The following is a 57,671-nucleotide window of genomic DNA, read 5'->3' on the forward strand; positions in this document are numbered from 1 at the left end:
TAATGCTCCCGGTGCTAATGATGACGGAAGCGGAGTAGGCGCGCTTATTGAAAGTGCAAGAATTCTTAGCGCATCTAAATTCCCTGCCAGTATTGTTTTTGTGGCATTTTCTGGAGAAGAACAGGGACTGCTGGGCTCAAAGATGCTTGCTGAAAAAGCTAAAAATGAAAACTGGCAACTGGAAGCTCTGCTGAATAATGATATGATTTCCAATACTTCCAGCAGTGAAACCAATCTGACCAATACATATCAATTAAGGGTTTTTTCCGAAGGTCTTCCTCAATATGAACTGGATAAAAGGGCCCAAGGCATCAGAATGCTCGGCATGGAAAATGATGGCGAGGCCAGACAGCTGGCCCGGTATATTAAAGAAATCGGGGAACGTTATGTGGATAATTTTCAGGTGAAGCTCATCTATAGAAACGACAGGTTCTTGAGAGGCGGAGATCATACTCCGTTTGTTGATAAAGGATTCCCGGCGGTAAGACTCACCGAATTCAATGAAAATTTCAACCATCAGCATCAGGATATCAGAAAAGAAAACGGAATTCAGTACGGAGATTTATCCGAGTTTATGGATTTTGAGTATTATAAAAAAAATGTAGGCGTTAATATTTCTGTATTGGCCAGTTTAGCCAAATCTCCATCGAAACCTGAAAATGTAAAAATAGAAGTGGATAAGCTTACCAATTTTACAACCCTGACATGGGAGAAACCACTATCTGGAGATCAAATCACCGGATACTATCTTTTAATGCGTGATACCGATGCATCTGTATGGCAGAAAAAGTTTTTCACCAAAGACCAGTCGATAAAGCTTCCTTATTCCAAGGATAATTATTTCTTTGGTGTACAGGCGGTAAATGCTTCGGGAAATGAAAGTCTCATTGTGATTCCTAAGGTTGGGAAATAATTGATTGGGCTGAAAAATTTCAGTCTATATCCAACGTCATAAAAACAGCAATCTCATCGGGTGAATCATAGAGTCTTGTATTGAGTCCGGTAATATTGAATCCCATTCTTCTGTAAAACTGAATAGCGGGATAATTGGTGTTCTGCGTTTCAAGTTCAATGACTCTGCAGCGTAGCCTTCTGGCTTCCCTGATACTGTTTTTAATCAGCTGTATTCCGATCCCCTGACGTCTGTATTTTTCATGAATCAGAATATTTTCAATATAGAAACTGTTGTTCCATGTTCTGTGTTCACCAATGATCCAGCCGATCAGTTCATCCTGAATGTAGGCTCCGAAAGAACAGCCTTTTTCGATAACTTCATTCAGGTCGTTCAGTTCATCGGAAGAAGTTTTCCAGATTTTGGTATACGAGAAAGATTTTTCCTTCAGGGTAAATTCAAAAAGGCGATTATATTCAATGGAAGAAACTGAATAGATCATATCCGTGGAATAGCCATTGTGTCCCCATTTCATAGAAGGATCGGTCTTTAATGTTTCCAGCTTTTTTATTTCCATGGCTCAGATTTATTGGATTTCAGTACAGATTTCCACCAGATAATGATCGGGATCAGTGATGTATGCCGTCTTTTGTCCCCAAGGTTTTACAGCGATTTCTTGGTAGAGAGCGGCACCGTTTTTCAGGGCTTTGTCCACTAATGTTTCCACGTCATCGGTTACGAAGCCCAATTCTATTCCGAAAGGCTTGCTGTTGACTTTGGAAGCTAAGAAACCCTTTTTCAGATTTGAGCCTGCCAAAGCAATGGATGCAAAAGAAATCCCGGTTTCTCCGGTGATTAATTCTCCGTAATCTTTTTCCGGAGTGATGAATTTAATTTCAGTATCAAAAGTATCTTTGTAGAAATTCATGGATTTTTCCACATCTTCCACATATAGGATAACATATTTAAATTTGATCATAATTTTGAATTTGATGAATTTATATTGTGTTTAGAATCTGGTCTCTGTCAGTCATTAATTCCACGTGAGGTCCGTGAATCGGGTAGTATTTCATGCCTCCGAAATGTCCGAAGTGGAGTGGATATTTTTGAGAAAGATCCCTTACTTTCTTTCCGAATGAATTGATGTCAACCTTCTGAATTTGATTTTTATATTGTCTTCCGTTGGTAAAAAGCAGCATCAGGTTAGACTGGTCACTGAAGTCGCAATCTTTATAATAGAATACATGGAGATTTTCTTCTTTACAGACAGAAACTAAATCACTGATGAAATCTTTTTTACAGGCTAAAGGCAGGTTGCAGTCAATCCGTATGGAATAATTTTCGGCATTATTCTGTTTGAAATCAGAACCCACCATTTGGATAAACCGGTGCTCTATGGTTTCATAGGCTGCCCTTTCAGGAGGATAGCTTTTATTGGAATCTGCTGTAAAAGGAATAGTATCATCCGATTTCACTGCATTTTCCTCAAGAAGGATATTCTCTATTTCGGCTGCAAACTGGAAGTGATAATCAAAAAGCTGATGATCGCCCGTTGTAATAAGCAACTGCTGATCCTGAATACTCAGAAAAAGATAGATTTGGGGAAAGTCTTTTTTCAGTATTTCCAGCTTTTCAATGAGGCGCTCTATATTCCCGGCCTGAACTCTTGTGCCAAGTTCGGCTGCATTATCAGCATGACCGCCGTAGCCTTCAAAAAACCTGAAAAACTTGAATTGATATAAATTCTCTGGAAATTTAAAATACCAGTATATTCCTAAAATCATAGTCGGATTGAATAGTGATCAAAAGTAAGTAAAATTCTGCATGTAAGTCCGCGGCAATAAAAAAACGCATCAGATGATGCGTTATATTGATAAAAACTAGAACTGATATAATTCTTTCCATTGGAATACAGGTCTGAAAGTATCAACCCAATGATAGCTTTTGGCAATACCGATATCATATCCGGAACTAATGGTAACATTTAAAACATCATGATCTGTTTTGTATATATGGCTGTTAATAAATGTTTTGACAGCTTGCTGTGCCTCCTTATTCTGAATAATATAAGATGTCGGGTTGTCTATTTTGGGAAGATCTGTTTTTAACTGTACGGTGATAAAATAAACAGTACTGTTATTATTCAGAGGATACGTTTTGATAGAAACACCTGCATTGGCTACATTTTCCTGCTTTAGAATACTTTCATATACCGGAATAAGTTTTTTTACGTCAGAATTACCCATGAAATTGTAGATCGATACACAAAATATAACAATTACTAATCCGGCTGTTATATAAAATGGTTTTTTAGTGATCTGAGGCATTTTCGTAAGCTTGATATCCCGGTAATCCTGAACAACAAGAGTTTTCACTATAACATCATGAACGGATTGTCTGGTTTCTTTATTTACAATATAGAATACAACCAGCCCGATACCTATGGCAAAAATGATCATAGACTGAAATACGGTCAATATTGAAAAAGGGGAGACTCCGGGAATTTTATAGCCGTTTAAAAAGAAGGGGAGCGTTAATATCAAAGCTCTGATCAGAGAGGTTTTTATATCAATAAACTGTCCGTTGATATCAATAACCCGGATACCCATTATTCTTTTGCCGGGAGTCTGGCCTTTATTTAATTTTGAATTGAAGACCGAGAAATAAACCAAGCTGATGAACCATCCGATACATTTGGCATTCCCTCCTAATGCGATAAAAAAGTTTTTGAATAAAAAGCCCAGAATTAAGCCAAAGATTCCAAGGATAATCGAGTCGATTAAAAAGGCCATAATTCTTTTCCAGAACCCGGATAAAAGTAAATTCGTTTCCATTGTATTAGTTTTTTAATCGGGCAAAAGTAGTGAAAAATTTATCTTCTTATCATTGAAAAATAATTTGTCTTTAATAAAAACAACGGAGTTTTCAAATTTGAATAAAATTTCATACGCTAAAACTTTCAAAACATGTAAATTTGTGATCAATAAAAATTTACTTGGATGCTTAGGAAAATTTCAATTGCGGCAGCTACTTTTTTGTCCGTAGTTACAATTAATGCTCAGAAGAATAAAAATACCCAGCTGGAAAGGCCTAAATTGGTGGTTGGTCTGGTAGTAGACCAAATGCGTTGGGATTATTTATACCGTTTTTATGGTAAATATGGAAATGATGGTTTCAAAAGACTTTTGAATACCGGATATTCTTTAAATAATGTACATATTCCTTATGTTCCTACCATTACAGCATTAGGACATACATGTATCTATACCGGATCTGTACCCGCAATTCATGGTATTGCCGGAAATGACTGGACAGACAAGGAAACAGGAAAAGGAGTATATTGTACGGCAGACGAAAGCGTACAACCGGTAGGAACTACCAATGTGAAAATCGGAAGCCATTCTCCGAAAAACCTATGGTCTACAACTGTGACTGATGAATTGAGACTGGCTACAAACTTCCAGGGTAAAGTAATCGGTGTTTCTTTGAAAGATCGTGCTTCTATTCTTCCGGCAGGGCACAATCCCAACGGAGCATTCTGGTTTGATGACAGCACAGGAAATTTTATAACAAGTACATGGTATATGAAAGAGCTCCCGCAATGGATCAAATCTTTCAATGCTCAGAATTTGCCTGAAAAATTAGTGGCCAACGGTTGGAATACCTTACTTCCGATCAATCAGTATACAGAAAGTTCACCGGATAATTCTGCATGGGAAGGTCTGTTAGGAAGTGCAAAAACACCTACATTCCCTTACACTAATCTGGCAAAGGATTATAAGGAGAAAAAAGATAACATCCGTTATACCCCTTTCGGGAATACGCTGACTTTAAAATTAGCCGAAGCTTCTGTAGAGGGAGAACAGCTGGGAGGAGATAATATTACAGATTTTCTGGCCATCAACTTAGCATCTACGGATTATGCAGGTCACAAATACGGACCGAATTCTATTGAGGTTGAAGATGTTTATATCAGACTTGATCAGGATTTAGCAGAATTTTTCAACTATCTGGATTCAAAAGTAGGAAAAGGGCAGTATACTGTTTTCCTTTCTGCTGATCATGGTGGTGCCCATTCCGTAGGATTCCTTAAAGAGCACAATCTTCCTACCGGTTTCTTCGGAGAAGGAATGGAAAAGAATCTGAATCAAAAGCTGAAGGAAAAATTCGGAGCTGATAAACTAATCAATGCGATTGATAACTATCAGATTTATTTTGACAGAAAAGTTTTGGCAGACAGCAAACTTGAGCTGGATGATGTAAGAAATTTTGCGGTTAAAGAACTTGAAAAAGATCCTACCGTTTTATATGCTGTTTCTGTAGACAGAGTTCAGGAATCCAGTATTCCGGAACCTATTAAACAAAGAATCATCAACGGAATCAACAGACAGAGAAGCGGAGATATTCAGCTTATTTCTCATGATTCTATGCTTCCGCCTTATTCTAAAACAGGAACTACGCACAGTGTATGGAATTCTTATGACTCTCATATTCCATTAATATTTATGGGATGGGGTGTTCAGCATGGAGAGAGTAATAAAGCTTATCATATGACAGATATTGCGCCTACTGTTTCATCTTTACTGAAAATCCAGTTCCCGAGCGGAAGTGTCGGAAATCCAATCACAGAAGTTATGGGTAAATAATTTAACACAACTATTATTACATACAAGGGCTGCCTCAGATACTGAAGGCGGCTTTTTATTTTTTTATCTTTGATTCTGAGGAAGTCCTGCTATTGTCTGAAATCTTAGTTTTTTGTCCAATACATTTAAAAAGCTATCTTTGCAAAAATTTTGGTTTCCAATATATTGGAATGAAAAGGGAATCGGGTGAAACTCCCGGACTGTCCCCGCAACTGTAAATCGCGATACAAATTTCTGTAATAAACCACTGTGTAAAAACGGGAAGGTACAGAAAGCGAAAGTCAGGAGACCTGCCGGAATGATAATCAAAAAAACATATTGCTTTCGGAGGAAAAGTAGAATAGTATGGATATAAAAAGATCTTTAGCACTGCTTCTTTCGTCTTATGGTTGTTTTCTTTTTGGACAAGAGAAATCCATTGATACGATTTACATATTCGACAACCAGATGAACAGAGTGAAACTCTTTCATCCTGTTACAACCATTACACCGGAAGATGTTGAAAAAAACTCTTCCAACCTTTCCGATTTATTGAGATTTCAATCCCAGATTTATATCAAAGAAAATGGCCGCGGAGCCGTTTCTTCCCCTTCTTTCAGAGGAACGACTGCTCAGCAGACAGCTTTCGTATGGAATGGGATTAATATCAATTCCAGTTTTTTAGGACAGGGAGATATCAATAATATTCCGGCATTCGGATATGATCAGATAGGAGTGAAGTCCGGCGGCGGAAGTGTGATCTATGGAAGTGGCGCTATCGGCGGAAGTATCCATTTAAATAATACCCTGGATTTTAATAAAGGTTTCCATGCTTCTTTATTCTCAGAAGCAGCTTCTTTTAATACCTATAATAATTTTGTTAAAGGTTCTTACAGTAACGAAAAGTTCAGCTTTAAAGTTTCCGGAAATTATATAACGAGTGAAAATAATTATGAGGTACCTGAATTCGTGGTAGGGAGTACAAGCTTTATCAATACTAACGGGAGATATTACAATACCTCCGTCAATATCGGTGCTTCTTATAAAATTGCTGCTCACCAGACTATTTCATGGCAGAATCAGACTTTTGACGCTTCACAACATTATCCTGTTTTTGAAGCCAACGGAAATAAAACGAAATATAAGGCACAGACCTTACGAAGCCTGATTTCGTGGGATATCAATAAAACTAATATTTCAAATAGCCTGAAAGCCGCTTATACGGAAGATAACTTCCAGTATTTTTCTGATATTACTTTACCTAAATCCAGTGGAGCGACAGGTAAGAATTATATTTTTAAAAACGATTTTAATTATTTCATCACTCCAAAAATTAATGTCAATGCGATTGGTGAGTTTCAGGTCAACAAAGGAGAAGGGTATCAGACAGGATTCGGAACGATCAGTAGAAATATTGGATCTTTAGCCGGATTAATCAGGTATTTTGCTACCACGGATATTCGTCTGGAAGCCGGAATCAAAAAAGACTTTATAGAGAATGTTTCATCACCGGTTTTATATTCCTTTTCGGGGAAATGGAAGGCTTTAGCATGGTATCAGGTGGGCATTAATTTTTCGAAAAACTTCAGATATCCTTCTTTTAATGACCTTTACTGGCAACCCGGAGGAAATCTGGATTTAAGACCGGAAGCCTCCAACAATATCGATATGAATCATGAGTTTAGTTTTGGAAATCTGAAGATTATACTCAGTCCGTATTATATGAATACCAAAGATCTGATCAGCTGGCTTCCAACCTCAAACGGGTACTGGGCTCCTTTTAATATAGCAAGAACAGAATCTTACGGATTGGAATCTCAGGCAATGTGGGCCAAAAGTTTTGGAAAACATATCCTGAAACTGAATGCCGGATATACCTATTCAAAATCAATTGATAAAGACACCCAAAAACAGAGAATGTATGTTCCGCTTCATAAAGCGGTCGGAAATATAGAGTATCAGTATGATTTCCTTACACTATATGCTCAGGGACTTTTTAACGGCCTTACCTATACCACATCGGACGAGAGAAGGGCGACTGCGATTGATCCCTATTTTATTCTAAATACAGGAATCTCTGCTGATATATTAAAAAAATATACTTTAGGATTTAAAATAAACAATATTACCAATACTGTATATCAGACGGTTATGGATTACCCTATGCCTAAAAGAAATTACAGTATCTATGCATCTATTAACTTTTAAACTGAAAATAAATGAAACTAAACAAATTTTTACACCTTCTTTTTGCTTTTACACTTCTTCTGGGAATTGCATCTTGTAGCAGTGACAATAATGTTGATGACAATACTGTATTTTACGGAAACGGATTCCTGATTGCCAATGAAGGTAAATACGGGACTCCAAGTGCCGAGGTAACTTTTGTAACTCCGGATCTTGCTCTTAAACAGGATAATATTTTTTCATTTAATAACGGAGGCGCTAAATTAGGAGATGTTTTACAGTCTATCTCTGTTTATGGAGATAAGGCTTATTTATTGCTAAACAATTCCAATAAAATCCAGATTGTTAACCGTGGTGATTTTAAAGCAAATGGGGAAATTACGGCACAACTTAACAATCCCCGTTATATGGCTTTTGCCAATAACAATATCTATGTAACCAATGATAAATATCAGGGTGACAAATATGTAAGTATCTATAAAGTATCGGACCGTTCTTTTGTTAAAAAAATCACATTCACAGATGCTGTTGAAAGAATTGTAGAAGCGCAGGGTAATATCTTTGTGCAGAATGCATCATTTGGTTTTGGTAATAAAATTACGATGATCAATACCTCTACAAATGATATTCAGACTACGATTACATTGCCAAACGGAAATATTAACAAGATTATTGCTAATAACCAGAATGTATATGCAGTGGCAGCAGGAACTACAGATTCTTATATCTATCAGATCTCAGGCACAGGAAATATCACAAAGACAACTACATTAACAGGTATTGCCAATGCTAAAAACCTTGAAATTTCAAATGGTAAATATTATTTTACTTCAGGGAAAAATGTATACAAAATGGATATGACAGCTACTGCAGCGCCAACTTCTCCATTGTTTACTGTAGCCAACGGTGTTGACCAGTATTCTCCTCTTTATGGATTCAGTGTAGTGAATGATATGATCTTCACATCCGATTCAAACGGGTTTACTCAGGCAAGTACAATTGTTGTGTATAACACTTTGGGATCAGCTATTAAAACATTCTCTGCGGGGATTGGTGCAAACGGTGTGTACTGGAACTAAAAAAAATAATACTTTGGTATTATAAATAATTTTTTATTTTTCATCATTTGTGTTTTTTTTCCGGCCGGTTCTTTGAACCGGCCGGGTTTGTTTTTTTATAAACCGCATGTATCAATAAAATAATCGGCCGGATCATGAAATATCCGGCCGATTATTTTATTGTATAATGTTTTGAATTTATAGCGTTAACCCAAGTTTTTCTGCTTCAGCAATAACAAACTTTGTTGCTTCTTCTTTTTCATTGGGAATTTCTCCCTCAAGAATTGCTTCTTTTACTTTTTCTTTTAAAATACCAATTTCACGACCCGGCTTAAGCTGAAACATTTCCATAATTTCTTCTCCCGTAATAGGAGGCTGGAAGTTTCTTACCTGATCTTTTTCTTCCACTTCCTTGATTTTTACCGCTACATATTCGAAATTCTTTTTAAATTTTTCCTGTTTTTTAGAATTCTTAGTAGTGATATCTGCTTTGCAAAGAATGAAGAGATCTTCCAGATTTTCACCGGCATCAAACAATAGTCTTCTCAGTGCAGAATCGGAAGCATCATCTGTAATCAAAGCAATAGGACGGGAAGAAAGTTTAACCATCTTCTGAACATATTTCATATCACTTCCCAATGGCAGTTTTAATCTCTGGAAAAGAGTCTTTACCATTTTTGAACCAAGGAATTCATGACCATGAAAAGTCCATCCTGTTCCCTCAACAAACTTTTTAGTAGGAGCTTTTCCAACATCATGAAGTAATGCAGCCCAGCGTAACCATAGATTGTCCGTATTCAATGAGATGTTATCAACAACCTCCAGGGTATGGTAAAAATTGTCTTTATGAGTTTGTCCTTCTACTTCTTCCACCCCTTTCAGTTCTATTAATTCAGGGATAATAAGCTTTAAAAGACCGGTCTGTTCCATTAGCCTTAATCCTATGGAAGGTTTTGCAGACATCATAATTTTGTTGAACTCTACCATGATTCTTTCCATCGAGACAATTTCAATTCTTTTGGCTTCCTGTGCGATCGCATTCAGTGAGTTTTCTTGAATGGTAAAATTTAAAGTAGAAGCAAACCTTACTGCTCTCATCATTCGTAAGGGATCATCAGAATACGTCTGAGCAGGCTCAAGGGGTGTTCTTAAAATCTCTTTTTCCAGATCTTCAATTCCGTTGAAAGGATCAATCAGTTCTCCGAAATTATCTTTATTTAAAGAAATAGCCATCGCATTGATGGTGAAATCTCTTCGTTTCTGGTCGTCTTCCAGTGTTCCTCCTTCGACTTCCGGTTTTCGGCTGTTTTCCGTATAGCTTTCCTTTCTGGCGCCTACAAATTCAAGTTCAAGCTCTTTGTATTTGATCATAGCAGTACCATAGGTTTTAAAAACAGAAACCTTTAGTTTTGGGTCAATATCGTGGGCAACATTCTGAGCAAGCTCAATGCCGCTTTGTTCGGTCACAAAATCTATATCCGTAGATGCATTTCTTTTCATCAGAAGATCACGAACATAGCCACCAACAATATAGACGGACTGATGATTCCTCTCTGCGGCCTCAGAAATTATTTTAAAAAGTTTTAAATTTTTATTTTGGTTAAGATTAATTTTCATCGTTAGTAAATAGCGTCAATTTCTAGCCATGCAGCCCATTAATTATAATGAGCATACATTTTATTAATTTTTCCTTCTTCATTAAAAAACATGACTTCAACGGCATGCTTATCCATAATAGATTTATAAAATAATGCGACAGAATTTACTCCGGCAGTAGATTGTATCAGTTCAAAGTGAAGATCCGGAAATTTTTCCAGTGCATTTCTCCAATAGCCACGAACAGCATCTTTTCCCATTAATGAATTTTCTTTACCTCCTGTAGCCATAACAATCATGGGTGTGGTAATTTCAATATCATCAGAATAATGCGAAAGAATATTTTCTAAATCATGAGAATTCCAGACGTTAATCCATTCCTGGGCAAAATCTTTATGGTCCATATTAAATTTTTATGAGTTGAGGTTGTGCAAAGATAAAACTAAAAAAAGAAATCCTGCCGATATGAATTGACAAGACTCTAAAAAATAAATGAATTACCACAGAATTTTTATTCTCTAAGAACTTTTATTCTGTTATCGCTCCATATTTTAATCACTGAAGATCCTGAGTATTTAGACACTTTTTCTCTGTCTTCTTCTACCGCGTAATCTACAAGCTTTATCATTTCATCTGAAATATCCGAAAATTTTAACGGACTTTTTTCACCACTAAAATTAGCAGAAGTAGAAACCAAAGGTCTGTTCAGCTTAGTGATCAGTTTTTTACAAAAATCATTTTTTACAAGTCTTATACCAATACTTCCGTCCTCAGCAAGCAGTTCTTTAGGAAGTCCTCTGGGATTTTCATACACAATGGTAACGGGCTTTTCACTAAGATCAATAATTTCCCAAGCCATTTCAGGAACATCCACTAAATCCTGAAGCCTTTTTTCAGACTCCACTAAAATGATCATGGATTTATTTTTTTCACGTTTCTTAATGTCAAAAATTTTATTGACAGCCTCTATGTTTGTTGCGTCACAACCAATTCCCCAGATTGTATCAGTAGGATAAAGAATGGTTCCGCCGGATTTTAATATTTCGATAATATGCTCCATAATTGTATTGAATTCAAAACAGTGGATAAAGGTAAAAATTCTGCCAGCTAAAGACAAAAAAATGAAGGATAAATGATGAATGTTTTAAGTTTCGGCTAAAGCCAACGGATATTATATTACATTGAAAACGGGCTTAAGCCCGTTCCTATTGATGGTTGTATGCGTTTTATTGTAATGATATGATGATATTGAATGTTTCAAAGAATATTGACGGAATCGGCGAAATATTTTGAAACATCCGGTTAAAGATCAATAGAAATGGGCTTTAGCCCATTTAATAAAAATAAATCTTTTATTGGCTTTAGCCGAAACGTATGTATACAAATAAATTACCTCAAAATTCTTTTTAAATCTCTTCTTTTACCGTATTGAGCAAATAAAACCGGTGTATTAAATCTTGATGTTTCTTTGATTACTGTAAATAGAACTTGATTCTCATTAATAAAAATAAGAGTGGTCTGATCGTACCCGTCAAATCCAATATAAGTGGGTTCATTAAGGAATATGGTGTCGTCAGAATTTTCTGAAATTCTGAAGTTTTTCTTTTGGGCATATTGAAAAATTCTGTCTTTTATTTCACTTTTTTTAAGATGAGTAGTGATTCTCATTAATCTTTTTTCTGTGATCTGACAATAAAGTCCATGCAGTCCAAAACAGAACAACAAAAATGGAGGAATAAAAAATAAAGGCGGCTCATATTCTGTTACAAAATCAATGATCATAAGTAAAGGCAGTATGACAAAGCCTGCAAATAATATATAGCTAAGTAATTGATTAGCCTCATCTGATTGACTTTCTTCAAAAATCAGTTTTTGAGCATGAATACTTTCTGTGATTTTTAGTTTTTTTAATGATCTCATGAAGGTGTTTTTAATTAAAAGAAACGGGTTAAAACCCGTTTGCATTGTTTCCTTACATCCATCCTAATTTCGATAAATATCTTTCCTCAATAATATTCAGGTGGTGATAATTGTGGCCTACAATAAGCTTTCCGATCGTTTCTACTGTAATTTCGTTATTGTTGGCAATTCCTTTGCTTTGTAATGCAGTGGGGTGAATGGTTTCTAAGAAGATCTGAGAAGATTTTCTTACCAGTTTGTATTCATCCAGAAGAGATTCCAGGGATCTTTCGTGGGCATAAGATTTATCTGCATATTCATTTTCATCAAATCCCGGAAGGTTATTTTTATCACCTCTTGCAATAGCGACCATTCTGTACTGGAAAACTCTTTCGCAGTCTGATAAATGGAGTAGAAGGGCTTTTAAAGTCCATTTTCCTTCCGCATAAGCAAATTTGGATTGTTCTTCAGTTAGATTGGAGTAAATTCCGATGGTTTTCTCTCCTGATTTATTTAATTCGGCCAGCCAGTCTTTGGATGGGATTAAATCTAAATATCGTTGAATATATTTTTGAAAATCGGTCATGGTTTTAAAATTTAAGAATTTAACGGTTCCCTTTATTCATTATTGTTCAGGGGTCCATTCATAGAAATTAACAGTGTTATACAGCTTAAATCCACAAGCCGGATACAGCTGGTTGCCGATATCGTTGCTTTTTCCTGTTTCAAGCAGAATACCACAGGCATTGGATGATGTACATAATTTTTTAGCTTGATCAATAAGTTCTTTGGAGTAGCCTTTTCCCCGGTGTCCGGCATTTACATATAAATCGTTTAACAGCCAGTAGCGCTGCATTCTTGTTGATGAAAAAATAGGGTAGAGCTGTACAAAACCTGTCAGTACACCATTTTCCTCGGCAACAAAAATTTCAGCATCTTTGTTTTCAATTCTTTCACGGAGGAAGTTTTCTGCTGAAGAAATATCAGATTCTTTGTGATAGAAAATCCTGTATTGATCAAATAACTCAGCCAGTTGGGTCAGATCCTGAAGGATCGCTTTTCTTGTGTTTTTCATAAGAATATAGAGTGATCATCGGTTAATGAGAAGGAGCTGCTTTTGGTGATTGCAGCTCCTTTTCAGTGATTTTTATGTTAAGAAAAAGCTTTTTCTAAATCTGCAATCAGATCTTCAGCATCTTCAATACCTACACTTAAACGAACCAGATCATCAGTAATTCCAAGTTCAGCACGTTTTTCAGCCGGAATAGAAGCGTGAGTCATTAAAGCAGGGTGGTTGGCTAAAGATTCCACACCTCCTAAAGATTCAGCTAATGTAAATACTCTTACTTTCTCTAAAAATTTGATAGCATCTTCTTTTTTTCCTGATTTGAAAGTGAAGGAAACCATTCCTCCCGATTCTTTCATCTGAGATTTTGCCAGTGCATGCTGAGGGTGAGATTCTAATCCCGGATAAATTACTTTATCTACAGCAGGATGAGTTTCAAGATATTTTGCTACAGCAAGACCATTGTCGGAATGTCTTTGCATTCTTAATGCTAATGTTTTAATGCCTCTCAGGACAAGGTAAGAATCGTGTGGTCCTAAAATACCACCGCTTGCAAATTGAATGAAATGGAGTTTTTCTCCAAGTTCAGCATCCTTAGCAATAAGAGCTCCTGCAATCACGTCAGAATGTCCGCCTAAGTATTTGGTAGCAGAGTGCATTACGATATCTGCTCCCAGATCAATAGGTCTCTGAATATAAGGTGTAGCGAAAGTATTATCTACGGCTACTAAAATATCTTTTCCCTTAGCGATATCTACTACAGCTTTGATATCTACTAATTTCATCAACGGGTTTGTTGGAGTTTCTACCCAGATCAGTTTTGTTTTATCAGTAATAACATCTGCAATTTTAGAAACATCATCAAAATTGACGAAAGTAAACTTCAGTTGATATTTTTCAAAAAGTCTGGTAAACATTCTGTAAGTACCACCATAAAGATCATCTACGGCAATTACTTCATCACCGGGGTTAAGGAGTTTCAGAACACAGTCGATTGCGGCAAGGCCTGAACCGAAAGCCAAACCTCTTGCTCCGTTCTCAATACTGGCTAATGAATCTTCCAATGCCTGTCTGGTAGGGTTTGCTGCTCTTGAATATTCGTATCCGGAATGTACACCCGGACTCTTTTGTGCAAATGTAGAGGTTAAAAATACAGGTACATTTACAGAACCTGTAGCAGACTCATGATGCTGCCCTCCGTGAATAACTTTTGTATTAAAGTTCATAATATTTTATAATTTATCAATCCAACAGTGTACCCATTTATTTTTGTTGTATAAATTTTGCAGGACTCAATCGGTACACTATTATATTGATGAGGTTACATTTTTATTTGATAGCAGATTTCACTGCGAATTCTTCTGCAATTTCTTCCATCCATTGTGCTACATCTTCCTCACCGGTTGCTCTCTGATAAGTACTTCCTAAAGAGATTAAAATCTGGTGGATAAACATCTTCATCTGATCTACCGGCATTTCTTTTGTCCAAAGATCAATTCTTAAAGCTTCCATCGTTTTATCATCCCATACAGAGATCATGGTTGCTTTAGTTTCTTCTTTTTCAACACCGCCGTCCTGTGCGTTCCATGTTATATTTTCAGGGATGTGGTTTTCATCCAGTTCTACATCTATCGTAATCTGAGTTTTTCTCATATCAATCTAAAATTTTTGGCAAAGTTAATACTTCTTGAGCTTATCTAAAATTTCTACGAAATTATCTTCATCAGGAAATGGGCTGTTAAGGTTAAAAACTTTTCCATTAGGGTCAATAATAAGAAACCTCGGGATAGACTGAACTTTGTATTTATTCATAAATTCACTGGCCTCAGCAAGCCAGAATTGCGGAACTTTGGACGGTTTTGTTTTTAAATAATTTAACCATTTAGACTGATCTTCATCCAGGCTGATTGAAATAAACTGAATATTGCCCGCATAACGGTACTGATTACTTCTTGCATCAAAAATAGGACGAATCTGTTTACAAGGTCCGCACCAGGTAGCCCATAAGTCGATCACTACATATTTTCCCCTGTATTCCGAAAGTAAATGAGACTTTCCGTTACTGTCAAGAAATGTCAAATCTGAAAACTGAGCTCCCTTTTGTGAAACATTGAGCTGTTCAAGCCTGGATGCTGCAAGTTTTTTATAATTGCTATTTTCTACTAATGGAATTTCCTTCATAAAAAGCTGTTGTCTTGAAATACTGTCTGATTTCAGTTCCATACTTTTTATAAGATGTCTGGTTAATAAACGGTCTCTGTTGATACCATTAGGCAATGCATTTAATTTTATAAAAAGAAGACTGTCAGCATTGGAGAGTTTTTCTTTATCACTAAGCATCTGATCAAGCTTGTACTGAATATAATCATCATTTTTACTTAATAATACAGTCGGGGTTTTGATTTTTGCATTCAGTTCTTCTAAAAATGCTCCCGGAGCCTCAAATTTAGGATCATTCCAAGAGGTCATTTTTCTGTAATTGCTGATCTCATTCAAATATTGGATTGCCAAGAGTTGTTTTCGGTAAGCGAGATAGTCATCAGAAAGTGCATTATTTTCACTGTCGGTGTAATGAGATAGTTTTTTTATATTTTTTTTCCAGTCATTCTGGGCCAGTTCATAAAACTTCGAAGGATTATCATTATACTTTTGTTCATCAACAGCATAGGAAAACTCATATCCGAATCCGTCCTCCTGATTTTTATAGGATTGTTCTGCTGACCGGTTGGAAGTAAGGAAATACTTCATTTTTAAAGCATTGCACCGGATCTTGAAATCAAAATGATCCCCATTTCCCATCATGAAATCAATTTTTTTCGTGCCAAACTCAAGACTGTACTGATCAAATGGTAATTGCCGTCCGGTTTTCCAAAAAAACACTCCGTTTTTGACAGCCGCGCTTCCGATTTTTTTATGAAAATCTTTAGCATAGATTTTAACAGAATCAATTTTAAGACCGGTATCGAGTTTTCCTTTGATTACAATACCTTCTCCGTCGCTTTGATAAGCTTTGGGTTTTTGTAAAATATAAAAGATTCCCGCGGCAGCCAGAACAAAAGCAGATGATGAAATAATTTGTTTTTTGCTTTTTAAAAATGCCGTTTTAAAGCCTTTTCCACGATACCAGAAATATCCGATAATAAGAAATATCATAGCCCAGAATATACTTAAATACTCACTATAGGTAATATAATGATTCAGGCTTCTGATATCAGGAGATTTACATAAAATATATAAGGAGTTATACGGGCAAAATGGAAAATCTACCCTTTGGGTCATAGAATACATATTGACAATAAGCCCAAGAATTCCAATTAAAAACGGCCAGATAAAACCGGGAAATGCAACGGAAATACATAACTGAACCGCTGTAATTCCTAAAACAGCAACACATAGCCTTATCAATGTTTTTAACATCCAGACTACATCAATGGTCAGTAATTTCGCTTCACCCGGATGGATATAATAATCCATAAGGGAAAACAAAATGTTAAACCCGATATAGGAAGCAATGCATATAAAACTGAGAATTAATAAAACCAGGTATTTCGACAGGTAAAGCTGGAATTTGCTGATAGGTTGAGTTTCCATCAGCTGCCATCCATTGTTTTTATGATCGGTCTGTGCAATTCTGTTAGCCGCAATAACCACGTAAAGCAATAGCAGAAATACGGCAAAAGCCTTGAAACTTCCGGTGATCGCTTCCTCAAAAACAGAATAGGGCAGATCTTCGGGAGTCAGAAAGTTCGGGTTAAAGGCCTGAGTTAAAAAACGTAGGACCGGGAGTAAAATACCTAATGCCAGTGCTAAGTAAACCAGCCCCAAACCTTTTATTTTCAGCCATTCTGTACTGACCAGTGTGAATATTTTTTTCATTTGTGCTGATTTTAATTTTTGGTAATTTCCATAAACCAGTCTTCCAGTCCCGCACTGTTTTTGATCTCAAAAATTTCGGCATCTTTTTGTACCAGAAGTTTAGTCAGTTTAATAATATCTTCTTTAGATTGTACGGTTATCCCGATAGAGCTGTCATCAATGATTTCTGCTGAATAATTCTCCGGAATATACCGTACAAAATCTGCAGATTGATGTAAACCTATCCTGATCCGGTTGTGCCGGTACTGGGTGTTCAGTTCTTCTACACTTCCTGAAAATTTAATAGAACCGTTTGAAATAATAGCGAGATGGGTGACCATTTTTTCAATCTCCTGTAAGAGGTGGCTTGAAATAAATATTGTAATTCCCTGTTCTTTATTAAGTTTTAATAGAAGCTCACGGACTTCAAGCATTCCGTTCGGATCAAGACCATTCACTGGTTCATCAAGAATTAAAAGCTCGGGAGAGCCAAGGAGCGTCATAGCAATGGCCAGTCTCTGTTTCATTCCCAGAGAATACTTTTTCATCTTAAGATTCCTGTGGTCCCACAGATCTACGAGGTGTAAAACCCTTTCACATTCCGAATCAGGCAGGTTTCTTAATCTGGAAAGAATGATAAGATTATCCCAGCCGGACAGGTGATCATAAAAAGCCGGACTGTCTATGAGGCTTCCTATTTTCTGAAACCCTTCAGGATAAAGCGATGTAAGATTCTTACTGAAAATTTCTACGGCTTTATTTTCGTCAGGAAGATTTCCCAAAAGTACTTTCATGGTTGTAGATTTTCCGGCACCATTGGCTCCCAGAAATCCGAAAACACTGCCTTTAGGTACCGAAAGACTTACATCTTTAAGAATAAGCCTGTTGTGAGTGAATCCGTAATTTAAATTTCGAATACTAATTAAGTTTTCCATAATTCATTGTGTTGGTGAGAATAAAAAAAGAAAAAAGACCTTCTGTACTTTACAAAAGGTCTTTTATAGGTATGTGATATTGTCTATTTTGTTACAGGTTTATACCCCGACTGATTAAAAATTGTGGTAGCATCCATCTTCAGGAAATCTGTTAATTTTGTTTCCGGTTTTTCTTTAAGATAAGCTTTACAGATCTGCCATCCTGTAAAAATTCCGATTTGAGGGGAAGATTCATTGTCAATTTCTGTATAGAATTTTGAGAAAGGTCCCGGAGCAATAAATCGCTCTCCCAGTCGCGGATCATCACCAAAAATCAAATCGCTTTCTACAAAATAGTTCCAGATATTGGCTTCATTAGCCTTAGCCCAGTCATATTGTTTCTGGGTATAATTCATTTTCAGATAATCAGGGAAATCAGGCAAAAAAGCGTCCTGAAGAATCATGACTTTTCCGTTGAGAATAATCTGGTCAATGAATTTCTGATGATCAGGTGATTCTGTGACAATATTTTCAGCGAAAAGGCGGGAGACTTTCGGAACAATATTCTGCGGATTCATCGACTTTTGGAAATAAAGTTCCAATCCTTTATAATGAGCATTTCCATCTCCCATGAAACCTGTAATGTCAATAAAAAGAAGATTCTTTTTCTCATCGTAAAAAATAGGATCCTGAACCATTTGTAGTGCAGATGAAAACAGGTATACTTTAGGACTTTTAAATTGCGGAAAATAATATTTCATATGTGAAAATAAATCCTGCAGTTCTGTCTGAAGTTTTACCCTATCTATTTTCCCGACAGCCTCTTTATAGATTTTTATTTCCTCCGCATCTGCTCTTCTCTTCTCATAATCTGTGTCAGAAACCGTTCCCTGGAACCAGGGGAATTTTGCCTTAAACTGATCCAGTGGAATCCCCTGATTGTAGAATTCTTTGGAAATATCCGTTATTTCTACTTTTTCAGCAGTATTCTTTACTTCTATTTTCCAGGGATTGTCAGATTCTTTTTTACAGGAATCTAAAGCCAGAACTAACACAGAAGAAAGCACAATAAATCTAAAAATCTTCATTATTTTTACATGAAATTTAAGGCTACAAAAGTAAGAATTAAAAATACAAGTCATGATGAAAATTAAAATATTTACCGTACTATGCCTTATTTTGGGACTTTCTTTTTTTTATAGTCAGAAGCTTGAATTTAAAGATAAAAACTTTGAGAAAGCAGTACTTGAAAACTTTGATCTGAATAAGAACGGTAGCATAGAGCCATTAGAAGCCGGAATGGTAACCAATTTATTTTTGGTTCAGAAAAATATTTCCTCCGCCGATGATCTGCATTTTTTTAACAACGTAAAAATGATTATTCTCGATGATAATGCCATTCCGGATATTGTCCTGAGCAATTTGAATCATCTGGAATTATTTTCCTGTACGGGATGTAAAATTTCCTCTTTTACAGTAGAAAATCTGAAAAACCTGACTTCGTTGTATCTGGATCATAATCTCTTGGAAACAATTTCATTAAAAGGAATTCCAAGAATTGATCAATTAACATTATCTTTAAATCAATTAAAAGCAATTGACCTTTCTCAGTTTAAAAATTTAAGGAAATTAAATCTTGAGCATAACAATATTCATAGCCTGGATATTTCAGGGAATCCTGTTTTACAGACGGTCAATATTGGTGAAAATGCCATGAAAGAAAGGAATATTACAAAAGGCACAAAAACGGACATAACGATTTTTGGAGCTGAAGAATAAAATGAAACATCATGAAAATAGAAACTGAAAGACTGATTTTAAGAAAATTTGAGGATCCGGATTATGAGCGCATGTTTCTTATGGATTCTGATCCGGAAGTCATGAAATATCTGGGAATTCCCGTTACCAGTGCTGACGAATCAAAAAAAATGATTCAGATGATTCAGAAACAATATGAAGAAAACGGAGTAGGAAGGCTTGCCGTCATTGAAAAGGAAAGCGGTTTGATGATAGGATGGAGCGGCTTAAAATTATTAACTCAGCCGGTCAATGGTTATATCCATACACTGGATCTGGGATATCGTTTCATTCCTGCATTCTGGGGAAAGGGGTATGCAATGGAAGCAGCGAAAGCTTCTCTTGATTATGGTTTTAAAGAAATGAATGCCGAAATGATCTATGCCTACGCAGATTCCGGAAATGCAGGATCCAATTATATCCTGAAAAAATTAGGTTTTGAGAAGACAGGAGCATTTGAAGATTCAGGAGCAGACTGCTTCTGGTATGAACTAAAACGAGAAAAATACCTCTGAAATCCCATGATTATACGACAGGAAGAAGAAAAAGATTTTAAAAAAGTTTTTCAGCTCATTGAAGAAGCTTTTGAACAGATGGAATACAGTGATCATCAGGAACAGATTCTTGTAGAAAAACTGAGAACATCGGAGGCTTTTATTCCGGAGCTTTCACTGGTGGCAGAAGATGAAAACGGTGAGATTACAGGTCATATTCTTTTTACAAAAATTAAAATAGAAAATGGTTCGGAAGCCTATGAATCATTAGCACTGGCTCCTGTTTCTGTACGGCCCGGATTTCAAAATCAGGGAATTGGAAAAGAACTTATCCTTCATGGTCATTCCATTGCAAAGGAATTGGGATATGATTCCGTTATACTTATCGGGCATGAAAATTATTATCCTAAGTTTGGTTACGAAAAAACCAGTAATTTTGGAATTTCTTTTCCGTTTGAAATTCCGGAAGAAAATGGAATGGCTATAGAATTGGTGAAAAACGGATTGAAAAATAAACAGGGGCTTGTAAAATACCCTAAAGAATTTGGAATAGAATAAAAATATAAACGATGCAGACACAAAAAGTGATAGATCATATTGTAAGCTGGTTAAAAGATTATGCTACAAAAGCCAGAGTAAATGGTTATGTAATTGGAGTTTCAGGAGGAGTGGATTCAGGAGTGGTTTCTACCCTGGCCGCAATGACGGGCATGAAAACACTACTGATTGAGATGCCAATTCGTCAGAAAGCAGATCAGGTAGACCGGGCCTTAGACCATATGAACGACCTGAAATCAAGATTTCCAAATGTAGAAATAATGTCTGTAGATCTTACCCCTGCATTCGAAGAGCTTTATAAGACTTTTGATGTGAAGGACGATCTGTATCCGAATGAAAAACTAGCTTTTGCCAATACAAGATCCCGTTTAAGAATGCTTACACTTTATTACTACGGGCAATTGAACGGACTTCTCGTATGTGGTACGGGAAATAAAGTGGAAGACTTCGGTATCGGATTTTATACAAAATACGGTGACGGAGGAGTAGATGTTTCCCCTATTGCTGACCTTTATAAAACGGAAGTCTACACGCTGGCCAAAGGACTGAATCTGATTAAAAGCATTCAGGAAGCCATTCCGACTGACGGTCTCTGGGATGTAGACAGAACTGATGAACAACAGATTGGTGCTACTTATCCCGAATTGGAGAAAATTCAGAAAGAATACGGAATCAAGACGGCCGAAGATTATGAGGGCAGAGATAAAGAAGTCTTTCTCATTTTTGACAGAATGCATAAAGCAGCAAAACATAAAATGGAACCTATTCCGATCTGTGATATTCCGGAAGAATGGAGAAATTAATCAATATACATGATGTACCGGCTTATCAATCATTAAAGAATCATTGTTAAATTAATAAAATCTTGTTATGAATACCAAAATAAGAGCAGTACTTTTTATGTGCCTCGGGCTTCTTTTCGGGATGTCCGTGATGTATGTTTACAAAAATTATATTAGAGATAAAAAGGACCGGTCATATGCCGGAAAAACGGAAGCGGTAAACTATGGAAGTACAGCGGCTGAAAATCAGTATACTTCTGGAAATACAGACCAGGTTTCTATTGAAAAACTTACAGAAGAAAAAACAGTGATCAGTTATGTGAAACAAAATCACAGACTGCCGGATTATTATATCACTAAAAATGAAGCCAGAAAACAAGGCTGGAACCCTTCACAGGGAAATCTTTGTGAGGCGCTTCCCGGAAAAGCTATCGGTGGAGATAAATTCGGTAACAGAGAAGGAAGACTTCCGGACGGAGAAAAGTATTTTGAAGCCGATGTCAATTATCATTGCGGAAGCCGACAGACAGATCGGATTATTTTTACCCGAAACGGAGAGGTTTATCTTACCAAAAACCATTACAAAAGTTTTGAAAAGCAGTAAGGCGGTGCTTAGTTAGTCTATTCCCTGTAACGACAGGTGAATTATTATTATTAGAATTAAATTAAAAATATGAAGACAGTATATATAGATTTTACAGACATAGGTGACTATGAAGATTTTTATGCCCAGTTAAAGGAGAAAATTAAGCTTCCTGAGCATTTTGGGGATAATCTTGATGCACTTTATGATACCATCACAGGAGACCTGGAAATGCCACTTCACATCGAATTTGTCAATATGACCGTTGATCAGCTCGAAATGTTTGAAGATTTACTGACCACTTTGGAAGATGCTGAAGAAGAGGTAGAAGATTTCACTTTCAGCTACTATCTGGAGCAGTACGAAGACGATGAGAATGGTGAAGAAACTGAAGGTTAATTCTGTAATGTAAAAAGTAAAGAGGTTGTTTTAGAAATAGAACAACCTCTCTTTTTTATAGTGCCCATTGAAATTTACTGTAAAATACAACAATACAGGCAGGATAAGCCGGTGTTTTTCACCATTTGGAAACCTTATTTTTAAACCGTATCATGCTTTGTTTTATCCGCGTATTCGTGGCAAATAATCAACGCCATAAATGATTATAGATTTTACAATGCACTTTTCCGTGATCTTATAAAAACGTTGAATCAAAATAAAAAGGCAGCAAATCTTTCACTGCATGTACTTTTACCACTTCTTCATTCATACTTGAAAAATAAAGGTCAATATTTTCGTTCTGTTTGGTTTCATATTCAATTAAGCTTTGGCGGCAGGCTCCGCAAGGCGGAATCGGCGGATTGCTTTCGTGGAATTGCTTAGGACCTCCAACAACAAAAATCTTTTTTATTTTCACATCCGGAAAATTGGCTGCTACCCAGAACAGAGTAGTTCTCTCGGCACAGAGGCCCGAAGGATAAGCCGCATTTTCCTGGTTGTTTCCGGAATAGATTTCTCCGTTTTCCAATAATACGGAACACCCCACTAAAAATTGTGAATAAGGTGCATAAGCATTTTCGCGCGCCTCTTTGGCCCTTGCGAATAATTGAGTTTCTATGTCGCTCAGTTCGCTGCTATTTTTAAAATATTCGTAACTGATCTGAATGTCTTTTTTCATATATTGTAGACTAAAAAAGGGGGGTAAAATTAGTTCTTTTTAATGAGTTGGGCAATATTTTATTTCTCTGGAATTTAAGTTGAATTTTTTTATAAGATCAAATGTTATACACACCAATAAAATTCAGAAATGTAGTTTTACAAAACAGATGGGTAATGTCACCTATGTGTATGTATTCATGTGAAAACGGAATGGCAAATGATTTTCATTTTGTTCATTACGGAAGCAGAGCGCAGGGAGGAACAGGGCTCATTATGGTAGAAGCAACAGGAGTGGAGCCGAGAGGCAGAATTACCAATCACTGTATGGGAATCTGGAATGATGAGCAGGCTGAAAAATTGCAGAGAATTGTAGATTTTGTTCACAATAATTCAGATAGTAAGATAGGAATCCAGCTGGCTCATGCCGGAAGAAAAGGTTCCACATGGAATAATCATCAGATTTCTGTCGAAGAAGGCTGGGAAACGATAGCACCAAGTCCTATTCCTTATCATCCTACAGAAAGAATTCCGCATGTATTGAGTACGGTTGAGATAAAAGAGCTTGTGCAAAATTTTAAAGATGCCGCAAAAAGAGCCGTAACAGCAGGGTTTGATATGATTGAAATTCACGGAGCTCACGGATACCTTATCCATCAGTTTCTGTCTCCGCTTTCTAATATCAGAACAGATGAATATGGCGGAAGCTTTGAAAACAGGATCCGGTTTTTGATTGAAATCGTAGATGCAGTGAACAAAGAGTTAAATGAAAATACAGCGCTTTTTGTGCGCATTTCAGGAACGGAGTATGCTGAAAACGGATGGGACCTTGAGAGCAGCGTTGCACTTGCAAAAGTGCTTAAAGAACATGCCGTAGATCTGGTAGATGTTTCAAGCGGGGGAAATATTCACGGGGCTAAAATTTCTGTCTTTGACGGATATCAGGTACCTTTTTCCTCTCAGGTAAGAAATAAAGCTTCTGTGAAAACAGGTGCTGTAGGTTTAATTACCCAGATTGATCAGGCAGAAGAAATTCTTCAAAACGGGGATGCAGATCTTATTTTTATTGCAAGAGAGATTTTAAGAAATCCCTACATTGCCGTTCAGGGTTCGTTTGAAATGAAAGAAGACTGCTTTTTTCCGCATCAATATACCAGGGCGAAAATCTCCTCATAAAAATAATAGAATATATAATACTGCAGAATGAATATTGAAGACTTCATGCTGACCTGTCCCAGTAAAAAGTTTTTGGGAGTAGAATGCCTTGGATGTGGTGCTCAGAGGGCCGTCGTGCTGGTTTTTGAAGGGAAATTTTATGAAGCTTTTCAGATGTATCCTGCCGTATATACTTTATTATTGTTTTTCTTTACTCTTGGTCTCAGTTATATAGACAGGAAAAGAAAGTATAGTAATATACTGATGATAATGGCGGGGGTTAATCTTGTTATTATTGTGGTATCTTATATTTACAAACATTATTGTGCGCATCCTTAAGGCGATTATTAATCTTTTATCTGAAAAGTCGTAGAATTACTACAATTTCCGAAACTGTTGGCTAAAAACTTTTCAGATTAGAGCATGAAGTCTATCTTTGTTAGACAATTCCTATACACGGGAAGAATCATTAAGGACAAAATTTAAGAATATGGCAGGAAATTCAAGAGGAATCTTAAAATTCAATGGAGGTGAAGGTCAAAAGCTGTTAAAGCTTAATTACAGTGTATCCAGATCTACAGACGTTTCAGGACGTGTGGCTTCAGATCCGTCAAATGCTCTTATTAAAGTAACTATTGAAGCAACAGAGAAATCTGATGTTCTTGAAAGTCTACTCAACAGCAAGTATAAGCCTACAAACGGAGAAATTACATTCAACAAGTCCCATGAAGAAGGAACATTGATTTCTTTACATTGGGAAAACGGATATGTAATCCAGCATGAAGTAGACTTTGATGCTTTAGACAGCAATAATATGCTGGTAAGCTTTGTAATAAGTGCAGAAAGCATTACTTACGGAAACTCATCTTATGACGGACTTTGGCCAAGCTAAGTCTTCAGTATTAAGATATGAAAAGACTGTCCTTTAAGACGGTCTTTTTTTACCTGGTGTAAATCCAGATTCTAGGAATTATTAAGGTTCGAAATCAACAATAATTCAAAGAATAATTAAAAAAAAATAACAAATCACTACAAAATATGTCAAACACACCTGGAAAAAATGCGGGCTCTTTTAGACCCACACAAAATGCTGACGGTGTATCCGAAAATCATCATACCGGAATTAATCGTTTGGTAAAACTTTCTTTGGTTATAGAAGGAAAGATGATTAAATATTATAAACATTTCAATCTTAAGCAAAGTACAAGACGACATCATGAATTCAGCCTTACTCTGGCTCATGATACCTTAGGAGAAAGGCAGACCCATACGCTGGAGGATGCCAATAAATTCTTAGGAAAGCGTCTTACCGCCATTATTTCATATAAAGATATCGATAACAGCCCTGAAAGAACTTTTGTTGGGGTAATTACCGGTGTAGGATTCAGTCAGGAAAAAATGAGTCTGGGAAATATCGTACTTACCGGCTACAGTCCGACTATTCTTCTGGACGGTGCTCCGCACATTCAGAGTTTTGGGGGCGCACAGCCTGTAAATATGGGGATTATTGCAGATGAGGTAATTAAACAGGGAATAGATAAAGGACGTTTTGATATCAGAGTAGACGCCCATAATTTTTCTCAGATTATCTACAGCAGCCAATATGACGAAACGCATTATAATTATTTAGCAAGAATGGCTGAGGCTTATGGAGAACAGTTTTATTATGACGGTGAAGTACTGCATTTTGGGAAACTTCCGCCTCAGAACAAACCTATTGTACTCACCTACGGAAGTAATGCCAATGATATCAATGTAGAGCTTAAGGCTGTTCATACCAGACCTCAGTTCTACGGCTACAACAGTAATAAAGATGAAAAACTGACTTCAGGAACAACCCCCATTAAACATGTCGGGGATCTGGCTAAAACAGCATACAGCCATAATGATACCATCTTTAAAACACCTGCATTGCAGATGGCTCCTATTAAAGCATCCACACATTTAGATGTTGAATATTCACAAAAAAGCGCATCGGGAAGTGAAGCGGTAAATGTTTTTTCTGTTTCAGGAAATACAACCGTTCCTTTTCTGCATCCGGGTTGCGTAGTAGATATGCAGATGCGAAAACCTGATTCCAACGAAACTTCTTATTTCACAAGAATCATGATCACCGAAGCCGAACATGATATTGATACGAAAGGCCATTATCAGGGGAAGTTTGTAGGAATTGCAGCAGATACAGGATTTCTTCCAAAACCGGAATTTACCATTCCCAAAGCAGAACCACAGACCGCTACCGTAATTTCCAATACCGACCCTGAAGGACAAGGGAGAATTCAGGTGAGATTCGATTGGCAAACCAATGATACAACTCATTTTATAAGAATGATGAGCCCCGATGCCGGAGGAACAGATCAGATTACTCAAAACAGGGGCTATGTGGCTATTCCTGAAGTAGGGGATCAGGTAATGGTAAATTTCGTCCACAGCCATCCGGACAGACCTTTCGTGATGGGAGGAATGTTCCATGGAGGAGTAGCTTTAGGCGGTGGCGTAAACAACCGTTTGAAATCTATTCAGACCAGAAGCGGAATCAGAATCTTAATGAATGATGAAGAAGGAAGTGTTACCATCCTTGATCCGAGTGGGAATACCTATTTTATGGATGGTAAAGGCAGTATCAGTATGAAAGCTCCTAAAAACTTTACTTTAAATGCCGGTGAGAATATCAATATCACTGCCGGAAAAGAGATCTCAGTAAGTGCCGGAGCAAGCATTACAAGCTCTGCCAATGAAGATATTATTTCTACGGCCGGAAAAGATATGAGACTTACTGCATCGGGAGATATCAGAGAATCCTCAGATACCAGAACAGAAATGGTAGAAAAAGAATTTAAGAGACAGTCTGAAACATCTCATGAAATAGCAGGAGAAATATCCATGTTCAGTGAAGCCGAGAATATGACGATGCAGAGTGGAAAAATCGTTGAATTCAACAGTGCTGAAAAATCAAAATTATTCTGATATGGCGATTATCAAAACAGCAACCAATATATCGATAACAGTTAAAGACTCTTATCACCTGAGTGTAGGTAAAAAGGTTGAAAAAATTGCAAAGAAAATCAATGTAGAAGCACAGAAGGAAAACCTTGTACTGGCAAGCAATAAGAAAATAATGTCTCATGGAAACAGGTAGATTAAAAGCTCTTGTACTTTTGGTTTTATGCGGTTTTTCATTAATAAACTGTCAAAAGAAAAAAATGGAAGAAAAATACAGCTGGCTGGGAAGTATTTCCGCACCACAGGAATATCCGATGGAAATTTATAAAGGCGCTATTGTAGCTAATGATTTTACCTATGGTTTTGATGCAATCTGGGGAACACAGAACACAGGATGGGGAAATGACGGAGGAACAATGAGTGTAGATACCGAAAAAATGGATCTTCCCCACCACCTTGAATTTACCTGGTACTCTTTAGTAGAAAAAAAATTCTATACCGGAAAATGGGAACTGGATCATAAGAAAATTAAAAGCCTTTTTGATGAAGGATTTGTAGATCAGGATACCCGTAAAAGAACCACCTATTCATCTTTTGTAGTAGGATTAGCTCCGAAAGGAAAAGTTGTTTTATGGGCTAAAGGGCCAGGTAACCAGAAAGAAGTCGGTGCTTTTCAGGCTCATGATACTTTAATTGTTCAGGAAAAAGCGTATTCCAATGCCCGGTATATGCTAAAAGAAGGTTTTGCAGACAGGATGTTAAATGATCCGGAATATAAAACCTTCAAACCGGAGATCCGTGAAAAAATAAAAACAGAAGGGTATCCGGCTCCGGATATCTATGAAACTTATAGGGAAAAGTACAGCTGGAAACCTGTTGTTGTTCTACCGGAAGGAGGTGTGTGGATTGATTTTGGGTTTACCAATTATAACGGAGAACAGGAAAATCTTTTTGCCAAAAGTTTACAGGATAATACTTATAAAAACAGAGCAATTCCGAAATTTTGCGGCTTTTACTGGAGAGATAAAAATAAAAACAGATATGCTGTATGGATAGATGCTTTTGATGAACAGGAAATTTTTGGCTTGTTTCAAAAGCTGGGTAATGATGAAGATATTGATTTTACTATTAAAGTAAATGAAGACAATACCAAAGTATTTTTGTCTCTGGTTACTGAAAAAGAAGAGCTTTCCATCACAAAAGCAAAGATCAGGCTATCCCATAAGATAGAATAATAAATGACTGTCGATTAGTCTTAAAAGAAGAAGAATGCACAACAATCAATTTGGAGGTTATTCCCCTTCGATATCCAAAGAAGAAGTATTGGATATTACCATCGGAATTTTTTTTGACGGAACTTTAAATAATAAAACGAATACCACCGCAAAGAAGGAGAATAATGAAGCCTATAAAAAATATGGGGGAGTACCGGAGGATAATAACAGTTACAATAACGACTGGAGCAATGTAGCCCGTATGTGGGATAACTATGATAAAAGTTTCGGAATCTATATAGAAGGTATCGGAACTGAAGATTCTAAAGGGGATGCAACACTGGGATATGCTTTCGGAACAGGAGAAACCGGTATCAGAAGTAAAGTAAGAAAAGGCTGTGAAGAGATTGTAAAAAAAGTGAAAAATATCAAAAGCTCAAAAAAAGCAGATAAAATTGCAGTGCTTACTTTTGATGTATTCGGTTTCAGCCGTGGAGCTGCCGCTGCCCGTAATTTTGTACACGAAATAGGAAAAACAAAATATAAAGCAAGATCTTATACCGCTTCAGGCGAGGGAATGAGTGCAACCTCTTATACTGATGAAGACGGTAAAAGTGTTTCTTCGGAAGATCTTCCGAAATGGGGACATTTAGGATTAAAATTAGAAGAAGCCGGAATTACTGTAGATGTTTTAAAAATAAGGTTTCTGGGAATTTATGATACCGTTTCTTCTTATTCAAAATACCCGTCGCCGCTTCCTAATTTCAATAATGATGTAGAAGAACTCAGTCTTAATGATATCGGAAAGGCTCAGACTGTGATCCACTTTATCGCTGAAAATGAGCATCGGGAAAACTTTGATCTTACTCAGGTACATATCGGGACTGAAAAGACATTTCCGGGCGTACACTGTGATGTGGGAGGAGCTTATGAAAACGGAACGGAAATCTGGGAAGAAGTAGAAACTTCCTGGACGACGAGTACCAAGCTTAAAGCCCTGAGATTACAACTTATTGCAGAAGGATGGTATGAAGAAAAACAGCTTACGATTACACCAGGTTTTTATCTTTCTCTGAGAGGAGAAAGGGATCTGCTGAAAACATACAGTTATATTCCTTTACATTTTATGGCAGAATATGGAATTGATAAAAGTCTTCCTATTACCATAAAAAAACTTACAGACGAAACATACTCCATTGCAGATGATCAGTTGTTACTGAGGGTTAAAGACAGGCTGAGACCCTATGTAATGGGAGAAGGAAAACCCTATATTTTCAAAAGGGCAAAAGAATTACGGGATGCGTACGGCGGTGCAGAAATTCCGGAACAGAATTATGAGGCCTATCAGAAAGAAGTTAAAGAACAAAAGGATCTGGCCGATCTTCGGAACAAATACCTGCACTGGTCTGCAAGAAGAGAAGGTATTGGTATGGATCCGAGATCAGACAGAAAAAGAGTTATTCATTAAAATAATAAAAACAGAATTTACCCGTAGAAATACTCCATGACGAAGGATTATCATATGCAGAAATTTAACAGACATATCGTTCAGGAAAATGAAACTTTAAAAAGTATCGCTGCAGTTTACAATATAGATGCAGATGCTTTAAAAGTATTTCATAACAATCATTGTGAAGTAAAAGATATGATACTGATCGGGATCACCGGACAAAAAGAAATCTTCATTCCGAGAACTGCTGTAACGGATAAAAGCAGGCTGGTGAGATTTGAAAGGGGAAATACACTGATCTTTCGGCCTGAAAACTCATTTCACAGATATGGAGCTGTCATTACTATTGAATCCGGAAGTAGCAAAAATGAACTAAAATATGAAACTTCCGTACGCTGGCTCAAAAAAGAAAATAAATTACACTTTTTTGAAATAGACAGAACTTCTGCTCTGTATCTGAATAAGGAAGAAGTGAATGAAATAGCCGATACACTCGCCTACAAAACTTCTAAAGTATTATATCCTTTACAGATCAGTACAGATGAAAACGGAAAGTTCTATGCGGTGGAAAACCTTTCTGTATTTAAACAGAGATGGGCCGCAATAAAAGAAGAGGTGTATAAGGAATTTGAAGGAGAAACAGTAGACCGCTACTGTAAAAAAATAGAACAGCTGATCTTTAATCCCGAGATTATTGATCTGTATCTGAAAAATGATTATTTCATCAGGACTTTATTTTTCGGGATTTATCAGAGATTTGGTGCAGAATATCAGATAGAAAGCACGGAGGAGTTTCCCGTCATCAACAATCCCATTGAACCTCAGTATGAAATTAGATTTGAAATTGATCCGTTGAAAGATGATTACAATCTGGTAAATATAGAAGGAGAAGGAAGGCTTAACGATGAAAGAACAATCTATGATTTTGTAAACGGATCACCATTTACAATGATTATTGAAGAGGATCCGGAAATGAATCATGGAGGGAACTTCAGAATGCAATATTATCTGAACGGAGAAACTCAGCTTTCTGAGGCATTATATCTCGAATGCAGCATCATGCTGAAAGAAGAAAAGAAAATATCAGTAGCGATTGCTACGGTACCAGAATAAAAACAATACAAAATGGAAATGAAATTAAATGATGACCTTTTCGGATTGCTCATTGTGAATAAAGAATTTTAGCTATGGCAGAGAAACATATTGTAGTACAGGGCGCGATGTGCAAATGTCAGTTCGGACAGGCTCCGGATAAGCTTAAAGTACTTACCCACCAGAAAGAATATGCTAACGATAAAGATGCTTCCAAAAAACTGATCGTTACTACGAAAGAAATAGGAGGAGCTACCTTTGAAAAAAATACCTTTGGAAACTGTACTAAAAACGGAGGCCCGCCACCACCATGTAAAATTATGGTAACAGAATGGCAGAACTTTTATGACAAAGTGCAGCTTAGCAACGGCGGATTTATTATCGTAGAAGACAGCAAAGCCATTTGTGCAGTGGCAGGAACACCCTGTATAGAGATCATAGACCATGGCCAGAGAACCGAAGCCGGTGCGCAAAATTTTAAAAATGCTGATAAAGATGTACAACAGCAGATCAATCCTCTGGTAAGTTCTGAAGAAATGTATAAAGAACAGCCTGAATATGGCAGACAGGATGATGTAATCTAAATAATAAAGAAATGGCGAAAGGAGTTAAGACAATACAAATGACAAAAGGGCTTTATTATCCTGATAAATCAGTAAAAGGCAAGAGGATTACCATAAAACCGGACCAGAATGTACATTTTGAAGTAGAAGACTGGTTGCCCGGTACCACGGCTGAAGATAAAAAGAAAGAACTGATCTGGATGCAACAAACGAGCAGCAGACAGAGAATTCTCGTTCAGAGGCCTTCTAAGACAGGATATGATTTTTTAATTGAAAAGCAATATTGTGGCAGTTATCACTATTATATTGAAGCCAGTCTCTCCGGTAAAAGAGATAAAAATATAACAGGTCTTTTTGTAAGAGGAATATGTGACCCTACAATTGTAAGCAGCAAATGGACTACTCAGCCGGGAAGTAAAACCAGTATTAAAAACAATAAAAAGAATCAATATATTTCTTACGGGCATCTTGTTTACCTTAATCTGATAACGGAAGGACTCAACGGAAACAATCTCAGTATAGAGCTCTGGAACCGGCAGACTGCCAGAAAAGACAAGCTGGTTTTCACCTACCTCGATGTTCAGGTTATCGATGGCGAAGTCAATCTTAAAATTGAAAATACATACACATGGATGGCCTTTGTAGACAATATCCAGAATGTGGAAGAATTTTATATTAAGGTAAAAGATCCGGTTTCAAAAACCTATATTAAAGACAGGCTGGGTGATGATCTTCATGGAATCTACCTCAATGTAAAGAATAAAGTTGCGAGTACAAATACCAGTGTCAGCAAAAACCAGACCCCTACCAAAGTTTATAAACCGGATGTAAGCAATGTTCGTTATGAGCCTTGTAAATTTGAACAGATCAACATTACGGAAAATGAAACAAAAGACGGGAAAGCCAGTAATACAACCATTACCGTATTTGATAACGGAAAAGGTTTAAAGCAGACAAGTGCTCCTGAGGAAAATATTCACAGAACCATTTTTTATAAATTTGATTCTACCATCATTGATAAAGACGGCGAAGAAATACTGAATAATATTCTGAAATTCCTCCTTGAACACAGAGGCTCTACCATAAATCTGAGTGGATATGCCTGTGTGATCGGCAAACAAAATTATAATAAGGGATTATCTCAGAAAAGAGCAGATATTGTCAAAAAATTCTTTGCAGACGGAGGATTAGACCCATCCAGAATTATTTCTGTTGGAAAAGGTGAAGTAGATCCCACCGATGATAAACAGGGAAAAGATAATATCCGGTATAAAAATGAAAAAGAATACGAAAATAACCGGAGAGTAGATATTTCATTTACATTTCGTGCTCATGATGCACAGACAATTGTTTATGAAGCTTTAGCACCAAGTTCGGATATCAATCTTACAGTAGCAAGTCTGGGATATACCAATAAAGGTTGCTTTCGGGGGAAAGATAAACATGAAAATAAGGTCATTGTAAAATCTCCGGAATATAAGAGCAACCGTGAAATCAATGACAGTTCATTGGCTTTTCCGGTTCACTCGCAACTGGCGGGAGCCAATGTAGCTCCTTTGAATTATATCTGGCCTTCATTCAATGCTTTAACGATGCGGAGTTCCGCAACAATATATAATGTATTTGTCAATTCATGCCGGTGGTTTTCCAATAAAAATAATGCAGTTATTCAGGTAAAAGTGTTTCCGGATATCAAATGGACGGTTGAGTTTAAATGGAATCACGACCAGCCTTTTGCTTATACCTTTGGAAATAAGCTCCATCCTTATGATATTGAAGAAGGAAAGAAAAAAGTAATAGGCTCTGAATTTGACCGGGCGATGTCCAAAACCTACGGTGAAATGGATCAGTCATTTGCTCTTTCTCTGAAAGCAGAATGGAACAGAATTTCACAAGGAAGATCTACTGCACCCCAGACTCTGGAACTGGGGCATAAATGGGATGGGAAGATCAGAAAGACCTTAATGATTTTCAATAAAATGAAAAGCATGACGGAAAGAATTTCCAATTCTCCGTTATCTAAAGGAAAAGCCAGATTTACCATAGAATCTCCTAAAATTGCATTTTCAGCGCAATGGTATCTTGAGAGAGCTCCTAAAACCGCTTTGGATCTCACCCATATGGTGGTGGTAGGGGTATCTGCAAAACCCTTGGTGGAAGCTAAAATTGAAGTCGATCTCTGGAAAATTTTTATAAAATTCGGTGGCGATGCCCTTTGTCCCGGTGCGGGAAGTATTATCACGTGGATTTTAGATAAACTGGGGAAAGAAGCCGGAATGCACTTCCTGATCAGTTTCAGTGGAGGTATTTTTGTAGATGGTAAAGTTACCCTTAACACTTCTTACCCGAAAGAAACTTCCGGTGAAATAAAAACAACCGGAAGAATACAGGTGGTGGCTGAATTTAAAGCCTGGGCAAAAGGCGGAGTAGGTTACCTTGCATTTGAAGGAGAAGTAAAAGCCGATGTAAGTACCTCTGTTACAGGCGGTGTAAAAGTGGGGGCAGATAAAAACGGAGTTTATATAGCTCCTGTAGCCGAATTTGCCGGCGTAAAAGCTACTTTTGTAGCGATAGGAACTGTAAAATTAGGGGTGTTCAAAAGAACACTGACCTATGAAGGAGAATCCAGGCTGGTGATGCCTGATGAAATAAAATTTGAGAAAAAGTATATGAATTCTGATAATTAATAAAATTAAAAATGAAACAGATATTAGTTATTTTAGGTTGTTTTTTAGCCATGAGTTGTAGTTCACAAAAACAGGAAGATCCAAATCTGATTGGTAAATGGGACGGATCATTGAAAGATTCAAAGACGGGAAGTTCCGTTGAAAAAATTATTTTGGAGTTTACCAAAGACGGAAAGTTCCTTCAGCATCTCGGAGAAGGAAAGATGCAAAACACCATAGAATCTACCTATGAAGTTCAGAACGATAAAATAGTTACCGTAGAAAAGGATACCCAGGAAAAATCAGAAGGTAAGTACAATATAAAAAAAGATACTTTAACGATTACTTTCGAAGGGATGGAAAATAAATATATAAAGCTTAAATAATAAGTCCTTTTTCCGTCATATCATCCATACACTCAAGCAGGTGTGATGAGGTGACTGTCAAAATATTGATCCAAGTAATGCTGAAGATACAGTCTTTAGCCAATAAATGCATACTAAAATGACCCGATTTACAGAACCCTATTACCTGGTGGATTTTAATTCTTCCCTGTGTAATTTTGATATTTTTATTAATGATCTGCCTGCCTTTACCCATCACACAGGAGGCAGTATTTCATCACATATCCCGGTTAATCATTTTATACTGCAGCCCGGGGTACAAAAAGTAAAAATAAATGTATTGCCATTAAACGGAGAAACTTCTTTAAGACCGGATGGTTTTTTTAAGGTAAAAATATTTAGTTATGATTCTTCTACGGAGCATTATGAAAATACCGATGAAGCGTTCAGATATGAGCAGGATTTCTCACAGCATACAACACCCGTTAAAGACGCAGTCAACGAATTCAAAGCTGAAGTAAACTATACAGTTTCAGGCTGGTCTGTTTCAGAACCATTGGATACGAAGTCTTTGGATCAAAATGCCATTATTCAATATTTCAGAATGATTTATATGATGTTTAAAGAAAAAAATATAGAAGGTATTCATCAGGAAATGAAAGATAAGTTTGAGGAAATTGACACCTCAATGTATCTTGGAATTGTTGATAATAAACTTGAATTATCTAAACTCTTTGAAGAACTGGCAGCGGGTAACTATATCCTGGAAGAATTTCCCAGGTCTACAGCACTGAAATTTTTTGCAGCGGGTAGAGTTTGTACTTTAACAGGAACCGGAGAAAGACCGGTTATTCATTATACCAATAAAGAAACTAATGAAGAATTTTCATTACCTCTGTTGATTCATAAAAAGAATAACAAATACAGTATTATACGGTAATACTTTGTATAAAAAAGCTGGTCTTCCATGAGGGAGACCAGCTTTTTAATATAAACAGGCTGTTATTTTACTAAAAACTGCACAGTGGTATTATCCAGTTTCAAAATGTAGATTCCCTGCCCAAGATTTTGAGTTCTGATAGAATTTCCGGTTTTGAAAGGCTGATTTACCGTTTGTAAGATTTTTCCCTGCAGATTATAAATTTCAGCTTTCTTAACATTCTGAATATCGCCATTCACAAAAATTTTCTGATTGGTAACCGGATTCGGAGAGATTTTAAAACCCTGGGTATTGGGTTCGTCAACTGTAGCCTTAGCCTGACGGGCTGTCCCCGTGGAATAGCATGTCCATTTAAGATCATCAATAGCCACTCTGTTAGAGGATGAGTTATTCACCAGACTTACCGTTACGTTTCCGGAAACATTAATATTGTTGATGGTTGTTGTTGTCGCTGTTGTATCATATGGAATTGTCCCAACGGTAGTTCCGTTTACCTTTACATCAAAAGTTCCGTTGCTTCCTGAAAATTTAAGCTGAGTAGTTACCGTTAAAGAACCGATACCATTACTTGAACTACCGGATGATAAAGAGCCGTTTCTTACCGTAATTGCTTTATTATTTATAGTCTGATCTGTTCTCGAATCAGTAGCTGTCCACGATACGCCGCCATTGCTCCAGGTTCTTGTCGTATAAGATGCATTGCTGTCAGGAATGGTTTCAAAAGTCTCGTTAACACATCCTGTACTCGGATTCGGAGTCGTAGTCCCTCCACCTGTACTAGGAGAAGAACCCCAGATTTGGTTTACATAATTGGGATTATCAATAAACGGGTTTCTGTTACCCTGATAAGTGTAAGAAGCATTATTTCTTTTGATTTCTGCCTGAGAAACAGGGTCCTGATTATGCCACGCCAGAAGTACATTCAGCTCCCAGCTTTGTAGTCCCGGAAATGTAGAACCTCCCAGCATATCTCCCGAACTGAAAGTGGAAAGCTTGCTTTGGTAACGGGTAACAAAATAGAAAATCATACGGGCTACATCTCCTTTAAATTCATCGATCGGTTCGAAAACCGTTCCCGAATATCCTGAAGAAGCAGAACTTCCAAGTTTTGATCCGTTTTTCGAAGTAAAAGAAGCACTTCCTACTTTTCCGTAAGGATAGTTACTTCTCATCCCGTTTACTTTTCCGTCTGTAGCTCTGATAAAATGAATATCGGCCACCATAGGAGAAGCCTGGTTAAATAAACTTTGAGGAACAACATGTTCCCTGTTATAGCAATTGCCTTCTGTAGAATACGTACCGCATTGGTTGGTTCCGGGCATATATTTATAAGGATCCGGCCCTGTTGGTTTCTCAGAATAGATATCAAGAATAGATCCGTCATTCTCGTAATCTCTGTCGATATCCGTTGTTTTATACCCGGTCCACAATCCGTTATAGCCTTTATCTATATGACCGTTGCTGATAATGGTACTTAATGCCGTTTTAAGTGCTGCACCGCTTAATCCGCTGGCTGAGTTATAGTATCCTGCCGGAGCCTGTGCCTGTGCAAGTCCCGCAAATACAGAGAATAAGATGATTTTTTTCATATTAATATAATTTTCACCAAGATTACTACAATTTTGTGAATAAAAAATTACATAATTATTAATTTTAAATGTGCTGCATTCATGTTTAATTTTTGAATGTCATTTGGGGTATTCTGATGAATATGCATAGAAATGGCATCGCTGGTCAGAGCAGGTTGGAATAAAAAATGCCGGTACAAAAAGCTGTACCGGCATCTATATGGATTGATTTAAATCTTATTTTCTTTGTGGCGGATAATTTTTCATAATATCAGCCATAATTTCAGGAATCTGTCTTTGTTTAGCTTTTGGAGAATCTACAGAAATTCCGCTTCCTATGCCTTGCCAAACCAGTTTATTGGTTTTAGTATCGATAAGGTCTACAATCAGCGCTCCTTCATTATAATTGCTGGTCCATGTTCTGTTCATACCTACACCCCAACCGAAAGGGCCGCCCCAACCCCACATTCCGTAAGGAGAAGTCGTGTTGATATCGGTAACTTTTTTATGATTTGCTTTCACGTTAATGATCAGATCAGGATTCTCGCCGGATTGAAGCCCTTTGCTTTGAAGTTGTCTGGATAACTCGTTTAAAACTCTGTCTTTATCAATATCATTCAATTTTAGATCATCAATTCTTATTTTATAAGTTCTATAAGTATTGAAGTTGGCGCTTTCAGCATAGTCTGAACGTACCTGAAAAGGGCTGCAGGAGGTAAGTCCCAATGTAGCCGCTGCCATCAAAATAAAAATATATTTTTTCATTTTATTTATTTTTTTTATCGTTTTTTATGAATGTATCTGTCTTTTTATCGTACCCGTAAGGACAGTGTCTGCAGCCGCTTTTACAGCAATAACCTCTTTTTAGATGAAATTTTTCCGTAAAAACCTTGTATCCCTGTTCGTTATAATAAAAGTCCTCACCTTCTTTGATGTCAAAATGGGCCATAAGTTAAACGTTAGTCAAAAAACTTTTTATATTTGTTATCATGATAATTGTATGCCAAAAGCCATTAAAAAAATTAAAAATTAACGGCATTGCTCTCTTTCCCTTTATCTTCATTAGGAAACCCGAAGATAAGGAAAATAAAGTACTTATCAATCACGAAAAAATTCATTTGAGACAGCAGCTGGAAATGCTGATTATTTTTTTCTATATTTTCTATGTCATTGAATATTATTACTGGTTTTTTCAGCTGAAAGACGAATATCTTGCTTACAAAAGAATTTCATTTGAAAGAGAAGCTTACGCAAAAGAACATGATCTGCATTATCTCAGCAACAGAAAATTCTGGAGCTTTAGAAAATATCTTTAGAATGACCATGTTTTCAAATGAAATAGAAATTAGTATCATCTGTAGCCCGCTCAAATAAATAAATCTTTTGCTAATTTTGCAATAATAAACATCAGCAGCCAAAGACTATAATGCGATTAAAACTTCCGACAGAACCGGTTCCCATTCAGGAAATATCTCTCAGTAAAAATATAAAGCTCTTCATCAAAAGAGAAGACCTTATTCACCCGCAGATTTCAGGAAATAAATACTGGAAATTATTTTATAACGTGAATAATTATCTTGGTGAAAATCCGGAAAAACCTTATATCATTACTTTTGGCGGAGCATTTTCCAATCATATTGCCGCACTCTCTGCTGTAGGTCATCTTGCTGGTATTCCTACACTGGGAATGATAAGGGGAGAGGAGCTCAAAGATAAATGGCGCGATAATCCTACTTTGCTTTTTGCAAAAAGAAACGGCATGAACCTGAAATTTGTCACCCGTGACGAATACCGCCACAAAGAAAAATTAACGGAATTCCTTCAACAGGAGTTTCCTGATGCACTGATCGTTCCGGAAGGCGGAACCAATACAGAAGCGGTGGAAGGGGTAAAAATGATGCTCAATGAGCAAACAAAAGATTTTGATTATCTTTGCACCGCAGTCGGAACCGGAGGAACCATTGCCGGAATCTCAAAGTTTTGTGAAGAAAATCAGAACGTTATAGGATTCAGGGTAGTGGATGACTCTTCACTGGAGAATAAAATATTTGAATTAACTTTGATGCGAAATTTTAATCTAATAGATTCAGCTTTTGGGGGTTATGGTAAAATAAATGATGAAAACATCCGTTTTATCAATGATTTTAAAGAAAAATATAATATTCCTTTAGAGCCGATTTATACAGGAAAGATGATGCAGAAGCTTTTTGAGTTGATTGAAGAAGATTACTTTCCTGAAAACAGCAGGATTTTGTGCTTTCATACAGGTGGATTACAGGGGATTGAGGGAGCTAATCTGCTTTTAGAAAAACAGAATAGAAATTTAATTATATAAGTAAATTGAGAAAGATGAAAAGACTTTTCCTATCCATAAGCCTTTTAGTTTTATCAAAATTTTCAGCCCAGACTTGGGCCACCGAAGATCAGTACATTCAGAAATTTGCTAAATATGCTGTAGAAGAGATGGAAAAATATAAAATTCCGGCTTCTATTACTCTTGCTCAGGGACTTTTGGAAACCGGAGGCGGGCAAAGCAGATTGGCACTGGAAGGTAAAAATCACTTCGGAATAAAATGTAAAGAAGACTGGGCCGGTAAAACAATGAAACATACAGACGATGCTCCTAATGAATGCTTCCGTGTGTATGAAGACCCAAGACAGTCTTATGAAGATCATTCTGTTTTCCTGGCGACAAGAAAATATTACGCTAATCTTTTCAAACTGGATATGAAAGACTACAAAGCCTGGGCTTATGGTCTTAAAAAAGCAGGATATGCAACCAATCCGCGTTATGCCTCTATCCTGATCACGAAAATTGAAAAGTATAAGCTTTACGAATATGACAATACCAGTTCTACAGAGGTATTGTATGCTGTTCTTAAAATGTATCCGGACCTGAAAGATGACAGAACTTTCATGGCTCAGCTGGAACCTTCAAAGGCAGGTAAAAGAGCAAAAGACCCGGTAACGGTAGAAGTGCCTTATAAGCAGACATCTTATGCACAACAGCAAAAAAGAGTAGAAAAAATCAAAACGAAAGCGGAAATTCTTAATGCAATCCTTATTAAAAGTCATCCGAACGACGGCCTGAAATATATTGTAATTCCTGAAGATACCAATGTACAGTTTATTGCCAATAAATTCAAAGTAAGCGAAAGCAGACTGATGAAATGGAACGAGCTGGAAAGTGACGTATTAAAGAAAAATGATATTGTTTTCCTTGAATCTAAAAACTCTTCCGGAAATACCGCAACGTATAAAGCCGAATCAGGAGAAGATATGCATGATATTGCTCAGAAATTCGGAATCAAACTGCATAAATTATATGCGAAAAACAGAATGGATGAAGGGCAGAAACCTTCACCGGGGCAGTTGATTTATTTGATCGATAAAAAACCAAGAAATTAATCTGTTGAGAATTGACCGGAAGCAATACACTGGCAACTGTTCCATTCTCAACTTTCAACGAATATATGAAGTACCAAAGAAGTTCGGCTTTATTTGATGAAGCCTACAAATACATTCCCGGAGGGGTCAATTCTCCGGTTCGAGCATTCAAATCAGTAGGAGGAGTTCCTGTTTTTATGAAATCGGCTAAAGGAGCCTACCTTACCGATGCAGATGATAATACGTATATCGATTACATCAACTCATGGGGACCTGCAATTTTAGGGCATACGCACCCTGAAGTACTGGAAGAATTGAAAATTCAGGCAGAAAAAGGTTTCTCTTTTGGTGCGCCTACAGAACTTGAAACAGAAATCGCCAAATTTATTATTGATCATGTACCGAATATTGACCAGATCAGAATGGTCTCTTCAGGTACTGAGGCATGTATGAGTGCTGTAAGACTGGCAAGAGGATTCACAGGAAGAGATAAAATCGTAAAATTTGAAGGCTGTTATCACGGACATTCAGATTCATTCCTGATTAAAGCCGGAAGCGGTGCCGCTACATTTGGAAATCCAAATTCTCCCGGGGTAACTTCAGGAACAGCAAAAGATACTTTATTAGCCCGTTATAATGACTTTGAGCAGGTTGAGGATTTATTCCGACACAATCAGGGAGAAATTGCTGCCGTAATTATTGAACCCGTTGCAGGAAATATGGGTTGTGTTTTACCCGAAAATAATTTCCTTCAGAACCTGAGAAAAATCTGTGATGAAAACGGGGCATTATTGATTTTTGATGAAGTAATGACAGGTTTTAGACTGGCTTTTGGTGGAGCACAGGAACTTTTTAATGTAAAAGCAGATCTGGTAACTTATGGAAAAGTAATCGGTGGCGGGCTTCCGGTAGGTGCTTTTGCAGGAAGAAATGAAATAATGGACCACCTGGCTCCGAAAGGAGGTGTATACCAGGCCGGAACTTTAAGCGGAAATCCATTAGCGATGAGAGCCGGATTAAAAACACTTCAGCTGATTAAAAACGATCCTGAATTTTTCAACAGACTTCATACAACTACAGAAACCCTAGATTTTGAAATCGGAAAAATTTTAAATGAAAAAGGAATCGCTCATAAAATCAACAGAAAAGGTTCTATGATGTCGGTATTTTTCCATACAAACAGAGTTTCTAATTTTGATGAAGCTCAGGAAGCTAATCATTCATTGTTTAATAATTTCTTCCATCAGATGCTTCAGAATGGGGTGTATTTACCACCAAGTGGGTACGAAACATACTTCATCAGTGACGCGATCAAAGAAAAAGAAATTGATATGACGCTGGAAGCGGTAAGAAAATTTGAATATTCTAATACATAAATAAAAAAGCCATTGACACTCTTTGTATCAATGGCTTTTTTATTCCGGATAGATCTGTTTGATGTCTGTATATTTTCTTATGGTATGTATTTTAGATTAATGTCCTTAGCATTATAAGATACTTTTACAAGATATACTCTATTTTTTTCTAATAAAGGAAGGTCTGCTACGTTCAAAAAATCTTTGTATGTATTTTTGAATACTACTTTACCGGATGTATCAAATATAGAAATTTCTACGGAAGTATTAAGCTTTTCATCAATCCTGAGGAAGCTATTCCCTGTTGCCGGATTTTTTATAACGAGAGCTTCTCCTTTTTTTGCGTTCTTTATATTACTGGTCAGTTCAGATGAGGTTGGTCTTAATTCTATTTGACCAATTACGAATCCTGAAATTAAGTCTCTTGCATAATGGTTGTTTTCCATATGTATGTTCATAGCATAAACCCCTTGCGATAAACCTTCAAGATAGGCAGAATAAGAGTTTTGAGAATTATTGTATTTAAAATTAATGAATTGTGTTATGCCGGAATTGTTATTTCCGTTTTCCGGTAGCCGATAAATTTCAGCTTTAATAAAGCTGTTTTTGATTTCATGATTCTGTATATCTTTGATTGTTAATGTGTTGTTGTCTAAATCTTTTTCCAGAAGAAATCCTTCATTTTCTTTACTTACATAGATCGTAAGAAATTTTCCGTTATTATTTTTTATGCTGTGTTTTCCCTTTGGATAGTTTTCCATATAAGCTTCTCTTACTTCTGCATTCCTTTCTTTTATGCTGATTACTTCATAACTTTCTGTATTATCCTTTACAATAAGATCAGGTTTTTCATTGTAAATAAGCTGATAATTAGAATATTCAGTAATAACTGGTGAATTTATATTCTCTTTTTTAGCTGGTACTGAAGCAGGGTTTTCTGTAAAAATTTGATTAATTTTTTTCCATAATTCGAAATCTTCATGAAGATAAGTATGGTTATCTTTGCCTTCTCCTTCGGGTACCATAATGTGGCCTCCGAGTTTATAGTGGCTGTAGTACGGCGTTACGCCATCATTATTTCCACCCCCCAGTGCTTTGATAGTGTTTCCACTTACCAAATATTTTAAAAAATTGGGAAAAGTGACATTTGATAATTGATTGTAACCGGTATGTCCAAAATGATAAAACAGACTGGGGTCGTTATTGGGATGATTATCTATTGTTTTTCGGACATTTTCCATGTAGTAGGTTGTAGATGTTTTCATACCTTCATCACCGAACTGAGAAGAAGCCACCCAATTTAGAATAGGCCATTCTCCTATATTGGCAATCTGAGTCCCTTTAAAAGGAGTTCCTAAGGTAACTACCTTGATGGCCATATCTTTTTTTCCGTGAACAGTTAATGCCAGATCTATACTTTTCCCTCCGTTGCTATGAGCCAGCATATAAAATTTGGAGCTTCCCAGTTTTGTTTTTATTTGATCTAGTCCTTTGGCAAATAATTCAGCATTGGTTTCCATTGAACCTCCTTTTGTAGTCGTCACAAAGACAGTTCTATAACCGTCATTAAAAGCCCATTTATACAATGAGCCATTAATAAATACACTGCTGGTTGCAGTAAAACCATGAGCAAATACGATCGTTTTTCCGTTCCAGTTATCAGGTGTAGTACCGTAATAAATGGTTTTTTCCTGATCATTTCCGGAAAGGGAACCATTATTAGGATTACCTAAATTTACCTCGGAAAGTTGTGCATACATTATAGCGTTAATAATAAAAGCAAAGACAAAAAGTAGTTTTTTGTATAACATGTTTTTTTTTATTTAAGATTCCTCTTTGTAAATCTATGTAAAATGTTGTATTTCATGATGTTAAGTTTGGTTAATGGAGTGTGGTTTTAGTATTTATTTAAATTTTTTATGATATTTTTTTTTATTTTAAATAAACCTGTTGTTTTATTTAATGGATACATGGTATTCTGCAAAATTTATTTTTACTTTTCCGAAGATATCAACCTTAATAATAAATCATACAGATTTTGTAATAAACCATACACTTTGTTGATCTGAGTTCTTTTTAATTTTGTCATAAATAGATTGGAAATGAAGACTTCAGACAATAATATATCCCGCAAAGATTTTATCAGAAATTCTGCACTGGCCATGGCCGGGCTAACTTTAATACCCGGTGTCATGACTGCATCACCGTTTTTTGATGAGAAAAATGTTTCGGCAAAAGGAAAATTAAGTCTCAAAAATGTTCGTCTGGAAACCGGATTTGAATATAAAGAGGGAGAGGTAGCTTCTACCAAAACAGATCTTTTTTATATAGAAGTTGAAAACGGGAAAATTACAAAAATTGCTCCTAATCAGCCTGCAGCAAAAGCAATTGATGCAAAGGGGCTGTTGATGCTTCCTGCATTTAAAGATATGCATATCCATCTGAATAAAACTTTTTACGGAGATAAGTGGCAGGCTGTGAGAAAAAGAACGGGCGGAATAAAAGGGATGATTGAACTGGAACAGAAAATACTTCCTGAAATGCTGAAAAACTCAACGTTTAAGGCTGAAAAAATGATTGAACTTTTACAGTCAAAAGGAACATCTTATGCCAGAAGTCATGTGAATATTGAGCCAACATCAAAACTTCAGTCTTTAAAAAATTTACAGAAAGCTTTAGAAAATAAAAAGAAAAGTTTCGGAGCAGAGCTGGTGGCTTTTCCACAACACGGAGTATTTTATACCGATTCCGCTCCTTACCTGAAAGAGGCTGCCAAAATGGATATTGATTTCATCGGCGGGGTAGACCCCTTCAATGTTGACGGAGATATTGAAAAAGTAATGGATTTTACCGTTCAGTTAGCGCTGGATCATAAAAAAGGAATTGATATTCATTTACATGAAACCGGAGATTCAGGATTGAAGACGGTAGAATATCTTATTAAAAAAGTAAATGAAAATCCTTCTTTAAAAGGAAAAACTTATTTAAGTCACTGCTTTATACTGGCTAAACTGGAAAGTGTAAAACAGGAAGAAGTCGCTGAAAAACTTGCAGAAGCTCAGATCGGGGTTGTATCTACGATTCCTTTCGGAAGGCTGATTATGCCGATTCCTACTTTATACAAGCATAATGTAACGGTATTAACCGGGAATGACAGTATTGTAGATCACTGGAATACTTTCGGAACGGGAAGTGTACTTCAAAAGGCCAATCTGATGGCGCAACTATACGGCTATTCAACGGAATTTTTATTATCAAGAAGTTTAAAACTGGCAACAGGAAATGTACTTCCGTTAGATGATAAAGGGACTCAGCAATGGCCTAAATCCGGAGATAAAGCAGACTTTGTATTGTTAAATGCAAGCTGTTCCGCGGAAGCCGTATCAAGGACCTCCAATGTTGAATCACTGGTGCATCAGGGAAATGTTGTTTTCTAATCATCATGTCAATACTTATGAAAGTCTTAGTATTTCTGTTAGCATTCGGAAGCCTGGGTGCCTGTAATAAGAAACCGATTGATTTTCCGCAACAAGAGATGATACAGGAGAAAGAGATCATAAATCTGGTCAGAAAAAATGATATTTCCGGGGTAAAATCTACTCTGGATGAAGGAACGGATATTAATACAAGAGATAAAAAAGGTCGTTCATTACTACTGATTGCAACCATAGGAAAACAATATGAAATGGCAAAGCTGCTCCTTTCTTATCGGGCAGATGTCAATCTTCAGGATGATCAGCTTGATAGTCCGTTTTTATATGCAGGAGCAAGCGGACAGACAGAACTGGTGCGGTTGTATCTGGCTCATGGAGCTCGTTTTGATGTATTCAACCGTTATAATGGAACCGCTTTGATTCCTGCCTGTGAAAGAGGGCATGTGGAAACGGTGAAACTTTTGGTATCCACAAAAGGCTTTCCGGTTAATCATGTGAACCGTCTGGGATGGACTGCCCTAATGGAAGCTGTAATCCTTGGAAACGGGAGTCAGAAATATCAGGAAATCGTACAGATTTTAAAAGTTAACGGAGCTGATATTCATATTCCCGATCATTCAGGAAAGACTCCTTTACAGCATGCAGAATCTCTTAGATTTACTGAAATCGCTCAGATATTGAAGTAGATTTATATAATTTTAGATATATAATTTAGTTGGTGTTTTTTAACCACAAAAATGACAAAAACTTGTCATTTACATTTTGGTTTTTAAAGACAATCATTCAATGCATGACCATCTTTGAGGAAGGTACATCGCAGGTTGGATAAGGTGGTTGATGCATTTGTCTTTTTTGTGGTTATTTTAATTTTTTCTCTCATTATTTTTATTAATTTTAAGGGAAATTCAGGTAGCGTGAGTTTTCATACAGATCATTTTCCCATTTTAGGAATTCAGGAGTTTAGTGAGAATCAGCTTAACAGCTGCAATTTGCTGTTTAATGAACTTTACGGGGCTCGTTCTATTGATGATCCTCATAAACATGACTTTTTTATTATTAACCTGTTTGAACACGGGCTGGGGTCTCATACCATTGATTTTGCAGAGTATGAAGTAAAAGATCACCAGATTCATCTTGTTTTTCCGGATCAGGTTCATCAGTGGGTGATTGAAAAAGAAACGATAGGGTATCAGCTCATGATCAGCAGAGACTGGTTTGAAAGTTTTCTGCCTTCTCTGAGATTTTCTGCATCTTATTACCAGAATCATCCCGTAATCAATCTTTCCAAAGACGTTTTTGAAACATTTTTGTACGAATTTCAGGCCATCCAGAAAGAATTAAAAGAAGAAAAAGTTTTTTGGGAACTGATTCAAAAGCGAAGTGAGCTTATCGGTTTATTGGTGAGTAAATCAGTAGAAGGTGCATTTAAGGATTTTGAAGTATATAATTCCAATCCGATTATTTCCAAATTCTTACACCTGATAGACGAACATTTTAAAACAGAAAGATCGGTTTCTTTCTATGCTGATAAGCTGAATATATCAGCCAATTATCTGAATATCGTTTGCAAGAAAAATCTTAACGCTTCAGCTTCTTCACTCATTCAGGACCGGATTCTTCTGGAGTCCAAACGCCTTCTGAAAGTTTCAGAAATGTCCGTAAAAGATATTGTATACGATCTCGGATTTTATGATCATGCCAGTTTTTCCAAATTCTTTAAGGCACAGACGGGAATGACCCCCTCTCAGTTCAAGGAATAATCTGTACAACACAAGGCATAATTAGTACACCGGTTTTGAACAGAAGCCGATGTAATTTTGTATAGTTAAAATTTTAAATTATGCAATTTCCATATCAATTAGCTGCAAAAGGAAAATATTCCCTGAAAAACGTTCGCCTGGAAACGGGTTTTGAATTCGAAAATGAAGAGGTAATAGGTACTAAAACAGCTCTTTTCAGTATTGAAATTGAAGACGGGAAAATCAAAGCGGTAAAAGCCAACGATCCGGCTTCTAATGCTATAGATGCCAAAGGATATCTGATGCTTCCTGCTTTCAGAGATATGCATATCCATTTGGATAAAACGCTATATGGGCTTCCGTGGCAGGCACTTTCTTCAAAAAGAAGAACGGTGAAGGATATGATAGCTTATGAACAGGAAATTATCCCGGAACTGCTAAAAACTTCGGTAGAAAGAGCAGAACAGCTGATAAGCCTGCAACAACACTACGGAACTCATTTTGCGAGAACCCATTTTAATGTTGATCCTACTTCAGGACTTCAGTCACTTGAACATTTAGAGCAGGCGCTTCAGAATAAGAAAGATTCTTTTAAAGCTGAACTGGTAGCTTTTCCGCAACATGGAGTTTATTATACGGAATCAGCTCCTCTGATGAAAGAAGCAGCACAGATGAAAAGTGTGAAATTTATTGGCGGCCTTGATCCTTTCAGTATTGACGGTAGTATTGAAAAAGTAATGGATTTTACTGTTCAGTTAGCTTTAGATCATAAAAAAGGGATTGATATTCACCTGCATGAAGCAGGCGAATCCGGAGTGAAAACCATCAATTACCTGATCGATAAAGCTATTGAAAACCCACAGCTTCAGGGAAAAACGTTTGTAAGTCATGCTTTTGCTCTGGGACATCTTTCTCCGAAAGATACAGAAAAGATTGCAGAGAGACTGGCTGAAGGTAAAGTGGGGATTGCCTCTTCCGTACCTTTTAAAGGAACGATAATGCCAATTCCAACCCTGAAAAAATACGGAGTGAATGTATTAATTGGTAATGATAATGTACAGGATTACTGGAGTACTTTCGGATCAGGAAATATGCTGCAGAAGGCCAATCTCATTTCAGAATTGTATGGATATGCTACTGAGCCGGCCCTTTCCAGAGCATTGCAGTTTGCAACTCAGAGTATTTTACCACTCGATGAAAAAGGCACCCAACAGTGGCCTAAAGCCGGAGATGAAGCAGCCATTGTACTTACAGATGCATCATGTTCTGCAGAAGCTGTTTCCAGAATGTCTAAGATAGAAGCTCTGATGAATGACGGGAACCTGTTCTGGAGAGATTAAAAGAATATATATTTTTTATATATACTTGTTTTTTGTGAAAAGGCCATCGGTTTTCCCGGTGGCTTTCTGTATGCCGTTGTTTTGTGAAAAATAAAAAGCCTTCAGATATTCCGAAGGCTTTTTTAATACTTGAAAAAGATATTTAACTACTGATAATATTATAAGTTATAATTAGTCCAACCGGCATACCATGTATCATTGGCATCCTGTACAGCACCTCTGTAAGTTACTTTTTTGAACCAAGGAGAACTTAATTTAGCATGTGTAAACAGTCCGCCTGTCAATAATGGGGATCCGGCAGCAGGAGAGAAGTTGGGTGTCGTTCCTGCAGGAGCCCATGCACCGGCAAGTTTTACGTCAGCCGTATAAGCAAGGATTGTGTTTCCCTTACTGTTAAAGTAAGTGGTAAGATCTGTGATGGAATATCCTGTTGGAGAAGAAGTAGACGCTCCGTATTTTAAAGGAACTACATTTCCTGCTAAGATATTATTTTCAAAAGCAAGAGCTCCGCTGGTGATATTTTTATCTGTTGGAGTTCCTTTAGTGGCATCAATGAATAAACCAACCGGGAACCCTGTAAATACAGAGTTGAATACAGAAATAGAAGAATTTCTTCTGATTTGTAAGGCATTTTGGAACAGTGAATTGATTGAACCTACATTGGTGCCTGTACTCGAAGAGTTGATGGGTCCTATGATGGTCATGTTTGAGAATGTCGCCGATGTCTGAGGAGTTAAAGAAGAACCGTTTGCATCATTATCAGACTCAAATCCGTTAGAACCGGAAACGTCCGCTACCTGAGGATCTCTTACAGCAATACCGAACTGGATATTTCCTGAAAAACCGTTATCTGTATCAAAATCATCATCAAGACCTTTGTAAGAGATAAGGTGAGAACAGTTTACCGTTCCTCCGAACCATTCGAAACTGTCATCGTTAGCATAAGCTACCTCTACATAATCTACAGTAGTACCGTTACCTACACCACCGAATGTAAGTCCGTTGATTTCTTTATCCGGTAAGAATGCATATCCCGCATATTCAATTCTTACATATTTTAATACACCACTGTTGTCAGCAGCATTATTCCCTCCGTAAAGTCCAAGACCCTCTGTGTTGTTGATCCCTCCTTCGATTTCCCCAACACCTTGCTGGTTGTTGAATGAAGCATTTGTAGGAGCATTTCCTAAGATAACCACTCCTGCCCAGTCTCCTCTTTTTGGACTTGGCTTTTCAGAAGTAAAGATAATCGGGTTGGCAGCAGTACCTTCCGCCATAATTTTACTTCCTCTTGTAATGATCAAAGCACCGTTTTTATCAGCCTCACCTACAATTCTGGTACCCGGCTCGATGGTTAAAGTAGCATTGTTTGTTACATATACTAATCCTCTTAACTTATAGATTTTATTAGCTTTAAGTGTTAAATTAGAGGTAATCTTTCCTGAAAGAATAAGATTTTCAGTATCTCCGTTTCCGGAACCACCACCCTGAATGATAGTCTGCCCGTCTTCTTCTATATTTCTACATGCGGTAGTGGATACTAGAGCACCAAGCATTAAAGAATACAAAACGAATTTTTTCATGTTATAAAGAATTAAAAGATTTATTAAATATTGAATGTGTTAAAAATTATATCCCAGTGTTAAGCTGACATTAGTTCCTGTTACTCTTTCTATAGCAAGAGCATCGGAGGCATCATATTTCTTGTTTCCGTTCAGATCGTGATAGAATTTTGCACGACGGTTTAGGATGTCAGAAACATTAAGCTTAATTTCTCCTTTATTTTTCCAGATTTTTTTGGCTACCTGGAAGTCTAAAAGTGGTCTTGGAGCTTCCCAGATTGGTGGAACCTGATCATTTCCTACATAAAGAATTCTTCTTCCGATCATATTGAAAAGTACTGTAGAACTCCATCCGGATTTTTCAGCATCATACTGAAGGCTCAGGTTGATCGTATAAGGAGACTGTCCCTGCATAGGTCTGTCGATCTTAGTCGCTTCGTCCGTTACTTTATTTTTAATCCATGCGAAGTTTCCGCCTAAAGTGAAATTTCTAAGACTGTTGACGAAGTCAAGTTTTTTTCTGAATTCAAGTTCAAGACCATAAGCATCGGCCTTATCTACGTTCAGATAATTGAAGGTATTACTTGTTCCTACTCCGGATTGATTGAAATATAATTCGATCGGTTTTTTGAAGTTTTTGTAGAAAGCAGCTACGGAAAGGATTTCTCCGTTTCTTGGATAAAATTCCCAGCGAAGGTCGGCATTCGTAATTTTAGTTCTTTCAATAAATTTGTTACCAATGACGGTAGCTCCTAAGTCAAAATCATAATAAGCCAGTGGGGAAACCTCTCTGAATTCCGGTCTTACAACAGTCTGAGAACCTGCAACACGGATATTCATTTTAGGATTTACCTTGAATGTTAAGTTAACAGCCGGTAAAAAATCGGTTACACGGGTATTGACAAAACGGTCATCGCTTCTTTTTGTACTTCCTACCAGCTGATCAAAGTTCTCAATTCTCAACCCCCAAACTGCTCTTAGCCATGGTGTAAAGTTGTTGTCAAGCTGTAAGTATCCTGCATTAAGGATTGTGTTGGCGATGTATCTGTACTGATTTCCGGCGATTTCATCAAATGTGAATTTGTTTCCGTCTGTTCCGAAGTTCTGAGGATCGAAAATGGATTCAAATGGTTGGGAAAGTAATCCCTGATTATATTTTTCAAGTCTTACAGAGAAAGGTCTTGAGTTGTAAATTCTGTCTTTTACCTGGAATAGATATCCCCCTTTAATCGTTTGTTTTTGTCCGAATAAAGTAAACGTTTTAGATACGTCTCCACCTGCGTTATACAGGTAATCACTTAGCGTGGAGTAGAATACACTTCCTGATTTTTGTGAAAGCCCGTTGGAAATAAGCGCTAAGTAAGGGCTCCCGTCGAGATTTGTATACTGGTTGTATTGTAAACGCTGTAATAACGGAATGTATTGGTCAAGAATTCCGAAGCTTCCGTACCAGTTAAAGGTAAGTCCTCCCAGAGCGTCTATTTTGTGAGATCCGTTAAGCGTAGAATTATAGAATGTTGTCTGTTTAAAACCAATCTCTCTTGCAATGATATTAGTCCCGTTGATAGGATCAAACTCAAAATCCTTTCCTGTTCTGAATGACATGTGATTCACCGTATTATTGGTGATGATGTTCTTCAGGGAGATTTTGTTGTTATTGTTTAGTTTTAAAGTAAGGTTTAATAATCCGCCTAAAATAACATCATTGCTGTATTTTTCAGTGTAATAATCAAAGTTGGTATCTGCAAGCTGATCATTGATTGTGAAGAAACGGTTTTTAGATTCGGTTCTTCTTTTGTTGTTACTGTAATTAAGAACCGCAATTACTCCTAAATCTTTTCCGAAGATTTTAGTATTGAATCCTCCGTCCAGCTGTAAACTTAGATTTTCAGGATATCCTACACTGTTGTATCCGAAGTTCTTTGTAAATCCTTTTCCAATCTCAGTTTTCTGTGCTTCACCCAAAATACTGAAAGCATTTTTTGCGGGCATATTGGTAGGAAGTTTTCTGTAGCCGTCGTCAATCCCTAGAAAATCCCATTTTCCACCTTTCTGCATTAAAAACTCATGGTTCATGGTAATGGAATTTCCTCCTACCCCTACCTGTGCGTTGAAGAAATTCTTATTAGGAATATCTTTCGTATTCACCTGGATCAGCCCTCCTGCCCATTCACCACTGTATTCAGGAATGAAAGTCTTATTGATGACAAGGGTTTCAATAACATTGGCCGGGAAAAGGTCAAATGAGAATGTCTTTCTGTCCGGCTCTGTACTGGAAAGCTGAATTCCATTTAACATAGCCTGGTTATAACGGTCGGATAAACCTCTGACAACAATGTACTTTCCATCAGATAAACTCACACCGGATACTCTTTTAAGAACTTCTCCCGTGTTTCTGTCCGGACTTCTTTTAATGGCTTCAACACCTATTACCTGAGAAACTACTCCTGCATTTTTTTGTAAACCGATAGTAGAAGCTATCGTTTCTTTTCTGGCATTGGATCTGATCACAACTCCTTCAATTTCTTTTTCCTTAGCAGAAGGCCTGTTCAGAACAATGTCAAGATGGGTATTGGTATCATTTTTTACCGTTACCTCACTGATTTCTTTTTTGCCGTACCCATTGGAAGTTACTGTGATAATGTAGTTGGTTCCAGGTGATAAGTTGATAGAGTAGTATCCGGAAATATCGGTTACGACCTCCTGGTCATTGACCTTTACTTTTACCCCTTCGATAGGTGTGTTGTCTTTCTCATCCAGTACCCTGCCTTCCAGAACCTGGCTTTGTGCAAATGCATAGCCAGCAGAAAACAAGGCAAGTAGCATAATGCTCTTGTGGAGTTGTTTTTTCATTTTACTTTCGTTTACTTCTTTTTCAAGGGCAAAATAAAGACTAAGTTTTTAAGAAAAGTTTAGGATAATTTTAATTAATTATGAAGTTTATATGAATAAAAAAGGGTGAATTACTATTATTGAAATTTCTTTTTTATAATTATATTTTTTTTAATTATTTTGAATTTTGTTTCGTATATTTGATTTATATTTATTTTATATTTGTTTTTGTTGTTGATTTTTTAACACGAGACAAGTATTGTGTTTTTTAATAATTAGTTAACATTTGACAGATAGATGAAATCAATGAAAATAACTAATTTTGTGGGAATTCTTAAACTAGAAGATGAGCAAAAAAATTCTTTTAATAGACGACGAACTGGACATTTTAGAGATTCTGTCTTACAACTTACAAAAAGAAGGTTATGATATCTATACTGCTACAAATGGTAATGAAGGTATAGAAAAAGCAAAGGAAATTGTACCGGACCTTATTCTATTAGATGTAATGATGCCTGAAAAAGACGGCATTGAAACCTGTCAGGAACTTCGTAAAGTGAAAGAACTTCAAAAAACACTGATTGTTTTCCTTTCCGCAAGAAGCGAAGAATTTTCCCAACTGGCAGGATTTCAGGCAGGAGCCAACGATTATATTGTAAAACTGATCAAACCGAAAATTCTTATCTCTAAAGTCAATGCATTGTTACAACTGACTTCTCAGGTTTCTGATAATGCTAAACTTATTGAAATAGGAGATCTGGTCATAGACAAAGATAATTTCAGAGTTTCTAAAAGCGGACAGCAGTTTCTGCTTCCTAAAAAAGAATTTGATCTGCTTTATCTCCTGGCTTCCAATACTGAAAAAGTTTTCAAAAGAGAAGAAATTCTGGAAAAAGTATGGGGTAATGATGTGATCGTAGGAGAGAGAACAATAGATGTTCATATCCGAAGACTTAGAGAAAAACTGGGAATCAACACCATTCAGACTTTAAAGGGAATAGGATATAAACTTATCGTTTAATCACTTAAAAATCTTAACTTTACCTTCAATCATTAAAACTTTGTAAAATTGAAATTTTACAGACTTACCCTCGTTGCTTCATGTCTGCTGACATTAGTAATGCTCTTTCTGGTAGTCGTTTTCGATTCACTGAAAGATATCTATTATGAAACGCCCCTGTTCAAGACGGGCGTTTTAATCTGTGTTATTCTGATCTTTATCATTAACAGCGTGGTATTGGAACTGCTCTTTAATTATTACGGAAGAAAACAGGTGAAAGGCCTTTCACAGATTCTTCCTCAGGAAATCGTTCACGATAACGATGAAAATATCACCATTAAAGAACTGGGAGAACGTTTCTCGGACTTAAACCAACAGAAGGTGACGGAAATTGATATGATGAAGGAGATGGAAAGCTACCGTAAAGAATATATCGGAAACGTTTCTCATGAGCTTAAAACACCCCTGTTTTCAATTCAGGGATATGTGGAAACCCTCAGAGACGGCGGAGTGGATAATATGACCATCAGAGATAAATATCTGGAAAGAATTGATATTTCTGTGGAAAGACTGATTGCCATAGTCACAGATCTTGATATGATCAACAGGCTTGAGGCCGGAGAAATCAATCTTACCGTTTCAAAATTTGATGTTAATCTTCTCATCAAAGAAATTTTTGACCTTCTTGATCTTGAAGCAGAAAAAAGAAATACAACGTTACAAATTCAGACCTTACACCCGCAGATTTTTGTGGATGCTGATAAACAGAAGATTTCCCAGGTTTTTATTAACCTAATTTCAAACGCAATCCATTATGCCAACAGGCAGGAAGCCAAAGTCATTGTAAAAACCAGTGTGCTGAAAAATAAAGTACTGGTGGAAGTCATTGACAACGGAATGGGAATCAAATCCGAACTTCTTCCAAGAATCTTTGAACGATTCTACAGGGTAGAAAGCAGCAGAAGCCGAAGAGAAGGCGGATCCGGACTTGGATTGGCTATTGTAAAACATATCCTTGAAGCTCATAACGAAAACATTACCGTAGAAAGTGTGTACCTTGAAGGAACGAAATTCAGTTTTATGCTTGAAAAAAGTAAATAACTTCGGCAAAATGTAAGAAAAAAAAATATTTTAAAAAATCCTGAAATATTTTTTTGTCACATGTCATTTATTATATATTTGCACCAGAGATTTATCATAATTATAAAGGCAAAAAAGTAATTTAAGAAACTGATATGGTTTACAAAATCCGCGTAATATTAGATGCGAAAGAGGATATTTTCCGTGATATTGAAGTTAAAGGGAAACAGTCGTTATGGAACTTACATTTAGGAATTAAGAGTGCATTCAGTCTGCAGGGGGATGAGCTTTCTACTTTTAATCTGTTAGAAAATGACGGAACGATTGTAAAAAGTGTCCCATTAGAGGATATGAGTGATGATGGAGACGGGGAGATTATGTCAGACGTATACATTGATGAAGCTTTTGAAAGTGTAGGCGACAAAGCACAGTTCCAGTACGGACTTCTTGATCTTTGGGAATTCTTCTGTGAGCTTGTAGAAGTAATCGAAGAAACAAAAGGGGTTAATTATCCGATTACAGTATATAGATTTGGAAATGTTCCTTTGAAAGCACCTAGCAAGAGCGGGAGCGCGGGAGGAAGCAAGAAAAAATCTGCAACTCCTTTAATGGATGATGATTTCGGTTTCGAAGATGACTTTGGATCAGGAAGCAATTTCTCAGATGAAGATGACAACTATGATGAAGATGAAGAAGATGACTACAACGACGATGTCTTTGATGAAGAAGACGACAATGACGATGAAAGATAAGATATAAAAATACAGACCCCGGATTTTAATCCGGGGTTTTTTCTTAATGATACCGTTTGTCTCAAAAAACAATCCTTACTTTTGTTAAAAATAGATTAATGAAAAAATTAATTTTATTATCTCTAATTGGTCTGGGAATTGTTTCCTGTACCACTCGAAAAAATACCCGGAAAATGACAGAACTGCCAAAAGAATGGAAACATAACACCAATATTTACGAAGTAAACATCAGACAATATACTCAGGAAGGTACTTTCAAAGCATTTGCCAAAGAAATGCCCAGATTAAAATCCATGGGAGTGAAGACACTCTGGCTGATGCCTGTTACTCCAATTGCCCAGCAAAATAAAAAAGGAAGTTTGGGAAGCCCTTATGCTGCGGCTGACTATACCTCTGTAAATCCTGAGTTCGGAACACTTGAGGATCTTAAAGATATGGTAAATGAAGCACACCGGTTAGGATTTAAGGTCATTATAGACTGGGTAGCCAATCATACCGGATGGGATCATGTATGGACAAAAAAACATCCTGAATTTTATTTAAAAGATCCGGACGGGAAATTCCATATTGCTTCCGGAATGGATGATATTATTGAACTGGATTATAAAAATCAGGAAATGCGTATGGCGATGATTGAAGCTATGAAGTTCTGGGTGAGAGAAACAGACATTGATGGCTTCAGATGTGACCTTGCTTCCTGGGTGGAAGTTGATTTCTGGGAACAGGCCCGTCCTGAAGTGGAAAAACTAAAACCTCTTTTCTGGCTGGGAGAATTTGATGAGTTGGAAAGCCCTGAATATGGAAAAGTTTTTGACGCCAGCTATTCCTGGAAATGGATGCATAAATCTGCAGATTATTATAAAAAAAATGAGCCGCTTCAGGAATTAAAAGAGCTATTGGTACAATATTCCAATATAGGAGATCGTTCGATGAGAGCATGGTTTACATCCAATCATGATGAGAATTCCTGGAACGGAACAGAATACGAAAAATACGGAGCCATTACGAAGCCTATGGCAGTATTTTCTGCAACATGGAACGGAGTTCCTTTATTATATTCAGGACAGGAACTTCCCAATATGAAAAGACTTGAATTTTTTGAGAAGGATCCCATTCAATGGACCAAGACGTATCAGATGGCTGATTTTTATAAAATATTATTGGATTTAAAATCTTACAATCCTGCACTGAGAGGCGGAGACCCTGATGTGACGACTTACCTTTTGCATACGACGGCAGATGATAAAATTCTTGCCTATGTCCGTAAAAACGGGAAAAATGAAGTACTGGTCGTATTGAATATGTCAAAAGAAGCTGTGAATTTTAGTATTGAGGATGAACATTTATCAGGAACATTCAGAAATGTATTCAACAAAACCAGCAGGGATTTTACTACCGGAAAAGAATTCTGTTTCAATGTTTCAGATTATGCCGTATTTGAAAAATGAATACAGAGACCATTGAATTTTTGGCTTAAATTCTAATATTTCCCCCGATTTTAAACAGGTCCCCCAATTCCTTTTTCCGGCGGGACGGCAGCATCTATGATTTAGACAGGGTGGTCCTGCTCTTATAAAAAAACATTACGACCAATGAATAAACAAGAAATACTCAATATCATCAACATAAAAATTACGGATAAAGCTCAGTATTTTGAAAATCTGATTGCTGAAACCAGAGCTTCCAATAATGATACAAAAAGTTCAATGGGAGATAAATATGAAACCGGCCGTGAAATGCTTCAGCAGGAGATCAATAATCTGCAGAGACAGCTTAATGAGATTCTGAATCAACAGGCAGTCATGCAGAAAATAAATTCAGGTCCTTCTGAAAAAGTTCAGAACGGAGCTTTGG

Annotated in this window: 57 protein-coding genes and 1 riboswitch (2 of these 58 only partly in view); of the genes, 35 read left to right on the top strand and 22 right to left on the bottom strand. The window is 36.8% G+C overall.

Annotated elements, in window-relative coordinates; genetic code table 11:
- Window positions 1-913, top strand: the 3' portion of a protein-coding gene (locus JO178_RS20975) for a M28 family metallopeptidase (RefSeq protein WP_291940199.1). It extends 434 nt beyond the left edge of the window; 913 of the gene's 1,347 nt are visible here — the last part of the coding sequence; the start codon falls outside the window, past its left edge; the stop codon is at window positions 911-913.
- A 19-nt stretch (window positions 914-932) separates the two neighbouring features.
- On the opposite strand, the gene JO178_RS20980 is transcribed toward JO178_RS20975, so the two are convergent.
- The 4 genes from JO178_RS20980 to JO178_RS20995 form a co-directional block, all read right to left on the bottom strand.
- Complete coding sequence (locus JO178_RS20980; protein WP_291940201.1) at window positions 933-1,469, bottom strand: GNAT family N-acetyltransferase; 537 nt, start codon at window positions 1,467-1,469, stop codon at window positions 933-935.
- A 9-nt stretch (window positions 1,470-1,478) separates the two neighbouring features.
- A complete protein-coding gene (locus tag JO178_RS20985) occupies window positions 1,479-1,871 on the bottom strand; it encodes a VOC family protein (protein WP_291940203.1) in 393 nt (130 codons plus the stop codon).
- Window positions 1,872-1,890: 19 nt separating this feature from the next.
- Window positions 1,891-2,676, bottom strand: a complete 786-nt coding sequence (locus JO178_RS20990; protein ID WP_291940206.1) for a hypothetical protein — start codon at window positions 2,674-2,676, stop codon at window positions 1,891-1,893.
- 96 nt (window positions 2,677-2,772) lie between these two features.
- Window positions 2,773-3,726, bottom strand: coding sequence for an RDD family protein (locus JO178_RS20995; protein ID WP_291940208.1), 954 nt, complete (start codon window positions 3,724-3,726; stop codon window positions 2,773-2,775).
- A 165-nt stretch (window positions 3,727-3,891) separates the two neighbouring features.
- Between JO178_RS20995 and pafA the strand changes: the two genes are divergently transcribed.
- From pafA to JO178_RS21010, 3 genes are all read left to right on the top strand, one after another.
- On the top strand, window positions 3,892-5,538 hold the full coding sequence (gene pafA / locus JO178_RS21000; protein WP_291940210.1) for an alkaline phosphatase PafA: 1,647 nt from the start codon (window positions 3,892-3,894) through the stop codon (window positions 5,536-5,538).
- A 134-nt stretch (window positions 5,539-5,672) separates the two neighbouring features.
- Window positions 5,673-5,851: riboswitch (cobalamin riboswitch) on the top strand.
- 32 nt (window positions 5,852-5,883) lie between these two features.
- Window positions 5,884-7,725 (top strand): TonB-dependent receptor, encoded by a 1,842-nt coding sequence (locus JO178_RS21005; RefSeq protein ID WP_291940213.1) that lies wholly within the window; start codon window positions 5,884-5,886, stop codon window positions 7,723-7,725.
- A gap of 11 nt (window positions 7,726-7,736) precedes the next feature.
- Window positions 7,737-8,783, top strand: coding sequence for a hypothetical protein (locus tag JO178_RS21010; RefSeq protein ID WP_291940215.1), 1,047 nt, complete (start codon window positions 7,737-7,739; stop codon window positions 8,781-8,783).
- A 177-nt stretch (window positions 8,784-8,960) separates the two neighbouring features.
- Here the strand turns inward: JO178_RS21010 and JO178_RS21015 are convergent, their stop codons facing one another.
- From JO178_RS21015 to JO178_RS21065, 11 genes are all read right to left on the bottom strand, one after another.
- Window positions 8,961-10,379: an HD domain-containing protein gene (locus tag JO178_RS21015; RefSeq protein ID WP_291940217.1), complete on the bottom strand. Its 1,419-nt coding sequence runs from the start codon at window positions 10,377-10,379 to the stop codon at window positions 8,961-8,963.
- 38 nt (window positions 10,380-10,417) lie between these two features.
- Window positions 10,418-10,762, bottom strand: a complete 345-nt coding sequence (locus tag JO178_RS21020) for a nuclear transport factor 2 family protein (protein WP_291940218.1) — start codon at window positions 10,760-10,762, stop codon at window positions 10,418-10,420.
- Window positions 10,763-10,869: 107 nt separating this feature from the next.
- Complete coding sequence (locus JO178_RS21025) at window positions 10,870-11,418, bottom strand: L-threonylcarbamoyladenylate synthase (RefSeq protein WP_291940220.1); 549 nt, start codon at window positions 11,416-11,418, stop codon at window positions 10,870-10,872.
- A gap of 329 nt (window positions 11,419-11,747) precedes the next feature.
- The gene (locus JO178_RS21030; protein ID WP_291940223.1) at window positions 11,748-12,278 is read right to left on the bottom strand and encodes a hypothetical protein; all 531 of its coding nucleotides are present in this window, start codon (window positions 12,276-12,278) and stop codon (window positions 11,748-11,750) included.
- 52 nt (window positions 12,279-12,330) lie between these two features.
- Window positions 12,331-12,843 carry a DinB family protein gene (locus JO178_RS21035; protein ID WP_291940225.1) on the bottom strand — a complete coding sequence of 171 codons (513 nt, stop codon included), beginning with the start codon at window positions 12,841-12,843 and terminating at the stop codon, window positions 12,331-12,333.
- A 39-nt stretch (window positions 12,844-12,882) separates the two neighbouring features.
- A complete protein-coding gene (locus tag JO178_RS21040; protein ID WP_291940227.1) occupies window positions 12,883-13,332 on the bottom strand; it encodes a GNAT family N-acetyltransferase in 450 nt (149 codons plus the stop codon).
- A gap of 77 nt (window positions 13,333-13,409) precedes the next feature.
- Window positions 13,410-14,549 carry a cystathionine gamma-synthase gene (locus JO178_RS21045; protein WP_291940229.1) on the bottom strand — a complete coding sequence of 380 codons (1,140 nt, stop codon included), beginning with the start codon at window positions 14,547-14,549 and terminating at the stop codon, window positions 13,410-13,412.
- A gap of 103 nt (window positions 14,550-14,652) precedes the next feature.
- Window positions 14,653-14,976: a gliding motility protein GldC gene (gldC, locus tag JO178_RS21050; RefSeq protein ID WP_291940231.1), complete on the bottom strand. Its 324-nt coding sequence runs from the start codon at window positions 14,974-14,976 to the stop codon at window positions 14,653-14,655.
- A gap of 24 nt (window positions 14,977-15,000) precedes the next feature.
- Entirely contained in the window at window positions 15,001-17,199 is a 2,199-nt protein-coding gene (locus JO178_RS21055) for a thioredoxin-like domain-containing protein (protein WP_291940233.1), read from the bottom strand.
- A gap of 11 nt (window positions 17,200-17,210) precedes the next feature.
- Window positions 17,211-18,113 (bottom strand): ABC transporter ATP-binding protein, encoded by a 903-nt coding sequence (locus tag JO178_RS21060; protein ID WP_291940236.1) that lies wholly within the window; start codon window positions 18,111-18,113, stop codon window positions 17,211-17,213.
- Window positions 18,114-18,196: 83 nt separating this feature from the next.
- Entirely contained in the window at window positions 18,197-19,180 is a 984-nt protein-coding gene (locus JO178_RS21065) for a gliding motility protein GldB (protein WP_291940238.1), read from the bottom strand.
- Between the two features lie 52 nt (window positions 19,181-19,232).
- Between JO178_RS21065 and JO178_RS21070 the strand changes: the two genes are divergently transcribed.
- The 6 genes from JO178_RS21070 (at window position 19,233) to JO178_RS21095 (ending at window position 22,705) form a co-directional block, all read left to right on the top strand.
- Window positions 19,233-19,871 (top strand): leucine-rich repeat domain-containing protein, encoded by a 639-nt coding sequence (locus JO178_RS21070; protein ID WP_291940239.1) that lies wholly within the window; start codon window positions 19,233-19,235, stop codon window positions 19,869-19,871.
- Between the two features lie 11 nt (window positions 19,872-19,882).
- Window positions 19,883-20,404, top strand: a complete 522-nt coding sequence (locus tag JO178_RS21075) for a GNAT family N-acetyltransferase (protein WP_291940241.1) — start codon at window positions 19,883-19,885, stop codon at window positions 20,402-20,404.
- Between the two features lie 6 nt (window positions 20,405-20,410).
- On the top strand, window positions 20,411-20,941 hold the full coding sequence (locus JO178_RS21080) for an N-acetyltransferase (protein WP_291940243.1): 531 nt from the start codon (window positions 20,411-20,413) through the stop codon (window positions 20,939-20,941).
- Window positions 20,942-20,952: 11 nt separating this feature from the next.
- Window positions 20,953-21,744 (top strand): NAD(+) synthase, encoded by a 792-nt coding sequence (nadE, locus tag JO178_RS21085; protein ID WP_291940245.1) that lies wholly within the window; start codon window positions 20,953-20,955, stop codon window positions 21,742-21,744.
- 67 nt (window positions 21,745-21,811) lie between these two features.
- Complete coding sequence (locus JO178_RS21090) at window positions 21,812-22,327, top strand: ribonuclease domain-containing protein (RefSeq protein WP_291940247.1); 516 nt, start codon at window positions 21,812-21,814, stop codon at window positions 22,325-22,327.
- A 69-nt stretch (window positions 22,328-22,396) separates the two neighbouring features.
- The gene (locus tag JO178_RS21095) at window positions 22,397-22,705 is read left to right on the top strand and encodes a barstar family protein (protein WP_291940249.1); all 309 of its coding nucleotides are present in this window, start codon (window positions 22,397-22,399) and stop codon (window positions 22,703-22,705) included.
- Between the two features lie 235 nt (window positions 22,706-22,940).
- On the opposite strand, the gene JO178_RS21100 is transcribed toward JO178_RS21095, so the two are convergent.
- On the bottom strand, window positions 22,941-23,423 hold the full coding sequence (locus tag JO178_RS21100; RefSeq protein ID WP_291940251.1) for a cytidine deaminase: 483 nt from the start codon (window positions 23,421-23,423) through the stop codon (window positions 22,941-22,943).
- Window positions 23,424-23,524: 101 nt separating this feature from the next.
- On the opposite strand from JO178_RS21100, the gene namA reads away from it, so the two are divergent.
- The 12 genes from namA (at window position 23,525) to JO178_RS21160 (ending at window position 35,768) form a co-directional block, all read left to right on the top strand.
- Window positions 23,525-24,577 (top strand): NADPH dehydrogenase NamA, encoded by a 1,053-nt coding sequence (gene namA / locus JO178_RS21105; RefSeq protein ID WP_291940254.1) that lies wholly within the window; start codon window positions 23,525-23,527, stop codon window positions 24,575-24,577.
- A 27-nt stretch (window positions 24,578-24,604) separates the two neighbouring features.
- On the top strand, window positions 24,605-24,895 hold the full coding sequence (locus JO178_RS21110) for a DUF2752 domain-containing protein (protein ID WP_291940257.1): 291 nt from the start codon (window positions 24,605-24,607) through the stop codon (window positions 24,893-24,895).
- A 151-nt stretch (window positions 24,896-25,046) separates the two neighbouring features.
- A complete protein-coding gene (tssD, locus tag JO178_RS21115; protein ID WP_291940258.1) occupies window positions 25,047-25,448 on the top strand; it encodes a type VI secretion system tube protein TssD in 402 nt (133 codons plus the stop codon).
- Between the two features lie 146 nt (window positions 25,449-25,594).
- Window positions 25,595-27,523: a phage baseplate assembly protein V gene (locus tag JO178_RS21120; RefSeq protein ID WP_291940260.1), complete on the top strand. Its 1,929-nt coding sequence runs from the start codon at window positions 25,595-25,597 to the stop codon at window positions 27,521-27,523.
- Between the two features lies 1 nt (window position 27,524).
- Window positions 27,525-27,695 (top strand): hypothetical protein, encoded by a 171-nt coding sequence (locus JO178_RS21125; protein ID WP_291940262.1) that lies wholly within the window; start codon window positions 27,525-27,527, stop codon window positions 27,693-27,695.
- A 64-nt stretch (window positions 27,696-27,759) separates the two neighbouring features.
- On the top strand, window positions 27,760-28,734 hold the full coding sequence (locus tag JO178_RS21130) for a DUF2931 family protein (RefSeq protein ID WP_291940264.1): 975 nt from the start codon (window positions 27,760-27,762) through the stop codon (window positions 28,732-28,734).
- A gap of 34 nt (window positions 28,735-28,768) precedes the next feature.
- A complete protein-coding gene (locus tag JO178_RS21135) occupies window positions 28,769-30,181 on the top strand; it encodes a DUF2235 domain-containing protein (protein WP_291940266.1) in 1,413 nt (470 codons plus the stop codon).
- A 54-nt stretch (window positions 30,182-30,235) separates the two neighbouring features.
- Window positions 30,236-31,276 (top strand): hypothetical protein, encoded by a 1,041-nt coding sequence (locus JO178_RS21140; RefSeq protein WP_291940267.1) that lies wholly within the window; start codon window positions 30,236-30,238, stop codon window positions 31,274-31,276.
- 74 nt (window positions 31,277-31,350) lie between these two features.
- Complete coding sequence (locus tag JO178_RS21145) at window positions 31,351-31,839, top strand: DUF4280 domain-containing protein (RefSeq protein ID WP_291940269.1); 489 nt, start codon at window positions 31,351-31,353, stop codon at window positions 31,837-31,839.
- An 11-nt stretch (window positions 31,840-31,850) separates the two neighbouring features.
- Entirely contained in the window at window positions 31,851-34,505 is a 2,655-nt protein-coding gene (locus JO178_RS21150; protein WP_291940271.1) for an OmpA family protein, read from the top strand.
- 11 nt (window positions 34,506-34,516) lie between these two features.
- Complete coding sequence (locus tag JO178_RS21155) at window positions 34,517-34,870, top strand: hypothetical protein (protein WP_291940273.1); 354 nt, start codon at window positions 34,517-34,519, stop codon at window positions 34,868-34,870.
- 118 nt (window positions 34,871-34,988) lie between these two features.
- Entirely contained in the window at window positions 34,989-35,768 is a 780-nt protein-coding gene (locus JO178_RS21160) for a hypothetical protein (RefSeq protein WP_291940275.1), read from the top strand.
- Window positions 35,769-35,830: 62 nt separating this feature from the next.
- Here the strand turns inward: JO178_RS21160 and JO178_RS21165 are convergent, their stop codons facing one another.
- The 3 genes from JO178_RS21165 to JO178_RS21175 all read right to left on the bottom strand — a co-directional run bounded on the left by JO178_RS21165 (window position 35,831) and on the right by JO178_RS21175 (window position 38,285).
- Window positions 35,831-37,357: an endonuclease gene (locus JO178_RS21165; RefSeq protein WP_291940277.1), complete on the bottom strand. Its 1,527-nt coding sequence runs from the start codon at window positions 37,355-37,357 to the stop codon at window positions 35,831-35,833.
- 216 nt (window positions 37,358-37,573) lie between these two features.
- A complete protein-coding gene (locus JO178_RS21170; RefSeq protein WP_291940279.1) occupies window positions 37,574-38,101 on the bottom strand; it encodes a DUF4136 domain-containing protein in 528 nt (175 codons plus the stop codon).
- Window position 38,102: 1 nt separating this feature from the next.
- Complete coding sequence (locus JO178_RS21175; protein ID WP_027379717.1) at window positions 38,103-38,285, bottom strand: DUF5522 domain-containing protein; 183 nt, start codon at window positions 38,283-38,285, stop codon at window positions 38,103-38,105.
- 40 nt (window positions 38,286-38,325) lie between these two features.
- Here JO178_RS21175 and JO178_RS21180 point away from each other — a divergent pair, with 40 nt between their 5' ends.
- The 4 genes from JO178_RS21180 to hemL all read left to right on the top strand — a co-directional run bounded on the left by JO178_RS21180 (window position 38,326) and on the right by hemL (window position 42,099).
- Complete coding sequence (locus tag JO178_RS21180; protein ID WP_291940281.1) at window positions 38,326-38,652, top strand: hypothetical protein; 327 nt, start codon at window positions 38,326-38,328, stop codon at window positions 38,650-38,652.
- Between the two features lie 110 nt (window positions 38,653-38,762).
- Window positions 38,763-39,671 (top strand): pyridoxal-phosphate dependent enzyme, encoded by a 909-nt coding sequence (locus tag JO178_RS21185; RefSeq protein ID WP_291940282.1) that lies wholly within the window; start codon window positions 38,763-38,765, stop codon window positions 39,669-39,671.
- A gap of 14 nt (window positions 39,672-39,685) precedes the next feature.
- Window positions 39,686-40,744, top strand: coding sequence for a glucosaminidase domain-containing protein (locus tag JO178_RS21190; protein WP_291940284.1), 1,059 nt, complete (start codon window positions 39,686-39,688; stop codon window positions 40,742-40,744).
- Between the two features lie 65 nt (window positions 40,745-40,809).
- Entirely contained in the window at window positions 40,810-42,099 is a 1,290-nt protein-coding gene (gene hemL, locus JO178_RS21195; protein WP_291940286.1) for a glutamate-1-semialdehyde 2,1-aminomutase, read from the top strand.
- Window positions 42,100-42,176: 77 nt separating this feature from the next.
- Here the strand turns inward: hemL and JO178_RS21200 are convergent, their stop codons facing one another.
- Complete coding sequence (locus tag JO178_RS21200) at window positions 42,177-43,889, bottom strand: T9SS type A sorting domain-containing protein (RefSeq protein WP_291940287.1); 1,713 nt, start codon at window positions 43,887-43,889, stop codon at window positions 42,177-42,179.
- A gap of 291 nt (window positions 43,890-44,180) precedes the next feature.
- On the opposite strand from JO178_RS21200, the gene JO178_RS21205 reads away from it, so the two are divergent.
- The 4 genes from JO178_RS21205 to JO178_RS21220 all read left to right on the top strand — a co-directional run bounded on the left by JO178_RS21205 (window position 44,181) and on the right by JO178_RS21220 (window position 48,591).
- Complete coding sequence (locus JO178_RS21205) at window positions 44,181-45,515, top strand: amidohydrolase (protein ID WP_291940288.1); 1,335 nt, start codon at window positions 44,181-44,183, stop codon at window positions 45,513-45,515.
- 17 nt (window positions 45,516-45,532) lie between these two features.
- The gene (locus tag JO178_RS21210; protein ID WP_291940290.1) at window positions 45,533-46,198 is read left to right on the top strand and encodes an ankyrin repeat domain-containing protein; all 666 of its coding nucleotides are present in this window, start codon (window positions 45,533-45,535) and stop codon (window positions 46,196-46,198) included.
- A 228-nt stretch (window positions 46,199-46,426) separates the two neighbouring features.
- A complete protein-coding gene (locus JO178_RS21215; protein WP_291940292.1) occupies window positions 46,427-47,272 on the top strand; it encodes a helix-turn-helix domain-containing protein in 846 nt (281 codons plus the stop codon).
- A gap of 80 nt (window positions 47,273-47,352) precedes the next feature.
- A complete protein-coding gene (locus JO178_RS21220) occupies window positions 47,353-48,591 on the top strand; it encodes an amidohydrolase (RefSeq protein ID WP_291940294.1) in 1,239 nt (412 codons plus the stop codon).
- A gap of 158 nt (window positions 48,592-48,749) precedes the next feature.
- Here the strand turns inward: JO178_RS21220 and JO178_RS21225 are convergent, their stop codons facing one another.
- Both JO178_RS21225 and JO178_RS21230 read right to left on the bottom strand, forming a co-directional pair.
- The gene (locus JO178_RS21225; RefSeq protein ID WP_291940296.1) at window positions 48,750-50,174 is read right to left on the bottom strand and encodes a hypothetical protein; all 1,425 of its coding nucleotides are present in this window, start codon (window positions 50,172-50,174) and stop codon (window positions 48,750-48,752) included.
- Between the two features lie 39 nt (window positions 50,175-50,213).
- A complete protein-coding gene (locus JO178_RS21230; protein ID WP_291940298.1) occupies window positions 50,214-53,006 on the bottom strand; it encodes a TonB-dependent receptor in 2,793 nt (930 codons plus the stop codon).
- A 325-nt stretch (window positions 53,007-53,331) separates the two neighbouring features.
- On the opposite strand from JO178_RS21230, the gene JO178_RS21235 reads away from it, so the two are divergent.
- From JO178_RS21235 to JO178_RS21255, 5 genes are all read left to right on the top strand, one after another.
- Window positions 53,332-54,006: a response regulator transcription factor gene (locus JO178_RS21235; RefSeq protein WP_291940300.1), complete on the top strand. Its 675-nt coding sequence runs from the start codon at window positions 53,332-53,334 to the stop codon at window positions 54,004-54,006.
- A 48-nt stretch (window positions 54,007-54,054) separates the two neighbouring features.
- Complete coding sequence (locus tag JO178_RS21240; protein ID WP_291940303.1) at window positions 54,055-55,086, top strand: ATP-binding protein; 1,032 nt, start codon at window positions 54,055-54,057, stop codon at window positions 55,084-55,086.
- 134 nt (window positions 55,087-55,220) lie between these two features.
- Entirely contained in the window at window positions 55,221-55,817 is a 597-nt protein-coding gene (locus JO178_RS21245; RefSeq protein WP_291940305.1) for a hypothetical protein, read from the top strand.
- 98 nt (window positions 55,818-55,915) lie between these two features.
- Window positions 55,916-57,265: an alpha-amylase family glycosyl hydrolase gene (locus JO178_RS21250; RefSeq protein ID WP_291940307.1), complete on the top strand. Its 1,350-nt coding sequence runs from the start codon at window positions 55,916-55,918 to the stop codon at window positions 57,263-57,265.
- A 144-nt stretch (window positions 57,266-57,409) separates the two neighbouring features.
- On the top strand, window positions 57,410-57,671 hold the 5' portion of the coding sequence (locus tag JO178_RS21255) for a hypothetical protein (RefSeq protein WP_291940309.1). It continues 179 nt past the right edge of the window; the window shows 262 of its 441 coding nt (coding positions 1-262); its start codon is at window positions 57,410-57,412; the stop codon falls past the right edge of the window.

The sequence above is a fragment of the Chryseobacterium sp. genome, assembly GCF_019236175.1.
Lineage (GTDB): Bacteria > Bacteroidota > Bacteroidia > Flavobacteriales > Weeksellaceae > Chryseobacterium.

What these genes read in the sequence shown, in the direction of transcription:
- JO178_RS20980 (WP_291940201.1), bottom strand. Translation starts at nt 1,469, where the DNA reads ATGGAAATAAAAAAGCTGGAAACATTAAAGACCGATCCTTCTATGAAA.
- JO178_RS20985 (WP_291940203.1), bottom strand. Translation starts at nt 1,871, where the DNA reads ATGATCAAATTTAAATATGTTATCCTATATGTGGAAGATGTGGAAAAA.
- JO178_RS20990 (WP_291940206.1), bottom strand. Translation starts at nt 2,676, where the DNA reads ATGATTTTAGGAATATACTGGTATTTTAAATTTCCAGAGAATTTATAT.
- JO178_RS20995 (WP_291940208.1), bottom strand. Translation starts at nt 3,726, where the DNA reads ATGGAAACGAATTTACTTTTATCCGGGTTCTGGAAAAGAATTATGGCC.
- pafA (WP_291940210.1), top strand. Translation starts at nt 3,892, where the DNA reads ATGCTTAGGAAAATTTCAATTGCGGCAGCTACTTTTTTGTCCGTAGTT.
- JO178_RS21005 (WP_291940213.1), top strand. Translation starts at nt 5,884, where the DNA reads ATGGATATAAAAAGATCTTTAGCACTGCTTCTTTCGTCTTATGGTTGT.
- JO178_RS21010 (WP_291940215.1), top strand. Translation starts at nt 7,737, where the DNA reads ATGAAACTAAACAAATTTTTACACCTTCTTTTTGCTTTTACACTTCTT.
- JO178_RS21015 (WP_291940217.1), bottom strand. Translation starts at nt 10,379, where the DNA reads ATGAAAATTAATCTTAACCAAAATAAAAATTTAAAACTTTTTAAAATA.
- JO178_RS21020 (WP_291940218.1), bottom strand. Translation starts at nt 10,762, where the DNA reads ATGGACCATAAAGATTTTGCCCAGGAATGGATTAACGTCTGGAATTCT.
- JO178_RS21025 (WP_291940220.1), bottom strand. Translation starts at nt 11,418, where the DNA reads ATGGAGCATATTATCGAAATATTAAAATCCGGCGGAACCATTCTTTAT.
- JO178_RS21030 (WP_291940223.1), bottom strand. Translation starts at nt 12,278, where the DNA reads ATGAGATCATTAAAAAAACTAAAAATCACAGAAAGTATTCATGCTCAA.
- JO178_RS21035 (WP_291940225.1), bottom strand. Translation starts at nt 12,843, where the DNA reads ATGACCGATTTTCAAAAATATATTCAACGATATTTAGATTTAATCCCA.
- JO178_RS21040 (WP_291940227.1), bottom strand. Translation starts at nt 13,332, where the DNA reads ATGAAAAACACAAGAAAAGCGATCCTTCAGGATCTGACCCAACTGGCT.
- JO178_RS21045 (WP_291940229.1), bottom strand. Translation starts at nt 14,549, where the DNA reads ATGAACTTTAATACAAAAGTTATTCACGGAGGGCAGCATCATGAGTCT.
- gldC (WP_291940231.1), bottom strand. Translation starts at nt 14,976, where the DNA reads ATGAGAAAAACTCAGATTACGATAGATGTAGAACTGGATGAAAACCAC.
- JO178_RS21055 (WP_291940233.1), bottom strand. Translation starts at nt 17,199, where the DNA reads ATGAAAAAAATATTCACACTGGTCAGTACAGAATGGCTGAAAATAAAA.
- JO178_RS21060 (WP_291940236.1), bottom strand. Translation starts at nt 18,113, where the DNA reads ATGGAAAACTTAATTAGTATTCGAAATTTAAATTACGGATTCACTCAC.
- JO178_RS21065 (WP_291940238.1), bottom strand. Translation starts at nt 19,180, where the DNA reads ATGAAGATTTTTAGATTTATTGTGCTTTCTTCTGTGTTAGTTCTGGCT.
- JO178_RS21070 (WP_291940239.1), top strand. Translation starts at nt 19,233, where the DNA reads ATGATGAAAATTAAAATATTTACCGTACTATGCCTTATTTTGGGACTT.
- JO178_RS21075 (WP_291940241.1), top strand. Translation starts at nt 19,883, where the DNA reads ATGAAAATAGAAACTGAAAGACTGATTTTAAGAAAATTTGAGGATCCG.
- JO178_RS21080 (WP_291940243.1), top strand. Translation starts at nt 20,411, where the DNA reads ATGATTATACGACAGGAAGAAGAAAAAGATTTTAAAAAAGTTTTTCAG.
- nadE (WP_291940245.1), top strand. Translation starts at nt 20,953, where the DNA reads ATGCAGACACAAAAAGTGATAGATCATATTGTAAGCTGGTTAAAAGAT.
- JO178_RS21090 (WP_291940247.1), top strand. Translation starts at nt 21,812, where the DNA reads ATGAATACCAAAATAAGAGCAGTACTTTTTATGTGCCTCGGGCTTCTT.
- JO178_RS21095 (WP_291940249.1), top strand. Translation starts at nt 22,397, where the DNA reads ATGAAGACAGTATATATAGATTTTACAGACATAGGTGACTATGAAGAT.
- JO178_RS21100 (WP_291940251.1), bottom strand. Translation starts at nt 23,423, where the DNA reads ATGAAAAAAGACATTCAGATCAGTTACGAATATTTTAAAAATAGCAGC.
- namA (WP_291940254.1), top strand. Translation starts at nt 23,525, where the DNA reads ATGTTATACACACCAATAAAATTCAGAAATGTAGTTTTACAAAACAGA.
- JO178_RS21110 (WP_291940257.1), top strand. Translation starts at nt 24,605, where the DNA reads ATGAATATTGAAGACTTCATGCTGACCTGTCCCAGTAAAAAGTTTTTG.
- tssD (WP_291940258.1), top strand. Translation starts at nt 25,047, where the DNA reads ATGGCAGGAAATTCAAGAGGAATCTTAAAATTCAATGGAGGTGAAGGT.
- JO178_RS21120 (WP_291940260.1), top strand. Translation starts at nt 25,595, where the DNA reads ATGTCAAACACACCTGGAAAAAATGCGGGCTCTTTTAGACCCACACAA.
- JO178_RS21125 (WP_291940262.1), top strand. Translation starts at nt 27,525, where the DNA reads ATGGCGATTATCAAAACAGCAACCAATATATCGATAACAGTTAAAGAC.
- JO178_RS21130 (WP_291940264.1), top strand. Translation starts at nt 27,760, where the DNA reads ATGGAAGAAAAATACAGCTGGCTGGGAAGTATTTCCGCACCACAGGAA.
- JO178_RS21135 (WP_291940266.1), top strand. Translation starts at nt 28,769, where the DNA reads ATGCACAACAATCAATTTGGAGGTTATTCCCCTTCGATATCCAAAGAA.
- JO178_RS21140 (WP_291940267.1), top strand. Translation starts at nt 30,236, where the DNA reads ATGCAGAAATTTAACAGACATATCGTTCAGGAAAATGAAACTTTAAAA.
- JO178_RS21145 (WP_291940269.1), top strand. Translation starts at nt 31,351, where the DNA reads ATGGCAGAGAAACATATTGTAGTACAGGGCGCGATGTGCAAATGTCAG.
- JO178_RS21150 (WP_291940271.1), top strand. Translation starts at nt 31,851, where the DNA reads ATGGCGAAAGGAGTTAAGACAATACAAATGACAAAAGGGCTTTATTAT.
- JO178_RS21155 (WP_291940273.1), top strand. Translation starts at nt 34,517, where the DNA reads ATGAAACAGATATTAGTTATTTTAGGTTGTTTTTTAGCCATGAGTTGT.
- JO178_RS21160 (WP_291940275.1), top strand. Translation starts at nt 34,989, where the DNA reads ATGACCCGATTTACAGAACCCTATTACCTGGTGGATTTTAATTCTTCC.
- JO178_RS21165 (WP_291940277.1), bottom strand. Translation starts at nt 37,357, where the DNA reads ATGAAAAAAATCATCTTATTCTCTGTATTTGCGGGACTTGCACAGGCA.
- JO178_RS21170 (WP_291940279.1), bottom strand. Translation starts at nt 38,101, where the DNA reads ATGAAAAAATATATTTTTATTTTGATGGCAGCGGCTACATTGGGACTT.
- JO178_RS21175 (WP_027379717.1), bottom strand. Translation starts at nt 38,285, where the DNA reads ATGGCCCATTTTGACATCAAAGAAGGTGAGGACTTTTATTATAACGAA.
- JO178_RS21180 (WP_291940281.1), top strand. Translation starts at nt 38,326, where the DNA reads ATGATAATTGTATGCCAAAAGCCATTAAAAAAATTAAAAATTAACGGC.
- JO178_RS21185 (WP_291940282.1), top strand. Translation starts at nt 38,763, where the DNA reads ATGCGATTAAAACTTCCGACAGAACCGGTTCCCATTCAGGAAATATCT.
- JO178_RS21190 (WP_291940284.1), top strand. Translation starts at nt 39,686, where the DNA reads ATGAAAAGACTTTTCCTATCCATAAGCCTTTTAGTTTTATCAAAATTT.
- hemL (WP_291940286.1), top strand. Translation starts at nt 40,810, where the DNA reads ATGAAGTACCAAAGAAGTTCGGCTTTATTTGATGAAGCCTACAAATAC.
- JO178_RS21200 (WP_291940287.1), bottom strand. Translation starts at nt 43,889, where the DNA reads ATGTTATACAAAAAACTACTTTTTGTCTTTGCTTTTATTATTAACGCT.
- JO178_RS21205 (WP_291940288.1), top strand. Translation starts at nt 44,181, where the DNA reads ATGAAGACTTCAGACAATAATATATCCCGCAAAGATTTTATCAGAAAT.
- JO178_RS21210 (WP_291940290.1), top strand. Translation starts at nt 45,533, where the DNA reads ATGAAAGTCTTAGTATTTCTGTTAGCATTCGGAAGCCTGGGTGCCTGT.
- JO178_RS21220 (WP_291940294.1), top strand. Translation starts at nt 47,353, where the DNA reads ATGCAATTTCCATATCAATTAGCTGCAAAAGGAAAATATTCCCTGAAA.
- JO178_RS21225 (WP_291940296.1), bottom strand. Translation starts at nt 50,174, where the DNA reads ATGAAAAAATTCGTTTTGTATTCTTTAATGCTTGGTGCTCTAGTATCC.
- JO178_RS21230 (WP_291940298.1), bottom strand. Translation starts at nt 53,006, where the DNA reads ATGAAAAAACAACTCCACAAGAGCATTATGCTACTTGCCTTGTTTTCT.
- JO178_RS21235 (WP_291940300.1), top strand. Translation starts at nt 53,332, where the DNA reads ATGAGCAAAAAAATTCTTTTAATAGACGACGAACTGGACATTTTAGAG.
- JO178_RS21245 (WP_291940305.1), top strand. Translation starts at nt 55,221, where the DNA reads ATGGTTTACAAAATCCGCGTAATATTAGATGCGAAAGAGGATATTTTC.
- JO178_RS21250 (WP_291940307.1), top strand. Translation starts at nt 55,916, where the DNA reads ATGAAAAAATTAATTTTATTATCTCTAATTGGTCTGGGAATTGTTTCC.